Origin of the sequence: Salinactinospora qingdaonensis (assembly GCF_039539445.1) — a bacterium.
Lineage (GTDB): Bacteria > Actinomycetota > Actinomycetes > Streptosporangiales > Streptosporangiaceae > Salinactinospora > Salinactinospora qingdaonensis.
Genome location: NZ_BAABDD010000005.1, coordinates 1 through 57671 on the forward strand (window position 1 = coordinate 1; position 57671 = coordinate 57671).

Genomic DNA, 57671 nt, shown 5'->3' on the forward strand with positions numbered 1-57671 from the left:
AGGACATGGTCGTCCAGATGGACATAGAGTGCGGTCAGAAGGGCGTCCAGGTTTTTGGTCACACATCGATCATGGGCGCCCTTCGCCATGTCCGCGACCGGCCACAAGATTCCCATCAACGATCTAGGTTCTGTTTTCGGGCGACTGGAGTGCGGGGATGTGGGGGTGTTCGTCGTCGGCTCGTGTCTCGATCGCTGCGCGATCTCGCCCGCCTGCGAGGGCGCGTGCCCACCGCCCGCCCGCGCCGTCCTTTTCAAAAAACAGAACCTACACCGGCGGAGAACTCGTTAGCTCCACACCCATGTTTCTCGTGACCGGGCGCTCAAGCGCCGACCAGAAAACATCGTCGGGCTCGACATACCCGGCCGGCGGTAGGAGCTGAACTTCTGGGCGTGTTCTCGCCCGTGACGAACACTCTCCCTCGCAGAGCGTTGAGCCAATAGTCCACTACGGAAAGGAGCAGTCGATCATCCTACCTTTGACTCTTTTGCATCGTTTCAAATTCCATTTTTTTCACGGAGAGCGCGGTGACGTTGCGGGAACATAACGTCGCATTAATCGAGGATTGACGGGGGTGGGCGGTTGTGTTTCGCTACTCACACTTATCCGGTTCAGTTTGGACATGTGCCGGAACAGGGAAGAGCGCCGTAGCAACGCCGGCGAGTCACTGTTCATCTGGGAGCGCTCCCGAGGGCATGGGGGATGCCCTGTTATGGGGCGGGTGCGCCGCCAGCGGACTCGTGCAGGGGGGACGGCTTGGTAACCGTTCTCAGTTAGCCCCTTGGGGGATGAGATCCCCGCTAAGGGAGAAGGGACAAAGAATTGCGAAACCGGCTCAAGTATATCGCCGGTGCCTTGGCGGTGGCGATGACAGCCGCGGCATGCACCGGCGGTGGCGGTGACGAATCTGGCGGCGACAGCGGTGGTGGTGAGGCTTACCCCCGCAACGAGACCCTGTACACCAGTGGTACCCAGTGGGGGCCGCCCTCCACGTGGAATCCCTTCATGCTGGGCCAGTACACCACCGGCACGGTGGGCTTGGCCTACGAGCCGCTGTTCCTCTACGACCCACTGGAGGGCGACTACCGTCCCTGGTTGGCCGAGAGCGGTGAGTGGACCGGTGAGGACGTTTACGAGGTCACGCTGCGCGAGGGCGTCGAGTGGTCCGACGGCGAGGCGTTCACCGCCGAGGATGTCGTGTTCACCATCGAGATGGGCCAGATGGAGACCGTCCACTACCACGACGTGTGGGAGTGGCTGGACAGCGCCGAGGCCGTGGACGAGCGCACGGTGCGCTTCACCTTCTCCGACCCCCGCTACCAGGAGTGGGGCCAGTGGATCTACCGCACTCCCATCGTTCCCCAGCACATCTGGCAGGACCGCTCTGAGGAAGAGGTCACCAGCGGCGCCAACGAGGACCCGGTCGGCACCGGTCCCTATGTCTATGAGGCTCACGACCAGGACCGCATGATCTGGGCCAAGCGCGACGGCTGGTGGGCTGAAGATGCCCTCGATCTGGAGGTGCAGCCCAACTACGTCATCGACCTGGTCAACTCCAGCAACGAGACCGCGCTCAACCAGGTTATGCAGGGTGACCTCGACCTGAGCAACAACTTCCTGCCCGGCATCGCCGAGATGGTGCAGGGCGAGGGTGGGGTGCATACCTACTACTCCGAGCCGCCCTACATGCTCTCGGCTAATACGTCGTGGCTGGTCATGAACACCACGAAGCAGCCGATGGACGATGCGCAGTTCCGCAAGGCCATGGCTCACGCCATCGACGTCGAGCAGATCGTCAACGGCGTTTACAGCCAACTCGTCCAAAAGGCCAGCCCAACCGGTCTGCTGCCCATGTGGGAGCAGTACATCGACCAAGACGTCGTCGACGAACTCGGGTTCAGCCACGACCCCGAGCAAGCCAAGGAGTTGCTGGCCGACGCCGGCTACGAGGACACCAACGACGACGGTTTCGTCGAGAGTCCCGAAGGTGACCCGATCGAGTTGACGCTGATCGTGCCCAGCGGTTGGACCGACTGGATGGAGGCCGCCCGCGTCATCAGCGAGGGCGCCCAAGCCGCAGGCATCAACGTCGTCGCCGAATTCCCCGACCAGAACGCGCTCTTCGACCAGCGCGCCAGCGGCGACTACGACATGCTCATCAACAACGAGCGCCAGATGAGCAGCTCGCCGTGGACCTACTACGAGTACATGTTCCAGATCCCCGTCAAGGAGTCGCAGACCGACGTCAACTTCGGTCGCTACGAGAACGAGGAAGCCTGGGAACTGGTCGAAGAGCTCAACCGGGTTTCCGTCGACGACACCGAGGCCATGAAGGACATCGCCTCGCAGTTGCAGGAGATCCAGCTTGAGGAGATGCCGCTGATCCCGCTGTGGTACAACGGCCTGTGGTCGCAGGCCAACGAGTCCACTTGGACCAACTGGCCCTCAGCCGACGGCGACAACACCCACATCCCGGCCACCTGGCACGGCTACTTCCAGTTGGGAAGCATCCTGATGCTGACCGAGCTCGAACCGGCATCCGAGTAGGACCAGGATCAACCAGGCAGCCGGTAACGGTCCCCGCCCCACTCTCGCCCCTCGCGGGAGAGGGGCGGGGACCCTTCGCCGGACGCCGCCGGCTAGGAGGCCCGGTTGCGACAGTACTTCGGCAGAAAGCTCTTCATCTACACGCTCACGTTCATCGTGGCGGTGACCGTCAACTGGATGATCCCGCGGTTCATGCCCGGCGATCCGATCCAGAGCAGGCTGGCCCGAACCTCGCTGCAAAGCGCCGAGGCGACCGCGGCGATGGAGCAGTACTTCAACGATGTCTTCGGGCTCGACGTGCCCGTCTGGCAGCAGTATCTGAACTTCTGGGTGTCGCTGTTCCAAGGCGACCTGGGCGTCAGCATCTGGCTGTTCCCCCGCGACGTGTCCTCGGTCATCATGGACGCCATCCCCTACAGCATCGCCCTGCTGCTGCCCGCGATCCTGCTGAGCTGGTACGTGGGTAACAAGTTTGGTGCCTTCGCCGCCCGCAGCAAGTGGCTCGACAACACGATGCTGCCGGTGGGCTACATCCTCACGGCGACCCCCTACATGTGGCTGGCCCTGCTGCTGGCCTGGAGCCTGGGCATTGTCGCCGGAATCTTCCCGGTCGCGGGAGCCTACGGCTTCGGCCTACAACCCGACTGGTCGTTGCGGTTCATCAGCAGCCTGCTGATGCACTGGTTCCTCCCGTTCCTCTCGATGTTCCTCGTCGCGCTGGGCGGCTGGGCCATCGGTATGCGCAACATGATCATCTACGAGTTGGAGTCGGACTACTCCAACTACCTGGAGGCCCTGGGGGCGCCCCGCCGGCTGGTGCGTCGCTACGCCTTCCGTAACGCGATGCTGCCCCAGCTCACCGGGTTGGCCGTGCAACTGGGCACCATCGTCGCCGGTTCCCTGCTCACCGAGATCGTCTTCGCCTACCCCGGACTGGGCTACTTGATCCTGCAAGCGATCCAGAACCAGGACTTCTTCCTGCTCCAGGGAGCCTTCCTGTTCATCGTCATCGGTGTACTACTGGCCAACTTCATCGTCGACATCATCTACGTCATGGTCGATCCGCGGGTCCGCACCCAGATGCAAGGAGAGGCCGCATGAGTTCGGAGCAGACAGAGCAGACCCCTCACGGCTTTGCTGCCGACCCCGTGTCCAACGACACCCACGCCGACAGCGCAGCCGAGCCCACCCCGGCTGCTGTCCCCACAGAGGACACTCCCCTGTTCAGCGAGCGCCGCAAGGCTGAAGGTCTCTACTTCGCCCTGCGCAACAAGAAGCTCGTCGGCGGCCTCAGCGTGGTCACACTGTTCCTCGTCATGGGCATCGTCGCCCCGATGTTCATCGATCACCCGCCCAACGAGTACGTCGGCCCTTCCAACGCGCCCCCCTCCGGGGAGTACTGGTTCGGCACCACCAACTTCGGTCAGGACATCTACGCGCAGTTCGTCTACGGCCTGCGCTCCACCTTCCTGGTCGGGATCTTCGGCGGCGGCGTCGCCGCCCTCGTGGGGATGCTGGTCGGCTTCATCGCCGGCTACCGCGGCGGCATCGTCGACGAGATCCTGAACATGATCACCAACGTCGTGCTGGTGCTGCCCGCGCTGGCGGTGCTGCTGGTTGTGGCGGCCTACCTGGAGAACAGGGGGGTGGCCGTGCAGTCCTTCTTCATCGGTCTCACCTCCTGGCCCTGGGCGGCGCGCGCCGTGCGTGCCCAGACGCTCTCCCTCAGCGCCCGCGACTTCGTGGGGCTGGCCAAGCTCAGCGGCGTCAAGACTCGCCACATCATCTTCCGCGAGATCGCGCCGAACATGAGCTCCTACCTGTTCATGATGTTCATCCTGCTCTTCGGCGGCGCCGTGCTCATCGCCGCCGGGCTGGACTTCATCGGGTTCGGCCCCACCAACGGCATCTCGCTGGGGTTGATGATGCACCACGCGGTCAACTGGGGTGCGCTGCAACTGGGGATGTGGTGGTGGTTCGTCCCGCCGGGGCTCGGCATCACGGCCATTGTCGGGGCGATGTACATCATGAACGTCGGCCTGGACGAAGTCTTCAACCCCAAACTGAGGGAGATGTGAGCACCGTGAGCCTACGGGTCGACGACCTCAGGGTCTACTACCGGACGCTGCGCGGGGACGTACAAGCCCTGGACGGGACCACGTTCGCCCTCGACGACGGGGAGATCATGGGACTGGCCGGAGAGTCCGGCAGCGGCAAGTCCACACTGAGCAAGAGCCTGATCCGCCTCGACGGCAGGATGAGATACATCGGGGGAACCGTGGAACTGGACGGCTGCAAGCTGCCCATCCACGACTCCGCCAACATGAACAAGCACCGCTTCCGAGAAGTCTCCATCATCCCGCAGTACGCCATGAGCGCGATGAACCCCACGCGCAAGATCGGCAAGATGACCGCGGAGCTGCTGGAGTCGCGAGGGGTCACCTTCAAGACGGTGCTGCCGGAGCTGCGGCGCCGCATCGAACTGGTGGGCCTCTCGCCCGACGTGCTCAACCGCTACCCGATCGAACTGTCGGGCGGGATGAAGCAGCGCATGGTGATGGTGCTGTCCACCCTGCTCGACCCTTCGCTGCTGATCGCCGACGAGGTGACCTCGGCGCTGGACGTCTCCACGCAGCGGGCCGTGGCCGAGACGCTCGTGGAGTTTCGCGACCGCGAATTCGTCAAGAGCATGATCGTCGTCACGCACGACATTTCACTCGTGGCCCAGATCGCCGACAGCATCATGGTGATGTACGCCGGAAAGCTCGCGGAGAAGGCCCCCACCGAGACCATCGTCAACTCTCCGCGTCACCCCTACACCCAACTGCTGATCTCCTCGCTGCCCGAGGTCGGCGTCAAGTACGAGGACAAGCGCCTCGCCGGCATCCCGGGCAGCCCGCCCCAGTTGCTCAACCCCCCAACAGGCTGCCGGTTCAAGGACCGCTGCCCGATGGCCTTCGACAAGTGTGAGGAGGAGCCTCCCTTCGTCGAGGTCGCGCCCAACCACCAAGTCGCCTGCTGGAAAGCCGCGTGAGGGCATGCTGAAACTCGATTCGATCTCCAAGGTCTACCGGGTGGGCACCTTCGGTGGCCAGACGCTGACCGCCGTCCGCGACGTCAGCTTCGACATCGGCCCCGGCGAGGTGGTCTCCCTCATCGGTGAGAGCGGTAGCGGCAAAAGCACGATCGGCAAGATGATCCTGCGGCTGTCCGGCGTCACCCGCGGCTCGATCAGCTTCGACGGCACCGACATCGCCACCCTGTCCGGACGAAAGAAGCTGAAGGAGTACTACCGGCACGTGCAGGGCGTCTTCCAGGACCCCTTCAGCTCCTACAACCCCGTCTTCAAAGCCGACCGGGTCTTCGAGATGGTCAGAAAGGAGTACTTCCCCCGCCTCAGCACCGGTGAGTGGGAGAAGAAGCTCCGCTCGTCGCTGGAAGTGGTGCGCCTCGACCCCAACCAGGTCCTCAACAAGTACCCGCACCAGCTCAGCGGCGGCCAGTTGCAGCGCCTCCTGATCGCCCGCGCCCTGCTGCTGGACATCAAATTCCTGGTCGCTGACGAGGTGATCAGCATGCTCGACGCCTCCACTCGCATCGACGTGCTCAACCTGCTCGCCGACTTGAAGGCGCGTGGCCTGGGCATCCTCTTCATCACCCACGACCTGGCGCTGGGCAACTACGTCAGTGACCGCACCGTGATCCTGCGCAACGGCCGAATCGTGGAGATGGGCGAGACCGAGGAGGTGTTCGCGAACCCGCTGCACCCCTACACCACCCGGCTGCTGTCCTCGGTCCCCCAGATGCACCGCAAGTGGGCCGAGGTAGAGGCCGAACTCCAGGCTCAGGCCCCCCAGGGGCAGAGCCGCTGTCTCTACCACGACCGGTACCCTTCTGACGGCGCGACCACGGACGCCCCCGATGGGCCGCCGCTGGCAGAAGTGGCGAGCGGTCACTTCGTGGGATGTTTCCGCGTCGACGAAGAAGGAGAGTGCTGACCCTCACCCCTTCCCGGCTACCGGCCGCGATCGTGGCCGGACCGCCCGGGCGCCGCCGACGTGCCGGGGGAGGGGTGTGTCCGGACACCCGTTGAGGCCGCCGGCGCCCCACAAGGACCTGCCCTTCCGGGGCGGCCGAGCAGCCTCACCCGGGTTCACCCATGGCCAGCACACTACGTCACCACATGAACGCTCCACGGAGATCACGGAGATCACATGGCACTGCGCATCGACCTGCGCGACAACTGGACGCTGCGAGCGGTGGGAGGTGAGCGCGTCCCCACGGCAGTGGCGACGGCGGAGATCCCGGCGCGGACACCGGGATGCGTCCACACCGACCTCCTCGCCGCGGATCTGATCCCCGATCCCTACCTCGACGCCAATGAAAACGAGCTGTCCTGGATCGGCCGCACCGACTGGCGTTACAGCACCGCCTTCACCTCGGACACGCTCACCGGCGCCGAACGGGTCGATCTGGTCTGCGAGGGGCTGGACACGGTCGCCGACCTGGTCGTCAACGGCCACCAGGTCGGCAGCACCCGCAACATGCACCGCAGCTACCGTTTCGACATCACCCCAGTGGTGCGCGAGACCAACAACACCCTCGACATCACCTTCGGCTCCGCCTACCGCTACGCCGAGGCCGTGCGCGACGAGCTGGGCGACCGCCCCTGCGCCTACCCCGAGCCCTTCGCGTTCATCCGCAAGATGGCCTGCAACTTCGGGTGGGATTGGGGGCCCACACTGGTCACCGCCGGCATCTGGCGTCCCCTCTGGCTGCACGCGTGGAGCACCGCCCGGCTCGCCCAGGTACGCCCGGAGATCACCGTCACCACCGGTCCCGACGGGCGTGCCCATGGGCAGGTCGTGCTGCATGTCGATGTCGAACGCACTGACAGCGGCACCGCCACCCCCCTCACCCTGGCCGTCGAGGTAGCCGGTGTGCGCCAGGAGGTCACCGTCGCGCCCGGCGAGACCGCCGCGCGCGTGGAACTGACCGTGCCCGATCCTCGCCTGTGGTGGCCCCGCGGCTACGGTGAAGCCGCGCTCTACCCGCTCGCGCTCACCCTCACCGCCGCCGGTGAGGAGCTCGACACCTGGCAGCGCGACATCGGGTTTCGCGCCGTGGAGCTCGACACGCGCCCCGACGGCGACGGCGCCCGCTTCGCCCTCATCGTCAACGGCACCCCCATCTTGGTCAAAGGCGCCAACTGGATTCCCGACGACTGCTTCCCGCACCGGGTGGACCGTGACCGCTATAGCCGTCGCATCGACCAAGCCATTGACGCGGGCATGAACCTGCTGCGGATCTGGGGCGGCGGCCGATACGAGAGTGAGGACTTCTACGAGCTGTGTGACCGGCGGGGGGTGCTGGTGTGGCAGGATTTCCTCTTCGCCTGCGCCGCCTACCCGGAGGAGTCCCCCATCGCCGAAGAGGTGGAGGCCGAGGCCCGCGACAACGTGGTGCGGCTGGCCGCCTACCCCAGCCTCGTGCTGTGGAACGGCAACAACGAGAACATCTGGGGACACGCCGACTGGGGGTGGCGCGAGGAACTGGGCGATCTCAGTTGGGGAGAGGACTACTACCTGCGCATGCTGCCGCGCGTGGTGGCCGAACTCGATCCCACCCGCCCTTACTGGCCCGGCAGCCCCTACTCCGGCCACGGCGAGATCCACCCCAACGACGAGCGCCACGGCCCCATGCACATCTGGGACGTGTGGAACGAGCGCGACTACACCCGTTACCTCGACTACCGGCCCCGGTTCGTCGCCGAGTTCGGCTTCCAGGCTCCGCCCACCTACGCCACCCTGCGCCGCTCGGTCAGCGACACGCCGCTGCGCCCGGACTCGCCGGGCATGCTGCACCACCAGAAGGCCGAAGACGGCAACGGCAAACTCGCTCGCGGGCTGGCCCACCACTTTCCCACCCCCGCCGACTTCGACGACTGGCACTATCTCACCCAGGTCAACCAGGCGCGGGCCATCACGCTGGGTATCGAGCACTTCCGGGCCCAATGGCCTGACTGCACCGGAGCGGTGGTTTGGCAACTCAACGACTGTTGGCCGGTGACCTCGTGGGCGGCTGTCGACGGGGACGCGCGCCGCAAACCGCTGTGGTACGCGCTGCGGCGGGTTTTCCGAGACCGTTGGCTCGGGCTGTGCCGCGACACCGACGGGGTCGTGCTGGTCGTCTCCAACGACACCGACCGGGAGTGGAGCGGAACGGTCACCCTCAGCCGTCGAGGCTTCGACAGCGACAGCGGCGGTCCCGGTACTGAGACCACTCAGGAGTTTCGCGTAGAGCCTCGGGGGATGTGGCGGCTGCCCGTGCCCGCGGCGATCGCCGCGGCCCAGCGCCCCGAGAGCGAACTGATCACGGCCGATACCAACAGCGGGGAGCGTGCTCTCTGGTTCTTCGCCGAGGACATCGAGCTGGCCTACCCTGCGCCGGACTTCGAGGCCAAAGTGGATACCACGGCGTTGGGCGGCAACGATCTCAAGGTCACCGTGACGGCTCGCAGCCTGCTGCGTGACCTCTCCCTGTTCCCCGACCGCCTTGACCCCGCCGTCGAGGCCGACGACATGCTGGTCACACTGCTGCCAGGGGAGTCCCACACCTTTACCGTGCGCGGCGGTGGCGGCCTCGACCCCGAAGCCGTAGTGGCGCCACCGGTGCTGCGCTGCGTCAACGAGGCAGTCCGCACCGCCAGGCAGGCCCCACACCCGGCTTCCTGACCGACCCGGGAGGCCACACGCGGGCAACACGGCCACGGCTCCCACCCCCGGTCAGTCGTCGCCCCGAGCCCCACTCCCGCCACTCAACCGGTTGAGTGGCGGGATGCTCCACCTGCCGATGGAGAGGCGACCTCCTGCCGCGCCCCGTGGACGGCCCTACTGTTCACGGGGCGCGCCCAACGCGATCTGCTTTTCCCGGCGAATCCGCGCCAGTTCATCGAGTTCCGTGAAGAGGTCGTCGGGGTGTTCGGCGGTGGCGGCTTGGCGGAGCCAGGTGTCGAGTTGCGCGTGGTTGGTGCAGGTGGTGATGCGCTGGCGGGTGGCTTCGGTGATCTCGAATCCGAGTCCCTCCAGGACGACCAGGATGGCTTCGGCCTTGCCTTCGGCTTTGCCCTCGGCTTTGCCTTGGGCGGCGTAGGTGCGGGCGAGGTCGCTCTTCCACTCGTAGGTGCTGGCGCTCACGGGCGACTCAAATCTGCTGTTCTGGTTAGTCGTGCTCGGTGAAGAGGTCGTCGGGGTGTTCGGCGGTGGCGGCTTGGCGGAGCCAGGTGTCGAGTTGCGCGTGGTTGGTGCAGGTGGTGATGCGCTGGCGGGTGGCTTCGGTGATCTCGAATCCGAGTCCCTCCAGGACGACCAGGATGGCTTCGGCCTTGCCCTCGGCCTTGCCTTCGGCTTTGCCTTCGGCTTTGCCTTGGGCGGCGTAGGTGCGGGCGAGGTCGCTCTTCCACTCATAGGTGCTGGCGGCCAAGATCTCCTCCAAGTGGGCGCGGGCCTTAGGCGACAGGACAGCGAATATGTAGTCAGCATACAAAGGGCGGTCATCGGCCTCGAAGGCATCGAGTGCCGGGAGTAGCGCGTGTAGGGCCGTGGTCGATTCGGTCTGGATGCCCGCGGCTGAGAGCACGGCCAGTTCGGGGTTGGCACGGGCCTGCTCGGGTGTGGTGACGGGGGGTAGCTCGTCCAGCGTCAGCGCCAGGGGGCGCACGAAGCCAGAGCCCAGGTCGATGGGTTCGCGGCACCAGTGGGCCACTTTGTCATGGGGGGTCAGCACCAGCAGGATGACGGGGCACTGTAGGCGGTGGCGCAGGTTGGCGACGTAGGCCGGCCAGGAGTAGTGCTTGCGCAGGTCGCGTTTGTGCTGGACCTCGGTGATGATGCCCGCTAGCGGGGTGGGGGTGCCTTCGGCGGGGTCGTCTTCGAGAACCACGACGGAGTCGGCCAGCAGTTCGGCGGGGGCGGTGGTCGTGGCCTCGCCCGCCTCGCAGCGGGCGCGGGCATAGGGCGGTAGAGGTTTGCCCGAAGCCTGGGTCAGCAGAGTGGCGGCCAGGTCGGGACAGTTGCGGATGAGGTCAAGGGGGATTTCGTGTTCCCGGGAAGGCATGACACGAATCGTAGCTTATAAATGACTATACGCAATCAAGGGATGGTGGTTAGCTGCCTCCAGGGGCGAGGGGTTTGGTTGGCGATGTAGGTGATTCCACAAAGAATCTACGGTGTAAAGCTGGTGCTTCTTTCTCGGAAGTACTCTGCAAGAGTTCAAACGAGCAGGTGAGGACGCTGCCCCTCAGGCGTGGGGAGGCTCGCCGGTGACGACGTGGTCGGCGTGGTTGAGTGCTTCCACGACCAGGCGCCGCAGGTGGCCGTCGGTGAGCCGGTAGATCACGTGCCGGGCCTGCTTGCGCGATTCCACCAGCCCGGCCAGTCGTAGTTTCGCCAGATGCTGCGAGACCGCCGTCCGTGAAGCGCCGCACGCTTCGGTTAGCGCTGTCACGTCGGCCTCGCGGTGGGCTAGGGTCCACAGGATGTGCAGCCGGGTGGTGTCGGAGAGCAGTTGGAAGACGTTGCTGGCCGCCGCGAGTTGGTCAGCACCAGGCGGATTCTCGTGGACGAGGCTGAGTTCGTCCGTGGTTCCGCTCGTGCCCATAGCCGCAGTCTAGGCTATGGCGCCCTCTCGGACGTGGGGTGCGGTGGCAGCGGTGCTCTTGCGCCCGGCGTGCCATAGCAGCGGCGCGCCCACCGCACACAGCCCCGTCAGCACGGCGGCGCCGGCGAAGGCGACCACGGGGCTGGCCTGTGTGCCCGCCCATCCGCTCAGCGGGTAGGTCACCAGGAAGCAGGCGTGGGAAATGGCGAACTGCGCGGCGAACAGCGCGGGACGTGTCGTTGGGCCGGCGGCGTCTTTGATGAGCCGGCCGGTGGGCACGGCGATCAGCGAGCCGCCCGCCCCCAGCACGAGCCAGCCCAGCCCTAACACCACCCCCGAGGCCGGCCACAGTGCCCACCCCAGCGTCAGGGCGGCCGACCCGCCGCACAGCACCACCGGCCCGGCCAGCAGCACGGTGCGTACCCGCAGTCGGGTGAACAGTCGCGGGAGGGCGAAGGCCACCGCCATCGAGCCGGCGCCGAAACACGCCAGAGCCAAGGCGACATCGCTGGAGCTGCCGCCGATGGGGCCGCGCACGTAGACCACCGTGTTGACCAGGACCAGGGCAGTCGTCACGGCCGCGGCGAAGTTGAGCAGCACCAGCGCGCGCAGCCGCCGATCGCGTGCGAACGTCGCCGTGCCGGCGGTGATGGCCGACCAGCGGGACGGCCCGGAAGGGGCGACCGCTGGCAGTCGGGTCCGTAGCACCAGCAGCGCTGAAACGGCGAACCCCGCCACCGTCAGGGCGAACAGGCCACTGAAGGGCAACACGGCCAACAGCGCCGCGGCCAGCAGCGGGCTGGCCATGGCTTCGAGGTCATAGGCCATACGTGACAGCGCCAGCGCAGCGGTGTAGTCGTTGTCGTCGTCCATCACTTCGGGGATCACGGCTTGGAAGGTCGGCGTAAAGGTGGCCGAGGCCGTTTGCACGATCGCCACCAGCGCGTAGATCTGCCAGACCTCGCTGACCCATGGCAGCAGCCCCACTGCGAGTCCACGCACCGCGTCGGCGCTGACGAGTACCAGCCGGCGCGGCAGCCGGATCGTGAGCGCGATCATCACCGGGCCGGCGGTTACGTAGGCGATCATTTTGATCGTCAGCGCGGTGGCCACCACTCGCGCGGCGTGCCCGCCGGCGATATCGAAGGCCAGCAGCCCTAGCGCCACGGTGGCCAAGCCGGTTCCCACTAGGGCACATACCTGGGCGGTGAACAGTTGCCGATAGGTCCGGTTCCTCGTCAGCACTGCGAACATCGACTCGCGGCCCTTCCGATCCGTCGAGCTGGTCATCGCCAACGTAACAAACAAGTGCTTACATGCGCACATATGTTGCATGTTGCGACGGTGTTCCCGGTGTTCGATGGGGCGGGCGGGGGTGCACCCGTCGCGGGTGGCTGGCCCTCTCCCTGAGGGGTCACCGACCTACGGCAAGGGGTGCGTCCTGATGAGGTGGCCGGAGGGCGTATTTACTTACCCGCTTCACTGCCTTGACGGACTCGATGATCGTGGCGTGGCCGTCGTACATTCACCTTTCTCTCGCATCACCCTGTCTGCCTACGGTGATATCCGTGACACGAGATCTCAGGAGAGGAGGGAGAGAATGATTGGGTGCTTACGCAGGGGATTCATCCGTCGCTGTCAGGAATGGGAACGCTCCCACTATGCCCTCTGGTTCCATTGCTGGTCAGAGGTTGATAGTCTCATTTTATAAACCGGTTTATCGCTACACTCGCTGCTTATTTGGCGGTACATTTGAAGACGCGGAGAGTGGGAAAATGAGGCGCCCGACCATTGTCGACATAGCCAAGGCAGCGGGAGTTTCCAAAGGTGCGGTGTCGTATGCGCTCAACGGCCGCCCAGGCGTCTCTGAGGCCACCCGCCAACGTATCCTCGACATCGCCGGTCAACTCGGGTGGGCACCCAGCAGCGCCGCGCGCGCCCTCTCCGACGGGCGCGCTGACGCGATGGGGCTCGTCGTTGACCGTCCGGCGGCAGTGCTGGGCAACGAGCCTTTCTTCATGCAGTTGATCTCCGGCATCCAAAGCGTGCTCTCCGGCGAGGCCATACCGCTACTGCTGCAATCCTCCACCGACCGCGAGCTGGAGATGGACATCTACCGGCGGTGGTACGCCGAACGCCGCGTCGACGGCGTCATCATGGTCGACCTGCGCCATGACGATCCCCGGCTAGCGGCGATCAACGCCATGCGCATGCCTGCCGTGATCATCGGTGGCCCCTACGAGACCGGGGGCATCCCCTGCGTATGGTCCAATGACGCCAAAGCGATGCACGACGTCGTGCGTCACCTGGCCGGGCTGGGACATGAATACATCGCACGCGTGGCCGGTCCCGAGAACCTGGTCCACACCACCACCCGTTCAGAGGCGTTCGCCGAGACCGTCTCCGAGTTGGGCCTGCCCGACCCCGAGATCGTCTACACCGACTACTCCGGGGAGCAGGGGGCCACGGTCACTCGGAGCCTGCTGAGCCGGGAGAAGCCACCCACCGCGATCATCTTCGACAACGACCTCATGGCCGTGGCTGCGCTCGGGGTAGCCCAGGAATTCGGCATCTCGGTGCCTGAGCGGCTCTCGGTGGTGGCCTGGGACGACTCGCCGCTATGCCGGCTGGTCCACCCCGCCTTGACCACGATCACCCGCGACATCGTCGAGCACGGCTCAACCGCGGCGACGATGCTGATGGACCTCGCCGAAGGGGAGGAAGCGCACAGCCGCGGCACCTCGCCCGCCCAACTGGTGACACGGGCCAGCACCGGGCCGGCGCCCCGATAGACCCGTAACGCTGCGGAACGGCTGTCTTGCATTTTGACTTTGGCTCCGACACAACAGAGGCTCGTGACCCTAGTTTGCCGAGCGCCCCTGGTCGGGCGGTCGGCGCCGGTACCCCCGCGTCTTGTGCCGGGTGGCGAAGACGTGCGGCTGAGAGGAGAAGGTGTGAGCGACCTCAACGAAGAATTTGTGTCAGAGCTGTACCACCGCTACGCCGACGACCTGCGCGCGGTGCGCGAGGAGCAGCGCGCGCTGCGCGCGGGCCGGGCGGCGATGCGCACCCAGCTCGACGATATCGAGGCCGAGATCACCTACCTGCTGCTGCGATGGTTCCAGCCTGGGCACGTCACCGAGATCGGCTGCCTGCACGGCTGGTCCACCACGTGGATTCTGCGCGCGCTGCGCGACAACGATCACGGCAGGCTCACCAGCGTTGACCTGATCGACAACGCACGGGGCAACGTTCCGGCCGAGCTGGCCAAGGTGGGGTGGCAGTTCCAGCGCGGCGACGCCCGCGAGATCTTCTCGACCTGGTCGCAGGAGATCGATTACCTCTTCATCGACGCCGCTCACACAGCTTCCTTCGCCCGCTGGTACCTGGACCGCATCTTTCCCGCCCTGTCGGAGGCCGTGCCGGTGAGTGTCCACGACGTGTTCCACCGGCGCCGTCCGCTGCCTTTCAGCGAGGCCAGTGAGGTGCTCAAGTGGCTGCGTGGCCAGGAGATCACCTACTTCACGGCATCGCGGGCCAAGGCTCCCCAGACCTACACCAGGTTGGAGCGGTTGCGTCGCGAGCTGGGGTTGACCCACGACATCAGCGATTCCCAGCGCAACCCGATGATCTACTTCCACATGGCCGGCCGTACCGCCCCTACCGGTTGAGCCGTCGCCGGCCGTGCGCTCGGTGCGGGACCGGGGCGGGTTTCTCCGGTTGCTCACACCGTCGCCAGCCTCCGCCGTCCTCGCCCCCACAAGCCCCATGATCGCCTCACCGCGGCTTCGGCGGGCGTGGCGGCCCGTCCAGTCCATAGGGACGCGGCTCCTCCCCCCTGTCGCCGAGGGCCGTTCGCGCCCGGCCGTTAGGTGCTGTTGTTCGGACGGCTGGAGTGTGGGGGTGGGGGTGTTCTTCGTTGGCTCGTGCCTCGGTCGCTTCGCGATCTCGCCGGCCAGCGGGGTGCTCACCCGTTTGCGCCCACCGCCGGCCCTCGCCGCCTTTTCCAAAAGACAGCATTTAGGCCCGCGCCCCTTCGGTAGCGGCGGCCACAGCCGCCTGGCCGAAGCTGATGCCGCCGTCGTTGGTGGGAACGCGCTCGTGGACGAGGACCCGCAGCCCGCGGCGTTCGAGGCGGGCGCGCAGCGCCCCCAGTAGCAGGGTGTTTTGGAACACGCCCCCCGACAGCGCCACCTGGCCCAGGCCGGTCTCCTCGGCCAGGTGGAGGCAGACACGCGCGGCGGCGTCGGTGAGTCCGTTGTGGAAGCGCGCCGCGATGGTCGCGGGATCGGCGCCGGCGCACAGGTCGTCGACGGCACCGCGCACGAGGTCGGTACCGTGTACACGCAGCGGGGCGGCGCCGGTGATCCGGACCGGATAGTGCCCGCGCTCGTGCGGATCGGCGCGCTGTTGCAGTTCCAGCGCGGCGTGGCCCTCGTAGCCGACCCGGTCGCGTACCCCCACCACAGCGGCCACGGCGTCGAACAGCCGCCCGGCGCTGGAGGTGAGCGGGGCGTTGACCCCCGCGCGAGCCACGGCGCGCACGTGCTCCCAATGGTGGGCGTTACGCTCGGCCACGGCCAGGCCCGGCGGCGGGGCCGCCTCGAAGGCGGCGTCGAGGTAGGCGGCGGCCATCCGCCATGGCTCTTTGACGGCCGCGGCCCCGCCCGGCATCGCCACGGGAACCAGGTGAGCGCGCCGCTCGAAGCTGGTCAGGTCGGCCACGAGGAATTCACCGCCCCACATTGTGGCGTCGGTGCCATAGCCCAGCCCGTCGAAGGCGACCCCGATGACCGGGCCGCTGTGGCCGTTGTCGGCCAGGCACGAGGCGATATGGGCGTGGTGGTGCTGCACGCCCAGCGGCTCGGGGCCGTCGGGGGTAGCGAGGTCGGTGGCGTACTTCGTGGACAGGTACTCCGGGTGCAGATCGTGGGCCACGACCTGCGGCTTGATACCGAACAGGCGGCTCAGGCGCGCGATCTCCTCGGTGAAGCAGCGCAGCGTTTCATAGTTCTCCAGGTCGCCGATGTGGGAGGACACGATCGCCCGTCGCGCCGTGGCGAGGCAGAAGGTGCTTTTGAGTTCCGCGCCGCAGGCCAGCAGCGGGCGTGGGGCGGGGTGGGGCAGCGGCAACGGGGCCGGCGCGTAGCCGCGCGCCCGCCGGATGGGGTACTCGCGGTCCGCCACCACCCGCACGACGGAGTCGTCGGCGCGCGCGTGGATCGGTCGGTCGTGCACGAGGAAGTAGTCGGCGACCCCGCCGAGGCGTTCCAGCGCGGCGTCCTCGGTGCAGACGATGGGCTCCTCGGCGAGGTTGCCGCTGGTCATGGTGAGGGGAGCGGGGTGTTCGCGGGCCAGCAGGTGGTGCAGGGGCGTGTAGGGCAGCATCACTCCGAGGTTGCGCTCGCCGGGGGCGAGCGCTTCGGCCAGGACAGCCTGCGTGCGGCGGCGCAGGAGCACGATCGGATGGCGCGGGCAGGCCAGCGTCCGGGCCTCGGCCGGGTCGACATGGCACAGGTGGCGCGCCTGGTCCAGGTGGGCCGCCATCACGGCGAACGGTTTCTCGCCGCGGCGCTTGCGGCGACGCAGGGTCGCGACCGCCTCCTGGTTGGTGGCGTCGGTGGCCAGGTGGTAGCCGCCCAGCCCTTTGACAGCGACCACGTGTCCCTCGCTCAGCAGGGCTGCGGCGGTGGCGATGGGGTCGGCGGGGGAGGCCGCGATCGCGCGGCCGTCAGCGTCGACCAGCCTAAGCGTGGGTCCGCAGGCGGGGCAGCACACGGGCTGGGCGTGGAAACGGCGGTCGGTGGGGGTGTGGTATTCGCGGGCGCAGTCGCCGCACATGGCGAAGTCGGCCATGGTGGTGGCGGCGCGGTCGTAGGGGACGTCGGTGACGATCGTGAACCGGGGGCCGCAGTTAGTGCAGTTGGTGAAGGGGTAGCGGTAGCGCCGGTCGTTGGGGTCGAACAGTTCGCTCAGGCACGGCGCGCAGGTGCCTACGTCGGGGGAGACCAGGACCGCGCGCTGTCCCTCGCTGTCGCTGCCGTCGATGTGGAAGCCGCTGTCGTCGCGGCAGGTGATGGTCTCGTTGCTGACCCGTTCGATCGCGGCCAGGGGCGGGGCGTGGCTCAGGAGGTCGTCGCCGAAACTCGCGACCCGCTCGGGGCTGCCCTGGATCTCGATGTAGACCCCGGTGGTGTCGTTGCCCACGTGCCCGGTGAGTCCGTGCCGGGTCGCCAGCGTGTAGACGAAGGGCCGGAACCCCACCCCCTGGACGATTCCCTCGACGCGGATTCTGCGGCGCGTTTGCGTGTCACCGTCGGTCATGTCATCCACCTTCGCAGAACGCGTGCCTGAGTGGTGGGAACAATGCCGGGGGCCTCGGGGGAAGTAGGCCAATCGTGGCCATGTGTGGAGAGGCCGGTGTCCTCGTCAAGAATCCGGAAATAAATGATGCGACGAGGGATGTGCGCCGCGCCGGAGCCGTGAAGTTTTCTTTTCGATGCTGCTGTGATAGAAGGCGTTCGTCGCTACCGAGTGGAAGGGCGTTCGGGAAAGGATGGGGGCACTATTACTTCTCGTTGACTCATATTTTTGGCGTGTCGGGTTGAGCTGTTGGAGACTGCTCGGATTAGTGTCGTGGACATTACGGACAATGGCCCTGATGAGCTGCACAGACGTTCGTTCCAGAGTCTCGGATCGGTTTTCTTGACGGAGGCGGGGAGTTTCCGTGCGCGCTGAAATTTTGTCCGGATGTAGGGGTGGCGGGACACCGCTGTTTTCCAGTCGGTGAGTAGTGTGGCGACTTACGTGGGGGGATTTTTGTTGTGACTGTTTTTCCGGAGGTACGTGCGAGCGTCGACGCCGCTTTGGTGGGGCGCGAGGCAGCGTCGACTCGGCTCGCCGATGAGGCCGATACGGTGGCGCGGTGCTGCCGGGATATGGCGGTGCGTTTTCACCGCGGTGGGAAACTCATCGTCTTCGGAAATGGGGGAGCCAGCGCCGACGCCAACCATGTCGCCGTGGAATTCGTGCATCCGGTGATCGTGGGGAAACCGGCGCTGCCGGCGCTGTCGCTCAACAACGACGTCGCCACCATCACCGACGTCGCCAACGGCGTTGGTTTCTCCCACGTCTTCGCCCACCAACTGCGCTGCCTCGCCGAACCCGCCGACATCGCACTGGGGGTGTCGCCGGACGGCCGCTGCGCCAACGTCGTCGAGGGGTTGGCGGCCGCGGCTGAGATGGGGCTGCTCACGGTCGCGTTGGCCGGCGGCGACGGCGGGGAGATGGCGGCCGGCGCCGACGTGGACCACGCGCTCGTCGTCGACGCCACCGATCCGATCGTCTGCAAGGAGGTGCACGTGACCACGTACCACATCCTGTGGGAGCTGGTGCACGTCTTCCTCGAACAGCCGGGAGTGCTTGCGAGGGAGGCACGGGCGTGAACACCGATTCCCTTGGGCCGCCCTGGGCGTCTTCGGCTGCGGCCCACTGCGACGGCGAAGTGTGCATCACCTGCTCGGACCAGGCGGTCGCGGTGCGCGTCGTACGGCTGCTGGCCGACCGCATGGCCCTGGTCGACACCGGCACCTCGCTGGAGCAGATCAGCGTGGCCCTTGTCGAAGCTGCCCCGGGCGATCAGGTCCTCGTCCACGCCAAGGAAGCCATCTCCCGTGTCGAGGAGAGCCACGACTATGACATCTGACAGCCTCCCGGGTCATGCCGAGGACGGCCACGGACTCTACCCCTTTCTCAACGGTGGCACTGGCCGTGACCTCGACTCGGTCATGGCTGAGGTGCGCCGCTCCACAGTCGACAAGGCGATGGAGATTGTGGCGCTGCGCCGCGACATCGGTGCCGAGTGCGGCGACGAGGTGGCCCGCTGCGCCATAGCTATGGCCGGTCGTTTCGCCGCCGGGGCTCGGCTCTATGTGTTCGGCAACGGGGGCAGCAGCACCGACGCCGTTGACGTGGCCACCACATTCCTGCACCCGCCGCGGGGCCCGGCGCTGCCGGCGCTGTCGCTGACCGGCGATGTCGCCCTCGTCACGGCGCTGTCCAACGACGTTGGTTTCGAGGCGGTGTTCTCCCGCCAGATCGCGGCGTTGGCCCGGCCGGGCGACATCGCCATGGGGCTATCCACCAGCGGCGGTTCGGCCAATGTCGTCGCTGCGCTGGCCGAGGCCGGCCATCGGGGCCTGCTCACGGTCGGGTTGGCCGGCTACAAGGGTGGGCGGTTCGCCGAACTGGACAGTATCGATCACCTGTTCGTCGTTCCGTCGTCGTCGGTGCACCGCATCCAGGAGGCGCAGACGACGATCTACCACCTGTTGTGGGAGATGACGGCGCGGGCCTTGGAGGCGACGCCGCGCCGGGAGGACGTCGCCGGCGGTGGCGGCGTGTCGATCGGAGAGGTATCCGCATGAGTACCACCGAGACGCAGGTCAGCAGACCTACCGAGACCGAAGAACCCGTTGTGCACATTCTCTGGATCAACGCCGGACTCAGTTGCGACGGCGATTCCGTGGCGTTGACCTCGGCCACCCAGCCCACGATCGAAGAGATTCTCCTTGGCGCGATCCCAGGACTGCCCAAGGTCGACGTGCACTGGCCGCTCATCGACTTCGACAGCGGCCCTGAGCAGGGCGCCGACACCTTCATCGAGTGGTTCTTCAAGGCCGAACGCGGCGAGATGGACCCGTTCGTGCTCGTCGTCGAGGGCTCGGTGCCCAACGAGAAGATCAAGTCCGAGGGGTACTGGTGCGGGTTCGGCAACGACCCGCAGACCGGTCAACCCATCACCACCAGCGAATGGCTCGACCGGCTCGCGCCCAAGGCCACGGCCATCATGGCCGCCGGTACGTGCGCGACCTATGGCGGTATCCACGCCATGGAGGGCAACCCCACCGGCGCGATGGGGGTGGCCGACTACCTCGGCTGGGAGTGGCGCTCCAAGGCGGGCTTGCCCATCGTCAACGTGCCCGGTTGCCCGGTCCACCCCGACAACATGGCCGAGACGCTGCTGTATGTGCTCCAGCAGCTCGCCGGCAACGCGCCGATGATCCCGCTCGATGACGCACTGCGCCCCACCTGGCTGTTCGGTGCCACCGTCCACGAGGGCTGCGACCGGGGCGGCTACTACGAGCAGGGACAGTTCGCCACCGAGTACGGCTCACCGCTGTGCCTGGTCAAGATCGGCTGCTGGGGGCCGGTGGTGCACTGCAACGTGCCTAAGCGCGGCTGGATCAACGGCCTGGGCGGTTGCCCCAACGTCGGCGGTATCTGCATCGCCTGCACCATGCCCGGATTCCCCGACAAGTTCATGCCGTTCATGGACGAGCCTCCCGGCGGCAAGGTCTCGACCGCCTTCAGCAGCTCTTACGGCGGGCTGATCCGCAAGCTGCGCTCGATCACCATGCAAACGGTCGACAAGGAACCCAAGTGGCACCACCCCGAGCCGAAGCTGACCACCGGCTACCAGCCGCACTGGTGAGGCGCTTCGGCACCGACTCATCACCCGCACCAACCGTCAGAAAGGCCCAGACGCGATGACCGAGACCGCCAAGAGACCAGCTAAGGAAGAGACCACCCAACAGTTGGTCGACATGTCCTGGGACCCCATCACCAGAATCGTGGGCAGCCTGGGGGTCTACACCACGATCGACTTCAAGCAGAAGCAGGTCGTGCAGTGCCATAGCACCTCGTCGATCTTCCGTGGCTACAGCATCTTCATGAAGGGCAAGGACCCGCGCGACGCCCACTTCATCACGAGCCGCATCTGCGGTATCTGCGGTGACAACCACGCGGCCTGCTCCGTCTACGCCCAGAACATGGCCTACGGGGTCAAGACCCCGCCGGTTGGCGAGTGGATTCTCAACCTCGGCGAGGCCGCCGAGTACATGTTCGACCACACCATCTACCAGGAAAACCTGGTCGGGGTGGACTACTGCGAGCGCATGGTCCGCGAAACCAACCCCGGCGTGCTGGAGTTGGCCGAGCGCACCGAGGCGCCCAACGCCGGCGCGCACGGCTACCGCACCATCGCCGACATCATGCGCGCGCTCAACCCGCTCGAAGGCGAGTTCTACCGGGAAGCGCTACAGCAAAGCCGCGTGACCCGCGAGATGTTCACCCTCATGGAGGGGCGCCACGTCCATCCCTCCACCCTGTACGGCGGCGGTGTGGGAACCCACGCCACGACGCAGGTCTTCACTGACTACCTGACGCGGCTGATGCGCTACGTGGAGTTCATGAAGCGGGTCGTGCCCATGCACGACGACCTTTTCGACTTCATCTACGAAGCGCTGCCCGGCTACGAGCAGGTCGGCCAGCGCAGAATCCTGCTGGGCTGCTGGGGGGCCCTCAACGACCCCGCTCACTGCGACTACTCCTACGAGAACATGTCGCAGTGGGGCCGCAAGATGTTCGTGACGCCGGGCATCATCGTCGACGGCCAGTTGGTGACCAACGACCTCGTCGACATCAACCTGGGCATGCGCATCCTGCTGGGCAGTTCCTACTACGACGACTGGAACGACCAGGAGATGTTCGTGACCCGCGACCCGCTGGGCAACCCCATCGACCGGCGTCACCCCTGGAACCAGCACACGCTGCCGCGCCCGCAAAAGCGCGACTTCGACAATAACTACAGTTGGGTGATGTCGCCGCGCTGGTTCGACGGCACCAACCACCTGCCGCTGGACACCGGCGGAGGCCCTATCGCCCGGCTGTGGTCGACCGCCCTGTCGGGCCTGGTCGACATCGGCGGCTATGTGCAGGCCACCGGACACAGCGTGCGCATCAACCTGCCGCGCACCGCCACCAAGCCCGAGACCACGTTCGAGTGGCGCATCCCGCAGTGGAGCAACGCCCTGGAACGCAACCGCGCCCGCACCTACTTCCAGGCCTACGCCGCCGCGGCGGCCGTGCACTTCGCCGAGCAGGCCCTGGCCGAGGTGCGCTCGGGCAACACCGACACCTGGGCGCCGTTCGAGGTGCCCGACGAGGCCATTAGCTGCGGCTTCACCGAAGCGGTGCGCGGGGTGCTGTCGCACCACATGGTCATCCGCGACGGCAAGATCGCCAACTACCACCCCTACCCGCCCACACCGTGGAACGCCAGTGTCCGTGACGTCTACGGCACACCCGGGCCCTACGAAGACGCGGTGCAAAACACCCCGATCTTCGAGGAGAACGATCCGGACAACTTCAAGGGCATCGACATCATGCGCACCATCCGCAGCTTCGACCCGTGCCTGCCGTGCGGGGTGCACATGTACACGGGCAACGGCAAGACCCTGCGCAAGCTGCACACGCCCACCGCATTCGGCGACAGCGCCTGACACCGGCGAGGCACCCACACGAGGAGGGGTGAAACGAGATGACGGCTGGAAGCGGGCTGAACGAGACCAGCGAGCGCGTCGAGGCCCTGCTGGCCGAGCTCGCCGGCATCGACCCCACGGCCGGTGAACGCGCCGAGGAGGTCGTGCGGCTGCTCGTCGAGCTCTACGGCACGGGCCTGGAGCACATCATGGCCACCGTCGCCGCCGACGGCCAGCACGGGTCGGCCTTGCAGGAGCGCCTGGTCGAGGACGATCTGGTGGCCGGCCTGCTGATCCTGCACGGCCTGCACCCGGTGGACACCACCACCCGGGTGCAGCGGGCGTTGGACCGGGTGCGGCCCTACCTTGGCTCCCACGCCGGCGGGGTCGAGTTGGTCGCCGTGGACGACGACACGGTGCGGCTGCGGCTACAGGGCAACTGTGACGGCTGTCCGTCCTCGGCAGCCACGGTGAAGCTGTCCATTGAGCGGGCCATCGCCGAGCTGGCCCCCGAGATTTCGGCCGTGGAGGTCGAGGGGCTCACCACGGCCCCCTCCTATGAGGGGTTTGTCCCACTGGAGTCGGTGCGTGCCCACGACAGCGCCTCCGATTCCGCCGCGCCACGCGGAGTGGCCGTATGAGCGGGGCAGACACGCCCGTCTCCGCGCAGCGCAGCCCGGCCGGTGCCACATCGCCGGCCGGCCTGCGCCGCTTCCTTGAACCCAAGGCCGCACCGGTGCCGGGAGAGCGCTGCGAGATGTGCGCCGAGCCGTTGGGGGAGCACCACTCCCACATCGCCGACCTGGATAAGCGCAGCGTCATGTGCGCCTGCCGCGGCTGCTATCTGCTGTTCACCAGCGAGGGCGCGGCCGGGGGCCGCTACCGGGCCGTGCCCGAGCGTTGCCGCTACGACCTGGCGTTTCCCATATCGCAGGCGCAGTGGGAGGAGTTGCAGATCCCGGTGGGGATAGCGTTTTTCTTCCACAACTCCAAGCAGGGGCGCATGGTCACCTGCTATCCGAGCCCCGCCGGGGCCACCGAGTCCCTGCTGCCCTTGGCAGCCGCCGAGGGACTGCGCACGGCCAACCCCGCTTTCGCCGACCTGGCCGCCGATGTCGAGGCGCTGCTGCTGCGCCGCCACGACGACGGCTTTCACTGCTTTCTCGTCCCGATTGACCTCTGTTACGAGCTGGTCGGCCTGATCCGGCTGCACTGGAAGGGATTCGACGGTGGACAAGAGGTATGGAACGCCATCGACGCTTTCTTCGCCCGTCTCCGAGACCGGGGGAGAAACGTCGGAGCCGACCGCCACACAGACTCAGGCTGAGGCCGCCGGCGTCACCTTCGAGTGCCGCGACGGTCGGGCAGAGCCCTACGCGGCCACCCCGACCCTGAGTTTTCGGCTGCGCATCACCGAGGCGCAGCAGCGGCCGGTGCACAACATCGCCCTGCGGTGCGAGATCCAGATCCAGCCCCGCCGGCGCCGTTACGGCCAAGCCGAGACCGAGCGCCTCCACGACCTCTTCGGGGTGGCCGAACGGTGGAGTCAGACCCTGCGTCCGCTGCGGTTCGCCGACCTGTTCGTACTCGTGCCCGGCTTCAACGCCACAACCGAGATCGATCTGCGGGTGCCCTGCACCTACGACTTCGAGGTCTCCTCGGCGAAGTACTTCCACGCCCTCGACGACGGCGAGATCCCGCTGCTGTTCCTGTTCAGCGGCACCGTGTTCCGCCGCACCGCCACTGGCTTCACCATCGACCCCGTGCCCTGGGATCACGAGGCCAGCTACGACCTGCCGGTGCGGGTGTGGCAGGAAATGATGGACCTCTACTTCCCCGATAGCGGGTGGATGCGGGTGCGCCGCGACACGCTCGACGCCGTCCACGCCTTCAAAACGCGCCACACCCTGCCCAACTGGGATGACGCTTTGCTGACACTGCTGGACAAGGCCGGGGAGGTGCAGACGTGAGTTTCGACCTGGCACGCAAGGTCGCCGACACGGTGCTGTTCGAGGGCTACGTTCTCTATCCCTACCGTGCTTCGGCCGTCAAGAACCAGGTGCGCTGGCAGTTCGGGGTATTGGCGCCGCCTGGGGCCACCACGGGCGAGCCCTCGTTCGCCCAGACCGAATGTCTCATCGAGGCTGAGGAGCCCGCCCGCGTCGACGTGCGCGTGCGTTTCATGCAGGTCCACACCCGCTTTCCCGCCGCCGGCGAGGAGGACACCCACGCGCCGGCACAATGGGAGGAGGGCACCCTGCGCGAGATCGACACCGCCGCAACGGTCACCAGCGAGGCCACTGCCACCAGCGTGCCCTTCGAGTTCCCCGGCGGTGAGCACACCAGCGACGGCGCGGTGCTGCGCGGCCACCCGCTGCGCGGCGCTATCGAGCTCACCACCGAGCCGATCCCCGGCCCGCACCACCTGCACAAGCTGCGGGTCCGCGTAACCAACCACACGCCCGAGCGCACGCCCGGGGCGGGGCGCAACGCGATGCTGCTCGACTCGCTGGTCTCAGCCCACACCTTGCTGTCGGTCTCCGGCGCGTCGTTTCTGTCGCTGCTGGAGCCGCCAGAGCGGGCGGCCCAGGCGGCCGGCCACTGCGAGAACCTGCACACGTGGCCGGTGCTGATCGGTGAACCCGGCCGCTGTGACCTGATGCTCTCGGCGCCGATCATCCTCTACGACTATCCCGAGGTCGCTCCGGAGAGCCCGACCGACCTGTGCGACGGCACCGAGATCGACGAGATCCTCACGTTGCGCACCATGACTCTGACCGAGGAGGAGAAGCGCGAGGCCCGCGCCACCGACATGCGGGCCGCGCGCATCATCGACCACGTCGACTCGCTGCCTCCCGAGATGCTTGAACGCTTGCACGGCGCGATGCGCTACCTGCGCGACGTGGCCGGTGTCGAACCCGAGCCGGGGCAGGGCCCTGCCGAATCCGCGGCACCGCCCCCGTCCGGGCCAGCCAGCGTGATCCACCACGAGACGCCCTGGTGGGACCCAGGTCAGGACGCTTCGGTCTCGCCCGAGACCGACAGCGTCCCTATCGCCGGGGGGACCGCCATGAAGGGCAGCACGGTGGTGCTGCGTCCCGGCAACCGCCGCGCCGACGTTCACGACATGTTCCTCGCCGGCCGCCAGGCCATGGTGGAAGGGGTGTTCTTCGACGTCGACGGCGGCACCTACCTGGCGGTGACCCTTGCCGACGACCCCGCCGTCGATCTGCACCAGTCCCACGGCAGGTACCTGTACTTCACCCCTGACGAGGTGGAGCTGTGCGAACAGGCCACAGAAGGGGGACAGCGGTGAGTGCGCGCCCGCTCGTCGCCGGTATCGGCAACATTTTCCTCGGCGACGACGGTTTCGGCGTCGAGGTCGCGCGGCGCCTGGCCGGCCAAGAGCAACTCGCCGGGGTCCATGTCGAGGACTTCGGTATCCGCGGCGTTCACCTGGCCTACGAGCTCCTCAACGGCTACGACCCGGTGATCATGGTCGACGCGGCCCCGCGCGGCGGCGACCCCGGAACCGTCTACGTCATCGAAGCCGCGCCCGAGAGCGAGGACGGCGAGGAGCATCAGGGCCACGACGCACTCCTCGATGCCCATGACCTGCGCCCGGAGGGTGTGCTCAGCCTCGTCCGGGCCATGGGCGGCAGCCTGGGCCGGGTCTACGTCGTGGCCTGTGAACCGTCCTGTGTCGAGGAGCGCATGGGACTGAGTGAAGAGGTCGCCGGCGCGGTGGACGTCGCCGTCCGCACCGTCTGCGACCTGGCGACATCGAAAGGACAGTCATGAAGTGGTGGATGTGGTTTTTGCTCCTACTGCCGCTGAGCCTGGCAGTCGTACTGCTGATTGTGCTGTTTCCCGACATCAAACGGTACATGCGGATTCGGAGGATGTAGCTGATGTGCCTGGGCATCCCCGGTGAGGTCGTCGAGGTCCGTGAGGACCGCTCCGACCTAGCCAAGGTGGACGTCAGCGGCGTCCGCCGGGTCATCAACATCGGCCTGTTGGAGGGCGAGGAGGCGGTGGGGCCCGGCGACTGGATTCTCATCCACGTCGGCTTCGCCCTCTCCAAGATCGACGAGCGCGAGGCGCAGGCGGCCCTGGACTTCCTCAAGGGGATCGGCCAGGACTACGAGGACGAACTCGACGCGCTGCGCCAGTCGCATATCGAATAGCGGCCCCGACGGGGCCGCTGACATACCAGGAGGGGGTGGTTCCGAGGATGCGGTTCGTCGACGAGTACCGCGACGCGGAACAGGCTGAGGCACTGGCGGCCAAGATCGCCGACCTGTGTGAGCCAGGGCGGCACTACAAGTTCATGGAGGTATGCGGCGGGCACACCCACACCATCTACAAGCACGGTCTGGAGGACTACCTTCCCGACAACATCACACTCGTGCACGGCCCCGGCTGCCCGGTGTGCGTCATCCCGATGGGGCGGGTCGACGACGCCATCCACATCGCCCAACAGCCCGACGTCATCATGACCTCGTTCGGCGACATGATGCGCGTTCCCGGCGGCACCAAGTCCTTCATCGACTCCAACGCCGACGGCACCACCATCAAAATGGTCTACTCGCCGCTGGACGCCTTGAAGCTCGCCAAGCAACGACCTGACCAGCAGGTCGTGTTCATGGCCATCGGCTTCGAGACGACGACGCCCTCCACGGCCATGACCGTGCTGCGCGCCGCCGAAGAGGGCGTGGACAACTTCTCGGTCTTTTGTAACCACGTCACGATCATCCCGGCCATCAAGGCGATCCTGGACTCGCCCGACCTGCGCCTGGACGGTTTCCTCGGCCCCGGCCACGTTTCGACCGTCATCGGCTGCCGGCCTTATGAGTTCATCGCCCGCGACTACCACAAGCCGCTCGTGGTGGCCGGATTCGAGCCGCTGGACATCCTACAGTCCATCTACATGCTGCTGCGCCAGCTCAACGAGGGACGCTGCGAAGTCGAGAACCAGTACGGCCGTGTGGTGCCCTGGGAGGGCAACCAGGTGGCGCTGCGCGCCATCAGCGACACCATGGAACTGCGCCCCTATTTCGAATGGCGCGGGTTGGGTTTCATCTCCCACTCAGCGCTGCGCATGCGCGAGGACTACGCCCGCTTCGACGCCGAACGCGCCTTTGACCTGCCCGGTGTGCGGGTGGCCGACCCGAAGGCCTGCCAATGCGGCGAGGTCCTCAAAGGGGTGCTCAAGCCCTGGGAGTGCAAGGTGTTCGGTACCGCCTGCACCCCCGAAACCCCGATCGGCACCTGCATGGTTTCTTCCGAGGGGGCCTGCGCCGCCTACTACAACTACGGCCGGTTCGAGCGCGACCGGGTGAAGGAGGCGACCCGCGCATGAGCACCGGGCATCGTTACGCCGAGTGGGCGCAGCGGGCTGTGGCCGAGCACGCCGACCACATCGACGGCCACCCGCCGGCCACGGGCCGCACCTCCGATCGGGAACAGCAGGTCCTCGACCGGATCGACCGGGCGCGACGGCGCAAACCAAAGGTCAAAGACGAGCGCATCACGCTGGCCCACGGTGCGGGCGGCAAGGCCACGCAGACCCTGGTCGAGGCGATGTTCCTCGACGCTTTCCGCAACCCCGTGCTGGAGCGGCTCGACGACGCCGCCGGTGTTCCCGCCGAGGGCGGGCGACTCGCCTTCACCACCGACTCGTTCGTGGTCTCGCCGCTGTTCTTCCCGGGAGGCGACATCGGTGACCTCGCCGTCAATGGCACCGTCAACGACCTGGCGATGGCCGGCGCCCGCCCGCTGTACCTCTCGGCCGGGTTCATCCTGGAGGAGGGGCTGCCCACCCACGAGTTGCGGCGGGTGATCGACTCCATGGCCCAGGCCGCCGAGCGGGCCGGCGTTCGCGTCGTCACCGGCGACACCAAGGTGGTGGAGCGCGGCAAGGGTGACGGTTGCTACATCAACACCTCCGGGGTCGGCGTTGTCGAGCACGACTTGGCGCTGGGGCCGGGACGCGCCCGGCCCGGTGACGCTGTCATCGTCTCCGGGCCGGTGGGCGACCATGGGGTGACGATCATGCTGGCCCGCGGCGAGTTGGACATCGAGTCCGACATCGAGTCCGACACCGCGCCGATGCACGAGATGGTGCGTGACCTGCTGGCGGCCACCAGCGGGGTGCGGTGTCTGCGCGATGCCACCCGCGGGGGAGTGGCCACGATCCTCAACGAGATCGCCACCGCCTCCGAGACGGCGGTGGTCGTTGACGAGAGCGCCGTGCCCATGCGCCCCGAGGTGCGCGGGGCCAGCGAAATCCTGGGGATCGACCCGCTGTATGTGGCCTGTGAGGGGCGCATGGTGGCCGTGGTGGACGGCGCTGAGGCCGACACCGCGGTAGCGGCGCTGCGTCGCCACCCCCTGGGCCAAGACGCCGCCGTCATCGGCACTATCAAGGACGACCCGCCCACTCTGGTGCTGCTCAAAACCGAGTTCGGCGGTACCCGTATCGTCGACGTCCTCATCGGTGACCCGCTGCCCCGGATCTGCTGACCCGGCTCGGCAGCGGTCGTGTGGGCCGGCGCAGGGAACCGAGTCACGGCTGGGTTGGGGCCGCCTCGCCCCAGCCGCCGGCCCCACCACCCCGAGATCAGTAAACGCCGCAAAATGTCCACAATAGGAAACTAATCCTTATTTACGAAGGTAATGTCTTCACCTATCGTGGTCGCTGCTCACTGTGCGGTGTCCCGGTCGTTGGGCATCCCCCACGCGCAGTGGCGCGCATCCCCCGCGCCTCCAGCGCGGCACCGGCCGGAACCGCCGCGGAGCAGTTTCCTTCATCCCCCGACCACGAAAGGAAACCCGATGCGAACAGCGAAGCTCTTCGGCACGCTGGCGGCCCTAGTCATGGGTGCCGTGGCGGTGGCCGCCACGCCCGCGGCGGCCGAGTCGCCCTTCGAGCCCCTGCCCGCCCCCAACGCGAGCTACACCATGGTTATGTACGAGGCGGGCATCACCCTCGACGACCCAACCGCAGCGGTGCCCCCCACGGCGATCGCCCGGGCCACGCTGGAGTGCTACCCCCACGGCGGCACCCACCCCACGCCCGAGGCCGCCTGCGAGTCGCTGTGGCAGGTCGGCGGTGAATTCGACCAGCTTCCGACCGACCCGGCGGCCGTCTGCCCGGCCGTTGTCCGGCCGGTGACGGTCGAGGTGAAGGGTCACTGGTTCAACGAGCCCGCCCATTTCAAGCACACCTACAACAACCGCTGCCTGGCCGCCGTCGAATCCGATAACGTCTTCCGGTTCTAGCCCCACGCCCCTACTCGTCCGGACCGCGAACCGGCGGTAGCCGCGCCGGGGGACGGCGTCCTCGCCGCCGTCGGTGGGGGCGCCTCCCCCGTTTTCGGCCGCCGGAGCTGTCAAGGAAGCGGCGGCTCGTGCACGTGGCGAGGTGCGCCCACGGAGGAGCCCCAGCAAGCGAGGGTGCCGGGGGGACCGTCGCACGGCCAGAACAAATAGCGCACCGTAGTGGTTTTGACACCCGGTGTCTTGGGATAGTTTCCCTCCCACAGAGCCGATGGATCAGGAGGGGCCGCGATGCGCCAAGGGGTCGGCGGGATCTCGGTGGGGCTCGCCCTCGCCGCCCTGAGCGCGGTACTGGCCCCGGCCGCGCCGGCCGCGGCCGGGCTGCGGCAGTGCCCCCACAACAAGCTGTGTATCTGGGACGACCCCTTCTTTGAAGGGCGCTTCTACGCCTTCGACGTCGCCGAGCCCGACCTGGGCGAAGGTGGGCTCAGCGGGACGGTCTCCGTCGTCAACACCACGTGGAGCCCTTGGTGTCTCTACGCCGGGCCGATCTTCACCGGCCGGCGCTACGAGGTCTCGGGGTTCGCCGTCGAACCACAGCTTCCCCCGTTTCGCTCCTTCCGGGTCGGCGCCTGCCGAAGGTGACCTCTGGCCACCGTGGCCTGTGGGTCCCGTTGTCCGGTGGCCGCAGCCACGCCTGAGCGGTGCTGCGCCCACCGGCCCCCGGTCGACGGCGCGCTGCGGTCGACGTCCCTCACCGGTTGACCGGCTGTCTCACCCCACGTGCCGTTTTTTGGTCACAGCGGCGGCGATCAGTCCCGCCAATAGACCCGCGCTCACCGCGGCCACGGTGAGCTGCCGCCGCGTCAACGGCCGGCTGACGCGGGAACGGGCCACGCCCACCGCGCGCTTGGCCTCCTCACGAGCCCGCGTCCTCACGTCCGCCTTGGCGGCCAACGCCTCGACCGTGTCGCCGAGTTCGGCGCGGGTATGCGAGATCTCGGCGCGCAGCAGCTCGGCCTCATTCAACGGCCGGCCCGGACGGTACTCGACATCGGGGCTGTACTCAGTCATGCTCCTGGTCATCAGCGTGCCCTTTCCCTGATCGCCGTCATGTCGGCCTGCACGCTGTTCAGCGTCTCTTCCGGCTTCAACGGCGTGGCCCGTTTGAGCTGCTGTCCGCCGATACTGGCGAGCACGCCAGCGATCACCAGTAGCGCCCCCGCCACGATGAGTGCCGCTCCCCAGGCGGGCAGCACCAACGCCAACAGGAGGACCAGCCCGGCGACCAGCGCCCCGACTCCACTCAGTGCGACCACGGCGGCCACGCCGAACATGCCGATTCCGCTACCGGCGCGCTTGCCTTTCTGACGCATCTCCAGTTGCGCCAGTCGAAGCTCCTCGCGGACCAGGTGGGAGATCTGCTCCGACGCCTGTTTAACCAGGTCGGCGGTTGACGCTTCCGCGGTGGATGTTTCGGCCGCTTCCGCCCGTTGCTGCTCAGGGATTCCCAACATGGTCAGCTCCCTTTCGTAAGGCTTCCGCTGTTCGCCGTCTGCCCAGAAACGGGCTTTCCATTCTTGAGCTGGGGTAATAACGCCGAACACGGTGCCCTTCACCGAACAGGACCGTCGACACCCGCCACGTGCGCGTTGCGGGGTGGCTGTGTGTTGTGTTTCGCCGGTCGACGGGTAGTCGGCCCTGCTGAAGCGGCGCGGCCCCATCGTGCCGGCAGCCGCACCACAGGCGACACAGAGTCAAGAGGAGAACCCTATGCTCAAAAAGCTCCGGGAAGCCGGTATCACGTCGGATATGGCCTACGCGGCCGGCTTCTGCTCCATCGGGCTGACCATCCTGGCCTGGTTCGCCTCCAGAAGTGGGGGCGATAGAGCCAACACCGCGCGCGCCGAGCGGTGGGGACTGTTCATCGGCGAGTGGGCGCCGACGTTCATGGCCCTCGGTGTCGGCCTCAAGCTGGAGGAACAGTCCACCGAGGAGTGAGGAGACGCCGGCCGTTCACGCGCTCACTCGAGCACCCAGCCAAGCGTAGAATTCGGGCATCCCGTCGCCCCGCGTGGCGCTGACCTGCTGGATGGTCACCTCGGGGTTAAGGCGTCGAGTGAGCGCGGTGAAGTGGTCAACGTCGAAGTCCAGGTAGGGCAGCAGATCCATCTTGTTGAGCAGCACCAGGTCGGCTGCTCGGAACATGTGCGGGTATTTCGTGGGTTTGTCGGCGCCTTCGGTGACCGACATGACCACCACGCGAGCGCCCTCACCGAGGTCGAACAGTGCTGGGCAGACGAGATTGCCGACGTTTTCGACGACGACCACAGACTGCTGCCGTGGGCCCAGCGCCGCCAGACCGTCGCGCAGCATCTCCGCGTCGAGGTGGCAGCCGGAGCCGGTGTTGATCTGCACCACCTCGCATCCCATGCGGCGGATGCGCCGCGCGTCGAGATGGCCCTCCTGATCGCCCTCGATTACCGCTACGGGGGGTTCGCCGTTCAGGTCTGTCACCGTGCGCTCCAGCAAGGTGGTCTTGCCTGAGCCGGGGGAACTCATGAGGTTTACCGCCAGGATGGCGCGCTCGCCCAGCCATGCCCGGTTCTCCTCGGCCAGTTTGTCGTTCTTGGCCAGGATGCGCTGCTCTAGCAGCACCGTGTGCGCATGCTCATCGCCGCCCACCTCATGGGCATGGTCATGCTCATGGCTGTGCCCATGGTCGTGTTCGTGCCCATGACCGTGGCCGTGCCCATGACCGTGGTCTTCGGGGGACGCACTGCCCTCGTCGGCGGGGCCACCCACCGGCAAAGCCGTAATCCGTGTTCCGGTGTCGTCGGAACAGCCACAAGTGGCGCACATGTCGCTACCGCACCTCCACTGATGTCACGCGCAGCTCCTTACCGCGGGCAACGGTGATGTCGGCGCTCCCGCAGGCGCACAGCGCGATCAGATCGTCGACGTCGAATTCGTCGCCGCAGGTGCGGCAACGGGCCTGACCAGCGGGCTCCGTGATCGTCAGGGTCGCCCGCTCCAGCGGGGTTCCCTCGGCTACCAACTCAAAGCAGAAACGCACCGAGTCGGCGACCACCCCGGAGAGCTTCCCGATCTCCAAGGCGACGGCGCGTACGTCGGCGTCGCCGGTGCGCTCGCGCACAGCGTCGACGACGTTTTGGGTTATCGCCAGCTCATGCACCTTGTGCTTCGCCCTCGCCCCACAACGACGGAAAGTACCACTGCATGTGCTAATCGTAGTTAAAACAGGAGGGAGTGAGCGGTCGCCACGCCCGGCGCGCGCTTTGCGCCTGAAGCCTTCCCACGTTCACGGTGTTCCGGCGCGGCAGAGCGAGGGCATCAGGCCCGTGCTTGCGCGAAGCGAGGGAGAGGCACTTATGGCTTGTAGCCGACGCCGGCGTGCTCCCACAGCCGGTGGGTGGGGTCGTGAGGGGTGCGGGAAGGCATCCGGTGGGGGTGGCGCCACGTCGAGCACTCGACTTGTCCGGGCTCGACCACCTTCAACCGGTCGAACACCCTCGCCGCTTCCTCCGGCGAACGAACCCGCCCCCATTCGGTCCCCTCGGCGTGTACTCGCTCGGTGAGGTCGCGCGCCACCTCCTCATCATCGCTGACGATATGGGAATACACCAGGTAGGAGCCGGGGACGAGCCGCTCGAAGAGGCGTTCCACGATGCCAAAGGGGTCGTCGGCGTCGGGGATGCAGTGCAACAGGGACACCAACATGACACACACGGGCCGGTCGAAGTCGATCAGCTCCGTGGTTTTGGAGGAGGTCAGGATCGTCTCGGGGTCACGGATGTCGGCGGTGATGACCGTGGTTGCGGGGTTGTCGGCCAGAATGGCCCGCCCGTGCGCCAAGACGATGGGATCGTTGTCGACGTAGACCACCCGTGCGCCGGGAACGGCCCGTTGCACGATCTGGTGGGTGTTTTCAGCGGTAGGCAGACCGGCGCCAAGGTCGAGGAACTGGCTCACCCCCGTCTCACGCGCAACGTAGTTCACCGCTCTTCCCAAGTAGGCGCGGTTATCTAACGCCAGTGCCACGACTTCGGGAAGATCTTCGGTCATGGCATCGATCGCGGTGCGGTCACAGGCAAAGTTGTCCTTGCCTTTGAGAAGGTAGTCGTACATCCGCGCGATGCTGGGGGTGGTCATATCGATTTCCGGCGGGAATTGTCCCTTCATAGCACTCAACTCCGAATCGTGGATACCGCCCTGACGCTCATCGTAGAACGAGGAGCCTCCGTTTTAGCAGCGTTTTTTTGGTAACCACCGGGAAATCCGCTGTCGGAGTGCGTAAGAAACGTGCTGGTCAGGTGGCAACATCCGGATTTTGATGTTGCCTGGTGAAATCTCCGCCTTCGCGGGCGATGCGTCGCGCGGGTGGTTCCTTCCGGCACTCGGGATCAGGAGTGGGGCACAAGTACGCACCACCAGTAGCCGTATCACCTGGGTGGATATGGCTGGAGCTCCATTAGCGTGTGACCGGAAGCCGTCGCCCGGGGGATCTTCGAGTCGATCGAAGTAGTTCACAACCTCCCTGGGGCGCCGTCTTGCAGCCCGCTATCCGGGGAACATGCCACGCGATGGCCGCCGAATTTTAAAGCAATGAGTCAAATGCGGAACAAGGTATTCTCGCTGAGGCTTTAAGTGGTAATTCGGTAAGAATGCTGCACAGCAGGGAATGTGGTCGCACAGGAGCGCGGGGGAGGCCCGAAAGGGACTGCGGCCAGATGTGGCCGCGAATTTACGCCGATTGGCCCGGTGGGTGCTCCTGGAGTGTGGTTTTTCCGGCGGCTGCGCAGCGGTGGGGAGTGCGGGGCGGGGCTCCCGAAGCTGTCGCGGCTCCGGTCGACGGCGGGGCTGCGAAGGCTGGGGGGCGTCGCGGTGCGACGCCCCCCAGTTCGTTTGTCGCTGGTGTGGCCTGACCGGGGGCCGGTTCAGGTCACGGTTGGTGTTAGTCGCAGGTGGTGCCGTTGACGGTGAACTCGTCGGGCACTGGGTTGTCGCCGCTGTGGGAGGCGTTGAACCCGGCGGTGACCGAGGCGCCCGGGGCCAGGTCGCCACTGGCCCAGGAGGACGCGGTGGCGGTCACGGTGGTGCCGCTTTGGCTCCACTGGGCGCTCCAGCCGTTGGTGAGCTGCTGGCCGGCGGTGAAGTCGAAGGCCAACTCCCAGTCCTGGATCGCGGTGTCGCCGGTGTTGGTCACCGTCACCGAGCCGGTGAAGCCGCTGTTCCACTCGTTGGCCACCGAGTAGTCCACCGCGCACACGGCGCCCTCGCCGCTTTGCGCCTCGGTGGTGAAGCTCACCGTGGCACTGGCCTCGGAGGTGTTGCCGGCCAGGTCGCGGGCGACCACGTAGTAGGTGTACTCGGTGGCCGGCTCCAGCCCGCTCAGCGTGGTGGAGGTCCCGCTGGGCGAAGCCACCAACTCATCACCGCTGCTGGTTTCGCGGTAGACCTCGTAGCCGGCCAGGCCGCTGCCGCCGGAATCGGTGGAGGCCCCCCACGACAGGGTCACTGCCGTGGCGGTCACGTTCGAGGCGCTGGGCTCCCCCGGCACCGTCGGCGGCGTGGTGTCTTCCTGCCCGATCTGGTCGGTGGTGAAGGTGACCGTGGCGCTGGCCTCGGAGGTGTTGCCGGCGCCGTCCACGGCGACCACGTGGTGCACGTAGGTGGTGTTGGGGTCCAGGTCACTCAACGTGGTGGAGGTCCCGTTGGGCGAGGCCACCAGCTCATCACCGCTGCTGGTTTCGCGGTAGACCTCGTAGCCGGCCAGGCCGCTGCCGCCGGAATCGGTGGAGGCCCCCCACGACAGGGTCACTGCCGTGGCGGTCACGTTCGAGGCGCTGGGCTCCCCCGGCACCGTCGGCGCGGTGGTGTCATCACCGCCGGTGTCACCTTCGGGAGCGGTGCCCCACACCGGCTCGCCGGCGTCGTAGAGCACCATGTTCTCGGCCAGCGCCAGCTCCTCGCCGATGCCTTGGTAGGACCAGTCGTTGGAGGGGTCCCAATTCTCGTTGCCGGCGATGCGGAACTGTACCTCGCGGCGCCACTCGGACTGGCCCCCGGGGTAGATCTCCTGGCCGGTGCAGTCGACCTCCACGTAGTAGAGGTCGCCCTCGACCTGCTGGGCGCCGCTGGGCGAGCTGCACTGGTTGTAGGCCGAGCTCACCTCGATATCGCTGGGGGAGACCCCTTCATCGAGAGTGAACCAGTAACGGAACGAGCCCTCGTCCAGCATCGTGGCCGGGAAACTCGACTTGTTACGGATCATGGCCTTGATCTCGGTGAAGGTGGAGCTGCTCTGGTTGAGCGCGGCCTCGATGTACATCTGTGGGCCTTCGGGCTCCTGGAAGACCGGGAAGTTTGCCGCCGGGGTGCCGCCGTAGTCGGCGACCAGCTTGGCCAGCGCACTGGAGAACCCGGCGTTGTAGTCGGTGGCGACCTCGTTGGAGACGTAGTCCTGTCGATCGTCGGTGTAGGCGTCATCAGCCGAGGAGGGGCCGCCCACCAAAGCGCCGTAGAGCACGTGGCGGTTGTCCTCGGGGCTGGTGATGTTGTCCAGCCATGAGCCGTGAGCCGTGCGGTGGTGGGGGTTGATCGGCGGGTTCTCGCCGAAGCCGACCACGTAGCTGGAGTTGCGGGGGTTGTCACCCAGGGCGTAGTTGATCTGGTCGACCCCGAAATCCTGATAGCGCTGCGCGCGCTCGGCGTCGTCGGTCCAGTCGGCGTAGGTCAGCGCCACGAATGCGGTGTTGGCCGCATAGCGCAGCGAGCCCCACGTGTCGAGGAAGGCTTGGCCGCCCGGCGAGTAGGAGATCTGCTCACCGTTGACACCGACGGTCCAGTAGTCCAGCCACCGGTTGGTGTCGTCGATGTACTCTTGCTTGCCGGTCTCCATGGCCAGCAGCGCGTAGGCGCCGTAGGACTTGTCGTCCCAGGCGATCGTCCACTTGTAGCTGCGGGTGTCGGTCTGCGGCTCGGTGGAGAGGTTCTGGTACTCCGTCTCGGCCTTGTCTAGGTAGGACTGGTCACCGGTGGCCTTGTACAGCCAGTAGGCGCCCCAGACCAACTCGTCCTGGTAGCCCGAGTAGGAGTCGTAGAAGCTGCCCGCGGGCACACAGTCGGAGTAGACGCCGCGGTAGGTGTCGGCGAAGTTGTACAGCTCTTCGGCGTGCTGGACGAGCGTATCGGCGTAGGCCGGGTCGTCCTCGGCGAAGACCAGCGAGGAGGCAGCCATCGCCGCCGCGGTTTCCCCCGCGACGTCGCTGCCGGGGCACGAGGCGTCGACCTTGTAGCTGGGCCGCTCCATCGGCAGCACCTCGGCCGGCCCCCACCACTTGTGGTCGGCGTCGCCGTCGCCGACTTGGGCGTAGAGCACGTTGGGCTCGGGGTGGGCCTTGATGAAGTAGTCGTTGACCCAGCGCAGGTTGCCCTTGAGGTAAGGCATTTGGCCGGAGTCGGTGTAGCCCTCGGGGCTCTCCAGCGCCCCCCAGGCCAGCATGGTCGTGGTGAACGCCATGGGCAGCCCGAACTTCACGTGGTCGCCGGCGTCGTACCAGCCGCCGGTGAGGTCGAGGCCGACGTCGGAGCCGTCGTCGAGGGCGGAGTCGCCGCGCCAGTTCACGCGGTTGTCCTCAGGGAGGTCACCCGAACGCTGGGCTTCGTAGAAGAACATCGACTTCTGGAGCGCTTCGGCGTAGTTGAACTCCGGTGCGGCGTGCGCGGTACCGGTCGCCATAGGCGCAACTAGGCAGCCCAGCAACAGCGAGGTACTCGCCGCGATCGCGGTCAGTGGTCGGCGTCGGCCGGATCGCCGACGACCGCGGTCACGGTATGGGGGATTTTGTGGGGGATGTGACATGTGCGGCCTTTCTCCCGCTATGGAGTAAAACCTGCGGATGTCCCGCCGGTCTCACGTGTGCCGCGAGGGGACGTAGGGGCAGCGCCATCGGCCCATGCCGGTGGGGAAGGGCCGCCATCTGCATATGGGAGCGCTCCCATATGCAGGTGATTGTGTCCCCCAGTGGCAACATCCTAAGTATGTTGCGTTGACGTTACCGAGCGCGTCAATGGGGCAGGGAGCAACAAATCCGGCACAACGGTGGAAACGGAGTGCCCCTTCGTCGTCCCGGGGCCCTTCCGCCGCGTTCTCGCCACATCAGGAGCAGGGATCAACCAGCGCCGCCCCTCGGCGACTTTGACTCCTGTGCGGTGTGATCGTGTGGCCTCGGCGTGGTCCGCCGCAGACGTGGTGCGCGCCAATCCGGTGACGCCACCTTGCTGCCTCGGAGGAGGTGTCGGAGCAGGCTATGGAGTCCTCGGAAGGCGGGAAAAGCGATGATGGGGCGAAAGTCCGGGGGCAACAGTCGCGGAGTGCTAGTTCCTGTGGTTGTTGGTGTCACTGGAGAAAATGGTTTTCCTATTGTTTTGAGGAGGTGAATCTTGGTGTTGATCGACTGTTGAGGTTGGTTGATGATCGATTTTCTCGTGCAGTTTCCCGAGTGATTTGCATGTGCATCGGCATGCGTAATTCGATCTTGTTTTGCTGTTGCGGATTTTGGGTCTGCTGGCCGGATTCGGCCATTCTCCTGTTGTTCGTATGCTGTGTGCTTCTGTGTGGTGATCTTTTTTAGTCGCAGGTGAGAGGTGGTGATGTTGCTCGTTCTTTGATTTTTGATCTTCGCCACTCCGTGTTCCGGTGGCTGTTTACTTCCAGAAGTGGACGGAAGAATTCTGATGGTGCCGCGCGGAGGAGGCGTAGGTGGAGATCAACGTCCTTGGCGCTGTGGAGTTGCGTGTCGGCCATCGCGCCGCGGATATCGGAAAAGGTAAGGAACTGGCACTGCTGGCGGTTTTGGCGCTGTCGGCGGGCCGGCCGGTGTCCATGGACGTTCTCGCCGAGCGGTTGTGGGACGGCGCGCCTTCCGAGAAAAGCCGCGCGACGCTGTACTCCTACGCCAACCGGCTACGCCGCAGTCTGGAACGAGCCGGTCTCAGCCGTGATCTGATCGTCCAACGCTCCGGTGCCTACGTGCTCCATGTTGAGGAGGACACCGTCGACTGGCATCGGTTCCGGCGGTTGTGCGACGAGGCCGCTACGGTCGCCAGGGACGACGATCCCGAGAGAGCGATGGCGTTGCTCGACGGCGCGTTGAAGCTGTGGCGTGGCGAGCCACTGGCCGACGTGGCGGGCCGGTGGGCTCGCGACATGCGCCCCACCATGGAACAGGCCTACCAGTCGGCTATAGGCCAGTGGGCCGAAACCGCGCTACGGGCCGGTCGGGCCGACGAGATCGTCGCCAGGCTCACCGAGTTCGTCTCGCACTATCCCTTCAATGAGCGGCTGACCCTGGCACTGATGCTGGCACTGCGCCAAGCGGGGCGCCCGACCGAAGCTGTTACCACCTACCTGGAGCTGCAACGCCTGCTCGCTGAGGAGGCCGGAATCGACCCCGGCCCAGAGACCCAGCGGATCTACCAGGAACTTCTGGGCGGTCCCAGCGCGCTGACCACCCCCGCACCGTCGCCCGACGAGCAGCGTGTCTTACGGCGCCGCCATGACAATCTCGGCCGTGACATCGCCGACTTCACTGACCGCCAGCAGGAGCTGGCCGATGTACTCACCGCAATCCACCCCACCCAAGGCGTGGCGTCCCAGGCCACCGGAGTGTGCGTCATCAGCGGTATGGCCGGGGTGGGAAAGACCAGTCTGGCGCTGCACGCCGCCCATTTGATCAAAAGCGAGTTCCCCGATGTCCGTCTCTCTCTTGACCTGCGCAGCCACAACGAACGGCTGGAACCGCTGGGGGAGATGGAAGCTCTCTACGAGCTACTACGCATGCTTGACCTGCCCCCCAGACAGATCCCGTCGTCGGTGGAGCAGCGCGCTGCACTGTGGCGTGACCAGACCGCCGAGCTGCGCGCCCTGATCGTGCTGGATGACGCCGTCGATCATCGGCAGGTGCATTCGCTCATCCCTGGCGGCTCCGAGTGCGCCGTGCTTATCACCAGCCGCCGCCGGCTTCCCGAGATTGACGGCGCGCACCACGTCGAACTGACCGTGCCCTCCTCTCAGCACGCGATGGAGTTGTTCGCCACCATCTCCGGCGCCAGTGTTGACGACCCGGACGGCGAGCTGGAGGCGATCGTGCGCATGTGCGAATATCTGCCCTTGGCCATGCGCATCGGTGCCCTACAACTGCGTCACCATCCCACCTGGACCGCCACAGAGCTGTTGGGGTGGCTGGAATCGGTCCTGCAACGGGTGAGCGAGTTCCGTGCCGGAGACCGCAGCCTGGAGGCGGTGCTGCGACTGTCGGTGCGCGGCGTCAGCTCGTCGGCCAGCGCCGCATTCGCCCGGCTGGGGCTGCATCCGGCAGCGGCGTTCGACCGCTATGCCGCGGCAGCGCTGATGGGCCGCGCCACGGGAGAGGCCCAGCCAATCCTGGAGGAACTCCTCGACTATCACCTCATCGAGGAGTACGCGCCGCACCGCTACCGGATGCACGCCCTCGTCGCGGCGTTCGCCCAGCGTCACGCCGAGCACGAGTTGGCCGAGCCCCAACGTCGCAGCGTCCTGCACCGCCTGTTGAACTTCTATCTCGCGGCCTGTGACGCCGCTGATCGTACGCTTTCTCCCCACCGCCTGCGCTCCACCCCGGAAACGAGCCCAGGAATAGAGCTCCCGGTGTTTCCGGGGCGCAAGGAGGCCGTCGAATGGCTTCGCACCGAAGAGACGAGCCTGCTAGCGATCTTCCACTACGCCGACCGGTACGGGTTTACGCGCCAGGCGGCGAGTTTCAGTCATGTCATCGCTGACTACGCCGAGGAGCACGGTCCCTGGGAAGCGGCGGCCGGCATGCACCGCCGCGCCCTGCGTATCTGGCGTGATTTGGGCGAGGAAACCCACGTGACCCACTCGATGTATGAGCTCAGCCGCGTCGAGCTGCGCATGGGGGAGGTCAACGCCGCACTGGAGACCGCCCGAGCCGCCGTCCAACGCTGCCGCGAGCGGGGCGACCAGTTGCGCGAGGCGCAAGTGGTCGACCATCTCGGACTCATCCACTACGTGGTGGGCCGGTATGAGGCGGCACAGCGCTGCCACAACGACGCTCTGGCCGTTTACCGGCGTTTCGCTCACCAAGCCGGAGTCGCCGAGTCTCTAGGACGTCTGGCCAACTGTCACCAGGCACAGTGCCACTATCACGCCGCCGTGGAGCATTTCACCGAGTCTGCCCGGATCTACGGCTCGCTGGGTGAGACCTACCGCCAAGCCAAGATCAACACCAACCTGGCGGGCGCTCACAAGACCTTTGGCTACCACCGGGAGGCCCAGGCGCTGTGCGAGGAAGCTCTTCCCCTGTTTCGCGCCTTGGGCGATCTCGGCCAGCAAGGGCTGATCCTGAACAACATCGGTGAGATCGCCGCCTATAAGGGCGACCCCGAGCGGGCCCTGCGCCACTACCAAGAAGCCCTGGCCTTGCAGCAGCAGACCCACGACCGATGGTCGGAAGTGGTCACCCGCTGCAATGTCGGTCGGGCTTACCTGATGTTGGGCGAGCCCGAGCAGGCCCTGCCCTACCTAGAGGAGAGCCGACGACTGTCGGCCACGTTCGGCAGCCCGAGTACGCGGGTCGAACTTTTCCTCGCCTTCGGCGACCTACAGTTGGCGCTGCGACGGTCCGAGGATGCCGTGGCCTACTACCACGAGGCCCACCGCATCGCCCACGACGCCGGGATCGACTACGAAGAGGCACTGGCGTTGGAGAGGCTGGGGCGCGTCGCGCTAAGTCGTGACCAGGCCACGATAGCTCGTGACTGCTTCGAGCGGGCGCACCAGATATTCGCCCGGCTGGGGGTGCCCGAAGCGGCCTCGGTTGGCTTCCTCATGGAGAGTTTCGCCGAAACGGACTTTTAGGACTCATCCTCCACTATGCGTATATGCAGATCCAGTAGTGCCTTTGTGCTATAAACGATCTTGGAGATGAGTTGATCTCATCGGCGCGAGGGCGTGGTCCCTTCCTCGGCAGTCGGCAGCCACGCCCTCGCTGAACGTATCCAGGACGCGCGGCAGCGCGTTTGGACACGAAAGTTCATTCTACTTTATGTTAATTCCTTTTGTCATTTTCGGGTGGCTAGTGAATTGGTCTACGGCCCGGTTACTGGGGAGCTGAGTGGCTAGCTCCCGATCTACGCTGCCGCGCCCCTCCGCTCCGGCGTAAGGGCGCGGCTCGTTTTGTCGGCCCTGAATGTGCTGCTCACCGGATTGCTCGCTGCCGCGGGGAACAGCAAAACGAACCGGTGTCACTCGGCGTGAAAAAGGGAAAGTTCGACATCGAGCTAGCTGTTCAGAAGTCTTCGAGGGCTCGTGCAAAAGACATGTAGGTAACGGCCCAACTATCGGGTATGACCGTAATGCACTGATTGTGGATCTTAGGGTGAGGGCATTACGTATGGGCCGTTGTGGCCGTAACGAGGTCAAAGCAAGCCACGCACCGACACCGGGTGAGCGGCCAGAACAGTCGTTCCACAACACGATCGACGGCGACAACCAGGGCACCGCGGTCCAGGCGGGCACGGTGCATGGTGGGGTGCACATCCACCCGCCCGCGGCGTCCCAGCCCTCCCTCGCCGTGGTACCGCTGCGCCAGCTCCCGCCGGCGCCGCCGCACTTCGTCGATCGGCATCGCGAACTTGCCCATATGGCCGAGATCGTCACCGCCGCCCACCAACAGCAGCGCAGTGCCCTACTCGTACTCACCGGTCTGGGAGGCGTCGGCAAGTCGGCTTTGGCCACGCGCTTCCTCCACGAGCACCTCGACCGCTTCCCCGACGGTCAGCTCTACTGCGATCTACGCGGCTTCTCTCGACTCGACCCGGCCGACCCGGCCGACATCGTGCAGTCCTTCCTTCACGCATTGGGGGTCCCGCCCCCCTCGATCCCGCCCGACCTGGCCGGCCGGGCAGCGTGGTTTCGCTCCCTCACCAACGAGCGTCGGCTGGCGATCCTGGTTGACAACGCCAACACCGCTGCCCAGGTCCGTTCCCTGCTGCCGGGGCAGGGCGCTCACACCGTCGTGGTCACCACCCGGGTCCACATCGGCGGGCTGGCCCTGGACGGCGCCCACTTCATCAACGTCCCACCACTGGACGAGTCCACGGCTGTGACCCTGCTGTCGCGCATCGTCGGCGAGCAGCGCGTCGCCGACGACCGGCGCTCCGCGTGGAGCCTGGCACGACTGTGCGGCGGTTTGCCTATCGCCGTGGGAGCCGTGGCCGTCCAGCTCGCCACCCACGTCTCGGTCCACCTGGCCCACACCGTCGAAGAGCTCTCCCAACGCCAGCGCCTCCTGGGCGCCTCCAGTGAGCAGGAGGAAAACGAGGAAAGCTCCGTGCGTGCGGTCTTCGACCTCTCCTACGACGCTCTCGCCGAGGTTCCGGCCCAGCTTTACCGCCGCCTCGGTTGGTACCCGGCCGCCGATATCACCACCGACGTCGCGTGTGCCCTGCTCGACCGCGCCCCCCACGAGTGCGAGCAGGCCCTGCGCGCGCTCGTCGTCGCCAGCCTCCTGCATGAGGGGCAACCGGGACGCTACGAACTCCACGACCTGCTGCGGCTGCACGCCGGAGAGAAGGCCACCGACGCCGAAACCCCCGAAGCCCGCCACGACGCGCTGGGCCGGCTGCTGGACCTGTACCGAGACAGTGCTCTGGCCGCCGACCGCCGCCTCCGCTCCTACGCCACAAGCGGCCCCCCGTCACGCTCCGAGGCCGCCACCCCCGACTTCCCCGGACCGGATGAGGCCCTCACCTGGCTCACCGTCGAACACACCAACCTACGGCTCCTGGCGAGCTACGCCGCTGAGAACGGCTGGCCCGAGCACGCCATGGGCATCGCCGACGGACTGTGGTCGCTCTACCTGCATCGTCGCGACGCCACCTCCTGGCTCGACATCACCCGCACCGCTCTTGAGCTCGCCCGCCGCCGGGGCGAACGCCGCTTCGAAGGGCGGATGCTCAACCGCATGGCGCTGGTGCTGGGCCACATCGGTCAGTACCAGCAGGCCGAGGACGTGCTGCGCCAGGCGCAGCAGATCTGGGAGGAGAGCGGCGCGCCCGAGCGTCTCGCCCAAACCCTGCAACGCCGTGGCCTCCTCGCGCTGGCCGGCGGCCACCCCGAGGAGGCGATCGACCACCTCGACGAGGCTCTGCGGCTGGACGAGACGCTGGACCAGCCCCACAACACCGCCATCACCCTGCTGGGGCTGGGCCGCGCCCACGAGCGCGCCGGCCGCCCCACCAGCGCGCTCCCGCCTCTGGAGCGGGCACTGGATCTGCTGCAACAACGAGATGACCCCTACAACGAGGCACGGGTGCGCATCGCCTACGGCCGCGCCCTCGCCCACAGCACCCCCCACGAAGCGGATCGACTGCTGGAGGCCGCGTTGGCGACGATGCGGCGGCTGGGCTCGCCGGCCGGTCAGGCCGAAGCTCACGAGGCCCGTGGCGACCTCGCTCGCGCCGGCGGGGCACCCCGCCAGGCCCGCCAGGAGTACGCGGCTGCGCTGAAACTACTGGCTGAAACCGGCGAGCGGGCAGCCATCCGACGAGTCGAACACTCTCTGGCCCAACTCGAACGCACCCCCCATGAAGCGGGATAACGGCGGGTGGGGGAGTGACTCTCCCCCACCCGCCGGCTTCTGGGCTCACCGCCAGCGCCCCAACCACACCTCCACCGGGTGACGGCTCGCCAACTCCCGCAGTTCGCGGTCACTGAGATGGCCCTCCGCGGGAAAACAGTCCCCAATGGTGTAGCCGGCGTGGACGACCGCCTGCCGCAGCGCCTCCACCGGCCGCCCCGAACCCAACCAACTGTGCACGAACGAGGCGAACAGCGTGTCGCCCGCCCCCACCGGGTTGCGTACGCCCCGCGGCGGCGCCGCGCGCGCCCGCACCAGCGTCCCGTCACGAAGCCCCAGGACACACCCCTCGGGGCCGCACCCCACCGCCGCGATCCCGCAGCCGGGGTAGGTGGCGAACACCTGAGTGATCCACTCCCGCGGTGCGCACGGTAGCCGCTCGTGCGAGCAGAACAGGATATCGGCGGCGTTCAGCCAGGGGCGGCGTCGCTCCTCGTACACGTCAGCGATGAGATGCACATCAACAGCGACCCGCACGCCCAACCGCCGTGCCTGTGCCAGTAGCGGCTCGGTGAACCCGGCGGTGGTCATCACCGCCAGATCCGCGCCGTCCGCCAACTTGGCGAACACCTCAGCCGGGTAGTCCACCTCGTTGACCGGGGTCAACAGTGAGTGTCCCGCCCGGCTACCGTCAGGAGCCGCAAACGACACCGCCAGCGACGACGCCGGCCCCACGATCGCGCCCGCTCCCAGCAGGCCCCGCGTGCGCAGTTCGGCGCGGATGAAGTCTCCGGGGGGATCGGCGCCGATGACGGTGCAAAACTCGACCTCGTCGCCCAACCGGCGCAGCGCTCCCGCTACGTTGGCCCCCACACCGGTCACCCCGGTGCGCATCCATTCCGGAAACCGGGTCGGGCCGTCGGTGAGCGGGAAACCGTCCACGCCCACCGCAATCCCTAGGCTGGCCACGCCCGCGACCACGATCCGGCTGGCGCGGCCATGCTCCTCAGCGGCGGCGGCCATGGCGCTCACGCTTCCGTCCGTGTCGGTCGCGGCACCGCCACGCGTGGCGGCTCCACTCGGTCGGTGCGCGCCGGCGTGGCAGGTTCGGGCATCTCCAGCACCCGGTACAGTGCGGCGCGCATGCGTGTGGCGAATTCGCCCGGCGCTGAGGTGATCCGGCTGGCCACGCCGGCCAGCCGTTGCGCGTTCCACCCGGCGCTCACCCGTTCGACGAGACTCAACACCTGGCCCGAGTCGGGGAGCTGCGGACTCGAACGCAGGAGCTCCCCCATGGGAGAGTGCGGGTCCACGTCTGCCCCGCCGCCGGAGGCGAGCATCACCGGCTGTCCCGTCAGCGCCGCGTACAGCGTTGCTGAGCCGTGGTCACCGACCACTGCGTCAGCGGCGGCCAGCACCGCCCGCCACTCCTCCTCCACCGGCACCACCAGCAGGCCGGCCGCGGCCCAGTCGGCCAGCCACGCTTTGACCTGCCAGGTGCCGTGGCCCATCCACACGTTGGGGTGGACCAGCAGCGCCGCCCGTGTCGTTGTCGTGGCCGCTTCCCGCACCAGTCGTGCCATCACGTCGGCGCGTGCGCCCAGCAGCGAGGACGCTCCCCAGGTTGAGGCAGCGACGACCAGCCGCTCGTCACGTCCCACCCCTAGGGCGTGCCGGTACTCCTCCCGCGAATCCAAGCTCAGTCGCAGCCGGTCGAAGCAGGGGTCCCCGGCCACCACCGCCGCCGGCACGGCTTCCGGACACGCTTGGGCCAACCGGCGGCGTTCGTTTTCGTGCGCCAAGACCAGGACCGAGGGCAGCACGCGCCCGTCGCGCACGAGCCACTGGCGACCCAGCCCGAATGTCTCGCGCGGGGCCGCAGCGCTGCCGGTGGCCGCCGTCGCGATGAACTTGTTGAAGCCCGCCCCGTGCGGCAACAACACCACCGGCGCGTGTACGTTTTCGATGCCGCCGGTGTTGGCTGCCAGCGCCAGGTCGAACCGCATGCGCACCGCCTGCTCCCACGGCAGCACCACGCCTCCCAACTGCGCCAAAAACTCCTCGACTCCAGCGCTGAACGCCGAAGGAGCCGGCGTGAACACCACCTGGACGCGCATGTCCGACCGCAGGAGGGCCACGACATCGAGCAGGCGCTGCCCGCAGGCCAGCGTGTGCACCATCACCAACACCACGCGGCATCCGCGCCGCGTCACCCAGCGCTCGGCGTCCAATCCGATCGGAACATCAACCCACGTTTCCACTTGTGCCACCTTTTCCGTTCGTCGCCAAGGCCGCATGTGTGCGGCCACCTGGTGCGAAGGTGCGGCCACCGGTTGGACGGGAAGCTGGACACCGCCTATAAGCGGGCTGGCGCGTTTTTGGACACCGATCTGAAACGGCCATGTCTTCGCAGCGTGTGCCGCCCCGGGCAGCACGCTGCCGTTCAAGGGGAGGCATCTCCCGCACGGTGGGATGGAGGGACGTAACCGGGGGTGACAGTGGTGGGCTGCGGGAATGGAACCGTGTGGGCGGGGTAGCCCGGCGGGTGACTCCCATGTGAGGTGGCCTGGGCCGCAGCCGTGCCAGCCCCTTCCGCTTCCCGGGCCGGTGGCTGCGGCCCACAGTCGCTGGGAGCCCGGCGCCGGCGAGGGAGAAAACCATGCGTGACCCAACGACAACCCGTATCCGTGAGGACGCGGTGCCGCTACGGACGACATCGAACCTTGACCAACTGGTGGAGCGGGTCGGTGCGGCTCGCGTGGTTCTGCTGGGGGAGTCCTCCCACGGCACCTCGGAGTACTACCGCCAGCGCACGGAGATCACCCGCCGGCTAGTCGAGGAGAAGGGGTTTTCCCTCGTCGCAGTCGTGGGCGACTGGCCCGACGCGCTCGCCATGCACCGCTGTGCGCTCCACGGCCCCGGTGCCTCCCCCGACCCCCGGGAGGCCCTGGCCGAATTCAGCCGGTGGCCGGAGTGGATATGGGCCAATGAGGAGATGGCGGGGTTCCTGCGCTGGCTACGCCTGTACAACGCCGAGCTCGCCCCCAGCGCGCGGGCCGGCCTGTTCGGGCTGGACGGCTACAATTTGTGGCGCTCCTTGCACGCGGTGCTGGAATATCTCCACCTGTACCAGCCCGATCATGTGAACGCGGCCCTGGCCGCCTACCGCTGTTTCGTGTCCTACGCCGAAGATCCACAGGACTATGCCTGGCCGAGCGGGCTCGTGCCCGCCTCTCAAGAGCTCACGGTCGTGCGCTTACTCGCCGAACTGCGGCGGCACGCCGCTGATACCGAAGCCGGCACCAGCGCGTTCGACCGCGGTTTCGCGCGGTTCGCCGCAGACTACAACGTCGAACTCGCGGCCAACGCCGAACGCTACTACCGCACCCTCCTCAAGGGTGGCGCCGACGCCTGGAACGCGCGAGAGCACCACATGCTCACCACCCTCGACCGGCTGCTGCGCCACCATGGACCGCTGGCCAAGGCCGTGGTGTGGGCGCACAACACCCATGTCGGCGACGCTAGGGCCACCGCCATGGGACGGGCGGGCATGGTCACCCTCAGCCAACTCATCCGCGCCCGTTACGGAGCTGACGAGGTCGTGGCCGTAGGGTTTGGCTCCTACGCCGGTAGTGTGCTCGCCGCCGACGCATGGGGCGCGCCGGCACGACAGGTGCCGGTTCCGCCGCCCCTCACCGAGAGTGTGGAAAGCCGACTACACGAGGCGCTCTCCGGAGGAGGATCGCTGTTCGTGTTCCCGCGGGCGCCCGAGCACCGTTCCGAGTGGCTACGCGCCGAGTTCGGCCACCGCGCCATCGGGCTCGTGTACCGCCCGGAGTTGGAGCACTGGGGCAACTACGTGCCGACTGTGCTCGGCGACTGTTACGACGCCTTCATCTACTCCGGTCGCACGCACGCGCTGACCCCCGTGGCGCCGGGAGCGGCGACCCCCGGCGAACACCACCCTCACCCCAGCGGCGTGTGACCGGGGAAGGAGCAGGGGGAGCCCCGAGTGACCGTTTCATGGGGCGCGTGGTGCCAGGGGTGGGTTTTTGGAGCCTAGCTCCCCTTGAGCGAAGAGCTGAGAGCTCGCCGCGCCCCGCCACCGCACCCCCGACTGTCGCACCCCCAGCAGGGGGTCGAGAGGGAGAGCCGGCCGCGGGTCGGGGAGCGGGAAACACCGTCTCTGCGTGCGAGGAGCCGTCTTTTGCCCGTACCGTCGGCGCACCACGTGTCTGTGCTTGTGGTCGGTGGTAGGCGGGCCGGGTACAGGCCAGCCGAGATATGCGAGGTCACCATGTCCATCCCCGACTCCGCCCCCCACGAGCCGCCGGGCGCCGGTTCGCGGCCCAGCCGTTCGACGCAGGTTGCCGCGGGCGTTGCGATGGTGCTGGCGCTCGCCTATGCCCTGCTGAAAGGGTATTGGGCGCTGGGCGGCATGGCCTTGCGCAACACGGTCAGCGTCGCGGCCACGTCCGCAATCATGGAAAACCCGTGGTTCCTGATACTGAGCCTGTGGGGCACGGTCGTGCTCGCCCTGATCGCCATCGCCATCCCCGCGTTGCTGCTGCGACGCGGCGGCACCGTCGTGCCGCGGCGGATGGTGCTGGTCCCCGCCTGGATCGGCGTCGCCTTCCTCCTCGCCCGCGGCGTGGTCGGAGTGATCGACAGCGCGAGCCTGCTGTGGGGGGAGGTTACCGCCATGGCTGGCTTCAGCGCCGCCGAGGTCGCCCGATTCGCGTGGTGGGACTTGCTGCTGTACTCGCCCGGGTTCGCGCTGTGGGGGCTGGCCTTGGGCGTGGTGGCGTGGCGGACGCGGGCGGCCCCGGCCCCCCGGTCGTTCACATAGCGGCAAGGGGATCGCTGAGCAGGGCGCGCACCCCCGCTGAGGCGGCGCCGTGCACGGCCGCTCCCGCGCCTAGTTCGCTGGTCCGCAGCGCTTCGGGGCGCCAGCGTCCCGCGGTCACCCGGCCGGCCAGTTCCTCTTGGGCGGGCGGGGCGATCCATGGCGCCAGGTCGGCGTAGCTACCGCCGAGGACGATCGCGCCGGGATCGAGCAGGTTCACCGCTGAGGCCAGTACCGTCCCCAGCGCCCGACCGGCGCGTTCCAGCGCCGCGAGCGCGGCACGGTCGGCGGCCTCGGCGCGGCGGGCCAGCTCAGTGATGGGGGACTCTTCGGCTCCCAACCGGGTGCCGCGGGCCGTGTCGAGGCCGGCCGCCGCCAGTAGCGCTTCCTGGCCCGCCCAACACTCCAGGCAGCCGCGCGCCCCGCAGGCGCACCGCGGGCCCGCGGCGTCGGCGCACATGTGGCCCAGTTCCCCGGCGAACCCCGTGGCGCCGCGGAACAGTTCACCGTCGACGATCAGCCCGGCGCCGATCCCGATCTCTCCCGACACGTAGAGGAACCCCGACAGCTCCCGGCCATGGCCGTGCCACAGTTCGGCCAGCGCCGCCAGGTTGGCCTCGTTGTCGACCGAAATCGGCAGCGGGCGGCGCCCGAGGCCCGCGCTTAGGGCCTCGGCCACGGGCTGGTCGGACCATCGCAGGTTCGGAGCGTTGACGACCCGCCCCTCGGCCACGATTCCGGGAACGGCCAACGTGAGCGCCGCCGGGCGCAGTCCGCGTCGCCGGGCGGCGGTGGCGCACGCGCCGGCGAGGCGTCCGGCGCGCAGCAAGGTCTCCTCGGCGGAGATGGCGCGCCCGTCGGCACGCTCAAGCCGGTTGACCCGGACCGTGCCGGCGAGGTCGACGACGCAGGCCGCCATGTAGTCGACGTTGACCTCTACCCCCACAGCGGCGGGGCCGCGGCTGTTGAGCACGAGATCGGTGCCCGGGCGGCCGGCCCGCTGCTGGGCGCGGGGGGCCTGTTCGGCGAGGAGGCCGGCTTCGAGGAGATCCTCGACCAGACTGGAAACGGTGGCTTTGGTCAAGCCGACCTGGGAGGCAACGCCCGCCCGGGAGATCGGCCCTGCCTCGGCGATGCGGCGTAGCACCAACGCCATATTGTGCCGGCGCAGGGACGCCTGCCCTGCGGGCGTGCCGGCGGCGACGGTCATCTGTTGTGTTGGCGCGGGCTCCCCGCCGGCATGGCGGGGGAGGACAACGCCAGCCTCCCAACTGTGCTCGGTGACGTGGCGACGGACACGACGTGCCGGTGGGGGATGCGGCCGGCCGGGCGGTGCCCCACCCTAATTTTCCGGGTGGGGCACCGCCCATCATGGCGGAGGTGACGTCCGGGTGGGCACGTGAGGGGGAGGTGCCCACCCGGAGCCCGATGTTTACGAGCGCGGTGCCAGCATCGGGTTGGCGCGTTCCAGGGCGAGGTCGAGGCGTCGCAGTGTCGCCTCGTCGCGCGTCACCGGGTCCAGGGTCGGGCCGTCGGCCGCCCCCCAGCGGCGCGCCACCGCCGGCGCGGACTCCTTCGACAGTAGTGAGGCCGCCTGCGCGGCGGCGCCCACGGCCACCAGTTCGCCGGCCCTGGGCAGCACGACCGGTCGGCCCGACAGCCGCCGGATCGTCTCCACCCACGCCCGTCCTTGCGCGCCGCCTCCGGTGACCAGCAGGGGCAGGTCAGCAGCGATTTCGGTTCCAGTGACAGGGCCGATACGTTCCAGGGCGGCCAGCAGGGAGTGGACTGCTCCCTCGTAGGCGGCGCGCAGGATCTGGCCAGGTGTGGTTGCGTGGCGCAACCCGCTGACCAGCCCCGAGGCAAGGGGCAGGTTGGGCGTGCGCTCCCCGTCGAAGAAGGGCAGCATGACGACCTCGCCGCCTTCTTCGACGGCTTCCCGGTCCCGGCCCAACCAGGAGGCGACGGTGTCGACGGCCTGGGTGCAGTTGAGCGTGCACCCTAGCGGGAGCCAGCCCCCGGAGGCATCGGCGAACCCGGCGACCATACCCGTGGGGTCCTGGGCCCGCTGCGCGGTGGAGGTGAACACGGTGCCGGAGGTGCCCAGGCTGAACACAGCGGCGTGGGCGGAGCCGCCGCCTGTGGCCGCTGTCTCGTGTGCCGGGGGCACGCTCTCCAGCCCCAGTCCTAGCGCTGCCGCCATGTTGTCGCCGGTACCGGCGCCCACGAGCGCACCGTGGGCGATCCCCAGATGCTGGGCGGCCTCTCGTGTGATTTCGCCGGCCGCGACGTCGTGAGGGGCCACGCGGGGCAGCAGCGCCGGGTCGAGTTGCAGCCGAGGCAGTTCGAGAATGGTCGGGTCGTAGCTCTCCTGGGCGGTGGAGTACCACCCCGAGCCGGAGGCGTCTCCCCGGTCGGTGACCCCGTTGCCGCACAGCCGTTCGGTCAGGAAGTCGTGGGGCAACCGCACGGCCGCGGTGGCGCTGGCCGAGGCGGGTTCGTTGCGGCGCAGCCAGGCCCATTTGGTGGCGGTGATGCTGGCGACCGGGACGGTGCCGGTGCGTTCCGTCCATGCCTGCGCGCCGCCGAGGTCGTCGGTCAGCTTTTCGGCGTCTTCGGCTGAGCGCACGTCGTTCCACAGGATCGCCGGCCGTACCGGCCGGCCGTCGGCGTCGAGGGTGACGAGGCCGTGCTGCTGGCCGGCCACCGATACCGCCGAGACCGCGCACTCGGCCCCGGTGCGCTCGCGTGCCTGGTCTAGTGCTTGGTGGAACGCGGTACTCAAGGCGCTCCACCACTGTTCCGGGTCGCTTTCGCGGGCACCGTCGTGACCGCTGACGGTGTGGGAGGCACGGCCCAGCGCTACGAGTTCACCCGACTCCGGGTCGACGAGGACCACCTTCGTCGACTGGGTCGAACTGTCGACCCCCGCTACGAGGACACGTGCCATCTCGCCTCCGCTCGCGTTGCCTGCTGCGGTCGCTACCCCGATAGTTCAGCGGAAAAACAAATTAACAAGTGGCTCGCCGCCGGTCAATGCTGCGGCTGCCCAGGGGGTCCCGCAGGCTCGGATGCGCTTTGGTTCGTTCAATGAACATACGAATACGCTTGACAGCCATCCCCCGGTCAGCAGTTAAATGGGACGGGGCCGGTGGGGCGGCGCCGGTTGGGGGATCTCCGGCGCCGTTCACCGCTCCGCCGCCACGACCAAGAATCCGCGAGGAGGCGACTCACCGTGCCAGACTTCACTCCCACCCCGGCGGACCGTTTCACCTTCGGGCTGTGGACGGTCGGCTGGCTCGGCCGCGACCCCTTCGGCGACGCGGTGCGCGCCCCGCTGGACCCGGTCGAGGCAGTGGAACGCCTCGCCGAACTGGGGGCCTACGGCGTCACGTTCCACGATGACGACCTCGTCCCCTTCGGCTCCGACCGCACCACCCGCGAAGGCATCGTCAAGCGCTTCCGGGCGGCGCTCGAGGCCACCGGCCTGGCCGTCCCGATGGCCACCACCAACCTGTTCGGTCACCCCGTGTTCAAAGACGGCGCGCTGACCGCCAACGACCGCGACATCCGCCGCTACGCGCTGCGCAAGGTCATCCGCAACATCGATCTGGCCGTCGAGTTGGGAGCCACCACCTACGTCTGCTGGGGCGGGCGTGAGGGCGCCGAGTCGGGCGCCAGCAAGGACGTGCGGGCCGCACTGGACCGTTACAAGGAAAGCTTCGACATCCTGTGCGACTACGTACGCCAGCAAGGCTACGACCTGCGTTTCGCGATCGAGCCCAAGCCCAACGAGCCGCGCGGTGACATCCTGCTGCCCACCATCGGTCACGTCCTGGCCTTCATCGACCGGCTTGAGCACCCGGAGATGGTCGGGCTCAACCCCGAGGTCGGCCACGAGCAGATGGCCGGGCTCAACTTCCCGCACGGCATCGCCCAGGCGCTGTGGTCGAACAAGCTGTTCCACATCGACCTCAACGGTCAGAACGGCCCCCGCTACGACCAGGACTTCCGTTTTGGCGCCGGCGACGTCAAGAGCGCGTTCTTCCTCGTCGACCTGTTGGAGAACGGCGGCTACACCGGTCCGCGCCACTTCGACTTCAAGCCCCCGCGCACCGAGGACTACACCGGCGTGTGGGAGTCGGCGGCCGGCTGCATGCGCAACTACCTCATCCTGCGGGAGAAGTCCGCCGCCTTCCGCGCCGATCCCCGCGTCGTTGAGGCGCTGGAAGCCTCCCGCGTCAACGAGTTGCACACCCCCACCCTGGGGGAGGGCGAGAGCCTGGAGCAGCTCCTGGCCGAAGACCTCGACGTCGCAACTGCGGCCCAGCGCGGTATGGCCTTCGAGCGGCTCGACCAGCTCGCCACTGAGCACCTGTTCGGGGTGGCCTAGGTTCTGTGGTTCGGACGGCTGGGGTGCGGGATCGCTGCGCGATCTCGCCGACCTGCGAAGGCGCCGGCGGACGCTCGCCCGTTTGCGTCCGCCGTCCGCTCTCGCCGCCCTTGTCAAAAAACCGGCCCTAACGTCTGGGGCCGCGCTCCGTGGTGCGAAGCGCGGCACCCCGTTCCCGGCGGCCCTCCGTGCCGCCGGGAACCGCAATACGTTGCGAGGGCAAGGCCCTGGTGCTCAGCCGCTCACCTGTCGCTGTCGCGCCTCACGCAGCAGCTCGACGACATCCTGGTCGGTGTACTGCGGGAAGTGCGCGTACCACAGGCTCACCGCTCCGAAGTCGTAGGGCGCGTGCAGGCAGATCACTTCATCGCACGCCTCGTCTAGGCGCCGGCACGCCTCGGCCGACCCCACCGGCACGGCCAGCCGTAGCGACGCCGGCTCCAGGCCACGCAGGTAGGACAGGGCCGCCGCCGCGGTCGCCCCGGTGGCCAACCCGTCGTCGATGACAAGGACATCGCGGCCGGCCACCGTGGGCTCTGCGGACTCGCTCTGGTAAGCGCGCACGCGCCGTTCTGCCTCCCGCCGCTGTTCCTCGATTTCCTTAGCCATGTCCTCGTGCGACAGCCCCAGGCGTTTCAGCGCGCTGGAGTGCAACAGGACCGGTCCCGTAGCGGTGACGGCTCCCACCGCGAACTCCGGGTTGTTCGGTGCGCGCACCTTGCGGGCCACCACCACGTGCAACGGAGCCGCCAGCGCTTCGGCCACGGGAGCGGCCACTCCCACGCCTCCGCGCGGCAGGGCCAGCACCACCGGGGCGGCGAGATCGAGCTGTCGCAGGCGTTCAGCTAGCCGCGCCCCCGCCTGCGCACGGTCACGGAAGCGGATCATACGAAACCACTACCCTGAGTTTTGGGGCTGAACGCGGCCCGCAGGGGTTTCACGCCGCCGGCGCCCCTCCCGCGATCAACCTTCCCAAACAGCACATTCTTCGTGGTCAGAACGGGTAGCACCGCTCACAAGACCTATAGCGCCGGGTGCCGCGCTCCGAATCCCCCGAGGGTGGTACATCGGCGAACCGGCACGATATCCAGGGGGAGCCCATGACGCGCCCGGTGTGGACGGGATCGCTGTCGTTCGGTCGAGTCAACGTCTCGATCGGTCTCGTTCCGGCCACTGTCAACACCATCCCGACCTTCCACCAGTTTCAGCGGGGAACCACCGACCGAATCCGTTACCGGCGGATCAACGAGCGCACCGGCGAGGAAGTGGCCTATGACGACATCGTCAAAGGGGTGGAGGCCCCTGACGGCGAGGTCGTCACGTTCGACGATGAGGAACTTGAGGCCGTAGCGCCCGGGCGTTCCCACACGCTGGAACTGTCGGGCTTCGTTGCCGAGAGCGAGCTGCCGGTCGTGTTCCACCAGAAAACCTATTACCTGGTCCCGGGGGTGCACACGACAAAGCCCTACGCGCTGCTGTGCACCGCGCTGAGCCGCTCGGGCAAAATCGGCCTCGGCTCGTTCGTGCTCTACGGTAAACAGCAGTTCGCGGCGGTGCGTCCCATGCGCGACGTCTTGACACTGGACACCCTGTTCTTCGCCGACGAGGTCCGAGAGCCCGAGACGGTTCTCGACACGATTCCCGACGCCGGTGACTTCAGCAAGCGCGACATCGACACGGCGGTGCGCCTTATCGAGACGATGACCACCTCATGGCGGCCCGAAGACTTTCCCGACCGCTACCGCGAAGCGGTGCAACGGCTGGTACGCAGCAAGCTCGCCGGCACCGAGGTGGGCGCGGCTCCCCGCCCTCCGGAGGAGACCAATGTCGTCGACCTCATGGACGCCCTGCAATCGAGCCTGCGCGAGCACACCCCCCAGGAGGGCCAGCAGCCCACCGGTGAGCGCAGCGGCCAAGGCCAGCAGCAGCGCCGCGGAGTCGAGTCGGCCCGTCCGGACTCCAGCATGACCAAGCGCGAACTGCTACGACTAGCAGCCGACCTCGACGTGCCGGGGCGCTCGCGCATGTCCCGCGACGACCTCGCCACAGCCGTCAGTGAAGCGCGCCGGCGCATGAGCAAACCGAACCGGGCCTCCTAAGTCGCCCCTGGTACAGCGCCTGCACCGTGGCTGGCGAGAGGCCACGTCCCGGTGGGCGAACGGGGACAGTTGGGAGAAAGGGACAGATGGCCACACAGCAAATGACCTACGAGCGCATCGCCCAGGTGGTGTTGGCCGAGACGGGCACCACGTTGGCCAAGCGGGCAGGGCTGCGCCTGACCGACGAGCCGGCGCCGCTGTGGCAACTGCTGGTGCTCACCAATCTGGTCAGCGCGCGCATCAGCACCGACATCGCTATCGATGCCGCGCGTGAGCTGAACGAGGCCGGCGGTGACACTCCGGAAGGCATGGCCCAGCTCACGTGGCAACAGCGTGTCGACGCCCTGGGGCGCGGCCACTACGTACGCTACGACGAGAGCACCGCCTCTCGGCTGGGTGGGTGCGCGCGGATCGCCCTCGACGACTACGGAGGCGACCTGCGCAACCTTGCCGAAGAAAGCGGGCGCCACTACCGCAAGCTGGAGCACCGGCTCCAGCGCTTCCCCGGTATCGGCCCCACGGGCGCGGCGATCTTCTGCCGGGAGGCCCAAGCGGTCTGGCCGTGGCTGCGGCCCTTCAGTGACAAGCTGGTGAGCCAGGGCGCGGAGCGGCTGGGACTGCCGACCCAAACCGAACAGCTCGCTCACCTGGTCGCCCCCGAAGATTTTGCCGCGCTCGCCGCTGGCCTGGTGGGAGTGGCGCGCGACAACGCGGCACTCCAACAGGTGAGGCAGGCGGCCGGCGGCCGTTGAGCCGCCCTGCCCCGCCCGGAACCTCACTCCGCCGAGTGGGGGCTCCTATCGGGGCACTCTCAGCAGGTGATGCAGGACCATGTCGACATAGACGTCGCTGAGCTGGCTCAGCGAGAGATCGGCCGAGGGGTCGTACCAGTTGTGGATACCGTCGAGGGCGTCGATGATGCTCGACGCCGAGATCTCGGGGTGGGGGCAGCAGAACTCACCGAGGGCGCGACCTCGCGACAGGATTGTGCGCAGGTGTTCACGGTAGTCGCGCAGTTGCTCGGTGAGTTCCCGGTGGCGTCCGGGGCTGATCGAGCGCAGCACGGGCAGCAGTTCGCGGCGCAGCCGTCCGGCGGTCCTGTGGTGCCAGGTGAACTCGATATGGGTGCGCACGAGTTGGGCGAGCTGGCTCGTGGGCGACTGCTCTGGATCGCACACCTGCCGCTGCTGGGCCACGAGCTCGCGCGTGACGCGCAGCGCCAAGGCGTAGATCAGATCGAGTTTCGTGGGAAAGAGGCGGCGAAACATGACTGGGTCGAGGTCGGCTTGGTTCGCGATCGCGGTCATCTGAACATCGCGCACATCCTGGCCGGTGAACAATTCCGTGGCTGTGTCGAGCGCACGTTCGATTAGGCGTGAGTCGGTTGGGGAGAGGTCGGCCGTCATAGTCATCTCTAGCCTGCACGTGAAGGAGGGGTGTGCAGTGCGATGGACGTCACTCGTTCGGAAAAGGGGCCCCGTTGTACCCGGGGTTTGACGGGATTGGTCACGAATCGGTTTCGAGGATAGCGCTACCGGTCAGACGATTCGTGGGAATCGCGGAGCTGGGCCAAGAAATTTGAGAAATCCATACTCCATGGGGTGACTCCCCTTTCCTCTTCGTCCTGTGGAGTGGATGGAATTCCCAGAAAAGGATAAAAAGGGATGGGGTGTATTTATTTCTCTTGAGTGATTTTATGACACAAAAAGTATTAATCGGACAATATTGGTGGCCGTGTGCCGGCGTGCCGCTATCGGCGCTGACCGTGAGCGCGCAACACCTTGATCAGGTCGCTGGGGTAGTCGGTGATGAGGGCGTCGATCCCCATGCCGACGAGCCGGGCCATCGCCGAGGTGTCGTTAC

General features: G+C 67.4%; 50 protein-coding genes (1 of these 50 running past the window's edge). 32 read left to right on the plus strand and 18 right to left on the minus strand.

The genetic code is table 11. From position 1 onward, the window contains the following. The first annotated feature begins 867 nt into the window (after positions 1-867). From ABD848_RS06745 to ABD848_RS06770, 6 genes are all read left to right on the plus strand, one after another. Positions 868-2547 carry an ABC transporter substrate-binding protein gene (locus ABD848_RS06745; protein WP_344968530.1) on the plus strand — a complete coding sequence of 560 codons (1680 nt, stop codon included), beginning with the start codon at positions 868-870 and terminating at the stop codon, positions 2545-2547. A gap of 105 nt (positions 2548-2652) precedes the next feature. After that, entirely contained in the window at positions 2653-3648 is a 996-nt protein-coding gene (locus ABD848_RS06750; RefSeq protein ID WP_344968533.1) for an ABC transporter permease, read from the plus strand. Next, positions 3645-4625 (plus strand): ABC transporter permease, encoded by a 981-nt coding sequence (locus ABD848_RS06755; protein WP_344968535.1) that lies wholly within the window; start codon positions 3645-3647, stop codon positions 4623-4625. Before ABD848_RS06750 ends, ABD848_RS06755 begins: the two co-directional genes overlap by 4 nt. A 5-nt stretch (positions 4626-4630) precedes the next feature. Next, positions 4631-5581: an ABC transporter ATP-binding protein gene (locus tag ABD848_RS06760; RefSeq protein WP_344969055.1), complete on the plus strand. Its 951-nt coding sequence runs from the start codon at positions 4631-4633 to the stop codon at positions 5579-5581. A 4-nt stretch (positions 5582-5585) separates the two neighbouring features. Next, positions 5586-6545, plus strand: a complete 960-nt coding sequence (locus ABD848_RS06765) for an ABC transporter ATP-binding protein (protein WP_344968537.1) — start codon at positions 5586-5588, stop codon at positions 6543-6545. Positions 6546-6761: 216 nt separating this feature from the next. Then, positions 6762-9281 carry a glycoside hydrolase family 2 protein gene (locus tag ABD848_RS06770; RefSeq protein WP_344968539.1) on the plus strand — a complete coding sequence of 840 codons (2520 nt, stop codon included), beginning with the start codon at positions 6762-6764 and terminating at the stop codon, positions 9279-9281. Between the two features lie 156 nt (positions 9282-9437). Here the strand turns inward: ABD848_RS06770 and ABD848_RS06775 are convergent, their stop codons facing one another. From ABD848_RS06775 to ABD848_RS06790, 4 genes are all read right to left on the minus strand, one after another. Then, on the minus strand, positions 9438-9743 hold the full coding sequence (locus ABD848_RS06775; protein ID WP_344968541.1) for a hypothetical protein: 306 nt from the start codon (positions 9741-9743) through the stop codon (positions 9438-9440). Positions 9744-9768: 25 nt separating this feature from the next. Beyond that, a complete protein-coding gene (locus ABD848_RS06780; protein ID WP_344968542.1) occupies positions 9769-10662 on the minus strand; it encodes an RpnC/YadD family protein in 894 nt (297 codons plus the stop codon). A gap of 183 nt (positions 10663-10845) precedes the next feature. Beyond that, entirely contained in the window at positions 10846-11205 is a 360-nt protein-coding gene (locus ABD848_RS06785; RefSeq protein ID WP_344968543.1) for an ArsR/SmtB family transcription factor, read from the minus strand. A gap of 9 nt (positions 11206-11214) precedes the next feature. Continuing rightward, positions 11215-12495: an MFS transporter gene (locus ABD848_RS06790; RefSeq protein ID WP_344968545.1), complete on the minus strand. Its 1281-nt coding sequence runs from the start codon at positions 12493-12495 to the stop codon at positions 11215-11217. A gap of 485 nt (positions 12496-12980) precedes the next feature. On the opposite strand from ABD848_RS06790, the gene ABD848_RS06795 reads away from it, so the two are divergent. Both ABD848_RS06795 and ABD848_RS06800 read left to right on the plus strand, forming a co-directional pair. Next, positions 12981-13997, plus strand: coding sequence for a LacI family DNA-binding transcriptional regulator (locus tag ABD848_RS06795; protein WP_344968547.1), 1017 nt, complete (start codon positions 12981-12983; stop codon positions 13995-13997). Positions 13998-14159: 162 nt separating this feature from the next. Further along, on the plus strand, positions 14160-14876 hold the full coding sequence (locus ABD848_RS06800; RefSeq protein WP_344968550.1) for a class I SAM-dependent methyltransferase: 717 nt from the start codon (positions 14160-14162) through the stop codon (positions 14874-14876). A 349-nt stretch (positions 14877-15225) separates the two neighbouring features. Here ABD848_RS06800 and hypF read toward each other — a convergent pair whose 3' ends face one another. Continuing rightward, positions 15226-17529, minus strand: coding sequence for a carbamoyltransferase HypF (gene hypF / locus ABD848_RS06805; protein WP_344968552.1), 2304 nt, complete (start codon positions 17527-17529; stop codon positions 15226-15228). Between the two features lie 500 nt (positions 17530-18029). On the opposite strand from hypF, the gene ABD848_RS06810 reads away from it, so the two are divergent. From ABD848_RS06810 to ABD848_RS06880, 16 genes are all read left to right on the plus strand, one after another. After that, positions 18030-18650, plus strand: coding sequence for a D-sedoheptulose-7-phosphate isomerase (locus ABD848_RS06810; protein ID WP_344968555.1), 621 nt, complete (start codon positions 18030-18032; stop codon positions 18648-18650). Further along, on the plus strand, positions 18647-18910 hold the full coding sequence (locus ABD848_RS06815) for a HypC/HybG/HupF family hydrogenase formation chaperone (RefSeq protein ID WP_344968557.1): 264 nt from the start codon (positions 18647-18649) through the stop codon (positions 18908-18910). The genes ABD848_RS06810 and ABD848_RS06815 overlap by 4 nt, the downstream gene beginning before the upstream one ends. Further along, positions 18900-19631 carry a D-sedoheptulose-7-phosphate isomerase gene (locus tag ABD848_RS06820; protein WP_344968559.1) on the plus strand — a complete coding sequence of 244 codons (732 nt, stop codon included), beginning with the start codon at positions 18900-18902 and terminating at the stop codon, positions 19629-19631. Before ABD848_RS06815 ends, ABD848_RS06820 begins: the two co-directional genes overlap by 11 nt. Continuing rightward, positions 19628-20698 carry an NADH-quinone oxidoreductase subunit B family protein gene (locus ABD848_RS06825; RefSeq protein ID WP_344968561.1) on the plus strand — a complete coding sequence of 357 codons (1071 nt, stop codon included), beginning with the start codon at positions 19628-19630 and terminating at the stop codon, positions 20696-20698. Before ABD848_RS06820 ends, ABD848_RS06825 begins: the two co-directional genes overlap by 4 nt. Positions 20699-20753: 55 nt before the next feature. Continuing rightward, a complete protein-coding gene (locus ABD848_RS06830) occupies positions 20754-22547 on the plus strand; it encodes a nickel-dependent hydrogenase large subunit (protein ID WP_344968564.1) in 1794 nt (597 codons plus the stop codon). 38 nt (positions 22548-22585) lie between these two features. Beyond that, the gene (locus ABD848_RS06835; protein WP_344968567.1) at positions 22586-23167 is read left to right on the plus strand and encodes a NifU family protein; all 582 of its coding nucleotides are present in this window, start codon (positions 22586-22588) and stop codon (positions 23165-23167) included. Then, positions 23164-23853 carry a DUF5947 family protein gene (locus ABD848_RS06840; RefSeq protein ID WP_344968570.1) on the plus strand — a complete coding sequence of 230 codons (690 nt, stop codon included), beginning with the start codon at positions 23164-23166 and terminating at the stop codon, positions 23851-23853. Before ABD848_RS06835 ends, ABD848_RS06840 begins: the two co-directional genes overlap by 4 nt. Next, positions 23756-24496 (plus strand): DUF6084 family protein, encoded by a 741-nt coding sequence (locus ABD848_RS06845; RefSeq protein ID WP_344968572.1) that lies wholly within the window; start codon positions 23756-23758, stop codon positions 24494-24496. Before ABD848_RS06840 ends, ABD848_RS06845 begins: the two co-directional genes overlap by 98 nt. After that, the gene (locus ABD848_RS06850) at positions 24493-25842 is read left to right on the plus strand and encodes a hypothetical protein (protein ID WP_344968575.1); all 1350 of its coding nucleotides are present in this window, start codon (positions 24493-24495) and stop codon (positions 25840-25842) included. The genes ABD848_RS06845 and ABD848_RS06850 overlap by 4 nt, the downstream gene beginning before the upstream one ends. Next, positions 25839-26327 carry a hydrogenase maturation protease gene (locus ABD848_RS06855; protein ID WP_344968577.1) on the plus strand — a complete coding sequence of 163 codons (489 nt, stop codon included), beginning with the start codon at positions 25839-25841 and terminating at the stop codon, positions 26325-26327. The genes ABD848_RS06850 and ABD848_RS06855 overlap by 4 nt, the downstream gene beginning before the upstream one ends. Next, positions 26324-26434 carry a DUF6893 family small protein gene (locus tag ABD848_RS24990; RefSeq protein ID WP_425567458.1) on the plus strand — a complete coding sequence of 37 codons (111 nt, stop codon included), beginning with the start codon at positions 26324-26326 and terminating at the stop codon, positions 26432-26434. The genes ABD848_RS06855 and ABD848_RS24990 overlap by 4 nt, the downstream gene beginning before the upstream one ends. 3 nt (positions 26435-26437) lie before the next feature. Next, the gene (locus tag ABD848_RS06860) at positions 26438-26713 is read left to right on the plus strand and encodes a HypC/HybG/HupF family hydrogenase formation chaperone (protein ID WP_344968581.1); all 276 of its coding nucleotides are present in this window, start codon (positions 26438-26440) and stop codon (positions 26711-26713) included. 35 nt (positions 26714-26748) lie between these two features. Further along, a complete protein-coding gene (hypD, locus tag ABD848_RS06865; RefSeq protein WP_344968583.1) occupies positions 26749-27888 on the plus strand; it encodes a hydrogenase formation protein HypD in 1140 nt (379 codons plus the stop codon). Beyond that, positions 27885-29051, plus strand: coding sequence for a hydrogenase expression/formation protein HypE (gene hypE / locus ABD848_RS06870; protein WP_344968586.1), 1167 nt, complete (start codon positions 27885-27887; stop codon positions 29049-29051). Before hypD ends, hypE begins: the two co-directional genes overlap by 4 nt. A 312-nt stretch (positions 29052-29363) precedes the next feature. Continuing rightward, positions 29364-29810 carry an SSI family serine proteinase inhibitor gene (locus ABD848_RS06875; RefSeq protein WP_344968589.1) on the plus strand — a complete coding sequence of 149 codons (447 nt, stop codon included), beginning with the start codon at positions 29364-29366 and terminating at the stop codon, positions 29808-29810. A 288-nt stretch (positions 29811-30098) separates the two neighbouring features. Next, positions 30099-30452, plus strand: a complete 354-nt coding sequence (locus ABD848_RS06880; protein ID WP_344968593.1) for a peptidase inhibitor family I36 protein — start codon at positions 30099-30101, stop codon at positions 30450-30452. Between the two features lie 129 nt (positions 30453-30581). On the opposite strand, the gene ABD848_RS06885 is transcribed toward ABD848_RS06880, so the two are convergent. Together ABD848_RS06885 and ABD848_RS06890 are read right to left on the minus strand one after the other, a co-directional pair. After that, the gene (locus tag ABD848_RS06885) at positions 30582-30881 is read right to left on the minus strand and encodes a DUF3618 domain-containing protein (RefSeq protein ID WP_344968595.1); all 300 of its coding nucleotides are present in this window, start codon (positions 30879-30881) and stop codon (positions 30582-30584) included. A gap of 11 nt (positions 30882-30892) precedes the next feature. Continuing rightward, a complete protein-coding gene (locus tag ABD848_RS06890; protein WP_344968597.1) occupies positions 30893-31324 on the minus strand; it encodes a phage holin family protein in 432 nt (143 codons plus the stop codon). A gap of 256 nt (positions 31325-31580) precedes the next feature. On the opposite strand from ABD848_RS06890, the gene ABD848_RS06895 reads away from it, so the two are divergent. Next, positions 31581-31808 carry a hypothetical protein gene (locus ABD848_RS06895; RefSeq protein ID WP_344968599.1) on the plus strand — a complete coding sequence of 76 codons (228 nt, stop codon included), beginning with the start codon at positions 31581-31583 and terminating at the stop codon, positions 31806-31808. A 15-nt stretch (positions 31809-31823) separates the two neighbouring features. Here ABD848_RS06895 and hypB read toward each other — a convergent pair whose 3' ends face one another. The 4 genes from hypB to ABD848_RS06915 all read right to left on the minus strand — a co-directional run bounded on the left by hypB (position 31824) and on the right by ABD848_RS06915 (position 37692). Beyond that, entirely contained in the window at positions 31824-32669 is an 846-nt protein-coding gene (gene hypB, locus ABD848_RS06900) for a hydrogenase nickel incorporation protein HypB (protein WP_344968601.1), read from the minus strand. Between the two features lie 4 nt (positions 32670-32673). Continuing rightward, on the minus strand, positions 32674-33003 hold the full coding sequence (locus ABD848_RS06905; protein WP_344968603.1) for a hydrogenase maturation nickel metallochaperone HypA/HybF: 330 nt from the start codon (positions 33001-33003) through the stop codon (positions 32674-32676). Between the two features lie 194 nt (positions 33004-33197). Next, positions 33198-34010, minus strand: coding sequence for an SAM-dependent methyltransferase (locus ABD848_RS06910; protein WP_344968605.1), 813 nt, complete (start codon positions 34008-34010; stop codon positions 33198-33200). A gap of 772 nt (positions 34011-34782) precedes the next feature. Beyond that, positions 34783-37692, minus strand: a complete 2910-nt coding sequence (locus tag ABD848_RS06915; protein ID WP_344968607.1) for a glycoside hydrolase family 9 protein — start codon at positions 37690-37692, stop codon at positions 34783-34785. Between the two features lie 900 nt (positions 37693-38592). Between ABD848_RS06915 and ABD848_RS06920 the strand changes: the two genes are divergently transcribed. Both ABD848_RS06920 and ABD848_RS06925 read left to right on the plus strand, forming a co-directional pair. Continuing rightward, positions 38593-41748: an AfsR/SARP family transcriptional regulator gene (locus ABD848_RS06920; protein ID WP_344968609.1), complete on the plus strand. Its 3156-nt coding sequence runs from the start codon at positions 38593-38595 to the stop codon at positions 41746-41748. A gap of 520 nt (positions 41749-42268) precedes the next feature. Then, positions 42269-44491: an ATP-binding protein gene (locus tag ABD848_RS06925; RefSeq protein WP_344968612.1), complete on the plus strand. Its 2223-nt coding sequence runs from the start codon at positions 42269-42271 to the stop codon at positions 44489-44491. Positions 44492-44536: 45 nt separating this feature from the next. Here ABD848_RS06925 and ABD848_RS06930 read toward each other — a convergent pair whose 3' ends face one another. Both ABD848_RS06930 and ABD848_RS06935 read right to left on the minus strand, forming a co-directional pair. Further along, the gene (locus ABD848_RS06930) at positions 44537-45493 is read right to left on the minus strand and encodes a carbohydrate kinase family protein (protein WP_344969058.1); all 957 of its coding nucleotides are present in this window, start codon (positions 45491-45493) and stop codon (positions 44537-44539) included. A gap of 5 nt (positions 45494-45498) precedes the next feature. Further along, a complete protein-coding gene (locus tag ABD848_RS06935) occupies positions 45499-46731 on the minus strand; it encodes a hypothetical protein (protein WP_344968614.1) in 1233 nt (410 codons plus the stop codon). Between the two features lie 398 nt (positions 46732-47129). On the opposite strand from ABD848_RS06935, the gene ABD848_RS06940 reads away from it, so the two are divergent. Together ABD848_RS06940 and ABD848_RS06945 are read left to right on the plus strand one after the other, a co-directional pair. Next, positions 47130-48455 carry an erythromycin esterase family protein gene (locus ABD848_RS06940; RefSeq protein WP_344968616.1) on the plus strand — a complete coding sequence of 442 codons (1326 nt, stop codon included), beginning with the start codon at positions 47130-47132 and terminating at the stop codon, positions 48453-48455. 312 nt (positions 48456-48767) lie between these two features. Then, positions 48768-49319, plus strand: a complete 552-nt coding sequence (locus ABD848_RS06945; protein WP_344968618.1) for a DUF3995 domain-containing protein — start codon at positions 48768-48770, stop codon at positions 49317-49319. Here the strand turns inward: ABD848_RS06945 and ABD848_RS06950 are convergent. Both ABD848_RS06950 and xylB read right to left on the minus strand, forming a co-directional pair. Then, the gene (locus tag ABD848_RS06950) at positions 49312-50526 is read right to left on the minus strand and encodes an ROK family transcriptional regulator (RefSeq protein ID WP_344968620.1); all 1215 of its coding nucleotides are present in this window, start codon (positions 50524-50526) and stop codon (positions 49312-49314) included. The genes ABD848_RS06945 and ABD848_RS06950 overlap by 8 nt on opposite strands. A 222-nt stretch (positions 50527-50748) precedes the next feature. Beyond that, the gene (xylB, locus tag ABD848_RS06955) at positions 50749-52266 is read right to left on the minus strand and encodes a xylulokinase (RefSeq protein ID WP_344968622.1); all 1518 of its coding nucleotides are present in this window, start codon (positions 52264-52266) and stop codon (positions 50749-50751) included. A 285-nt stretch (positions 52267-52551) separates the two neighbouring features. Between xylB and xylA the strand changes: the two genes are divergently transcribed. After that, complete coding sequence (xylA, locus tag ABD848_RS06960) at positions 52552-53709, plus strand: xylose isomerase (RefSeq protein ID WP_344968625.1); 1158 nt, start codon at positions 52552-52554, stop codon at positions 53707-53709. 234 nt (positions 53710-53943) lie between these two features. Here the strand turns inward: xylA and ABD848_RS06965 are convergent, their stop codons facing one another. After that, the gene (locus tag ABD848_RS06965) at positions 53944-54597 is read right to left on the minus strand and encodes a phosphoribosyltransferase (protein ID WP_344968627.1); all 654 of its coding nucleotides are present in this window, start codon (positions 54595-54597) and stop codon (positions 53944-53946) included. Positions 54598-54809: 212 nt separating this feature from the next. Here ABD848_RS06965 and ku point away from each other — a divergent pair, with 212 nt between their 5' ends. Then, a complete protein-coding gene (gene ku, locus ABD848_RS06970; RefSeq protein WP_344968629.1) occupies positions 54810-55808 on the plus strand; it encodes a non-homologous end joining protein Ku in 999 nt (332 codons plus the stop codon). An 86-nt stretch (positions 55809-55894) separates the two neighbouring features. Then, positions 55895-56560, plus strand: coding sequence for an HhH-GDP family DNA glycosylase (locus ABD848_RS06975; protein ID WP_344968632.1), 666 nt, complete (start codon positions 55895-55897; stop codon positions 56558-56560). Between the two features lie 45 nt (positions 56561-56605). Here ABD848_RS06975 and ABD848_RS06980 read toward each other — a convergent pair whose 3' ends face one another. Both ABD848_RS06980 and ABD848_RS06985 read right to left on the minus strand, forming a co-directional pair. After that, the gene (locus tag ABD848_RS06980; protein ID WP_344968634.1) at positions 56606-57220 is read right to left on the minus strand and encodes a TetR/AcrR family transcriptional regulator; all 615 of its coding nucleotides are present in this window, start codon (positions 57218-57220) and stop codon (positions 56606-56608) included. A gap of 338 nt (positions 57221-57558) precedes the next feature. After that, on the minus strand, positions 57559-57671 hold the 3' portion of the coding sequence (locus ABD848_RS06985) for a glycerophosphodiester phosphodiesterase (protein WP_344968636.1). 589 nt of this gene lie beyond the right edge of the window; only the last 113 of its 702 coding nucleotides appear in the window; its start codon lies beyond the right edge, outside the window — the gene reads right to left on this strand; the stop codon is at positions 57559-57561.

Coding starts and splice junctions, on each gene's coding strand:
- ABD848_RS06765 (WP_344968537.1), top strand. CDS start 5,586: ATGCTGAAACTCGATTCGATCTCCAAGGTCTACCGGGTGGGCACCTTC.
- ABD848_RS06825 (WP_344968561.1), top strand. CDS start 19,628: ATGAGTACCACCGAGACGCAGGTCAGCAGACCTACCGAGACCGAAGAA.
- ABD848_RS06745 (WP_344968530.1), top strand. CDS start 868: ATGACAGCCGCGGCATGCACCGGCGGTGGCGGTGACGAATCTGGCGGC.
- ABD848_RS06875 (WP_344968589.1), top strand. CDS start 29,364: ATGCGAACAGCGAAGCTCTTCGGCACGCTGGCGGCCCTAGTCATGGGT.
- ABD848_RS06895 (WP_344968599.1), top strand. CDS start 31,581: ATGCTCAAAAAGCTCCGGGAAGCCGGTATCACGTCGGATATGGCCTAC.
- ABD848_RS06820 (WP_344968559.1), top strand. CDS start 18,900: ATGACATCTGACAGCCTCCCGGGTCATGCCGAGGACGGCCACGGACTC.
- ABD848_RS06950 (WP_344968620.1), bottom strand. CDS start 50,526: ATGACCGTCGCCGCCGGCACGCCCGCAGGGCAGGCGTCCCTGCGCCGG.
- ABD848_RS06860 (WP_344968581.1), top strand. CDS start 26,438: ATGTGCCTGGGCATCCCCGGTGAGGTCGTCGAGGTCCGTGAGGACCGC.
- ku (WP_344968629.1), top strand. CDS start 54,810: ATGACGCGCCCGGTGTGGACGGGATCGCTGTCGTTCGGTCGAGTCAAC.
- ABD848_RS06885 (WP_344968595.1), bottom strand. CDS start 30,881: ATGACTGAGTACAGCCCCGATGTCGAGTACCGTCCGGGCCGGCCGTTG.
- ABD848_RS06840 (WP_344968570.1), top strand. CDS start 23,164: ATGAGCGGGGCAGACACGCCCGTCTCCGCGCAGCGCAGCCCGGCCGGT.
- ABD848_RS06965 (WP_344968627.1), bottom strand. CDS start 54,597: ATGATCCGCTTCCGTGACCGTGCGCAGGCGGGGGCGCGGCTAGCTGAA.
- ABD848_RS06940 (WP_344968616.1), top strand. CDS start 47,130: ATGCGTGACCCAACGACAACCCGTATCCGTGAGGACGCGGTGCCGCTA.
- ABD848_RS06780 (WP_344968542.1), bottom strand. CDS start 10,662: ATGCCTTCCCGGGAACACGAAATCCCCCTTGACCTCATCCGCAACTGT.
- ABD848_RS06880 (WP_344968593.1), top strand. CDS start 30,099: ATGCGCCAAGGGGTCGGCGGGATCTCGGTGGGGCTCGCCCTCGCCGCC.
- ABD848_RS06835 (WP_344968567.1), top strand. CDS start 22,586: ATGACGGCTGGAAGCGGGCTGAACGAGACCAGCGAGCGCGTCGAGGCC.
- ABD848_RS06795 (WP_344968547.1), top strand. CDS start 12,981: ATGAGGCGCCCGACCATTGTCGACATAGCCAAGGCAGCGGGAGTTTCC.
- hypF (WP_344968552.1), bottom strand. CDS start 17,529: ATGACCGACGGTGACACGCAAACGCGCCGCAGAATCCGCGTCGAGGGA.
- hypB (WP_344968601.1), bottom strand. CDS start 32,669: ATGTGCGCCACTTGTGGCTGTTCCGACGACACCGGAACACGGATTACG.
- ABD848_RS24990 (WP_425567458.1), top strand. CDS start 26,324: ATGAAGTGGTGGATGTGGTTTTTGCTCCTACTGCCGCTGAGCCTGGCA.
- ABD848_RS06790 (WP_344968545.1), bottom strand. CDS start 12,495: ATGACCAGCTCGACGGATCGGAAGGGCCGCGAGTCGATGTTCGCAGTG.
- ABD848_RS06890 (WP_344968597.1), bottom strand. CDS start 31,324: ATGTTGGGAATCCCTGAGCAGCAACGGGCGGAAGCGGCCGAAACATCC.
- hypE (WP_344968586.1), top strand. CDS start 27,885: ATGAGCACCGGGCATCGTTACGCCGAGTGGGCGCAGCGGGCTGTGGCC.
- ABD848_RS06980 (WP_344968634.1), bottom strand. CDS start 57,220: ATGACTATGACGGCCGACCTCTCCCCAACCGACTCACGCCTAATCGAA.
- ABD848_RS06930 (WP_344969058.1), bottom strand. CDS start 45,493: ATGGCCGCCGCCGCTGAGGAGCATGGCCGCGCCAGCCGGATCGTGGTC.
- xylB (WP_344968622.1), bottom strand. CDS start 52,266: ATGGCACGTGTCCTCGTAGCGGGGGTCGACAGTTCGACCCAGTCGACG.
- ABD848_RS06770 (WP_344968539.1), top strand. CDS start 6,762: ATGGCACTGCGCATCGACCTGCGCGACAACTGGACGCTGCGAGCGGTG.
- ABD848_RS06830 (WP_344968564.1), top strand. CDS start 20,754: ATGACCGAGACCGCCAAGAGACCAGCTAAGGAAGAGACCACCCAACAG.
- ABD848_RS06910 (WP_344968605.1), bottom strand. CDS start 34,010: ATGAAGGGACAATTCCCGCCGGAAATCGATATGACCACCCCCAGCATC.
- ABD848_RS06755 (WP_344968535.1), top strand. CDS start 3,645: ATGAGTTCGGAGCAGACAGAGCAGACCCCTCACGGCTTTGCTGCCGAC.
- ABD848_RS06945 (WP_344968618.1), top strand. CDS start 48,768: ATGTCCATCCCCGACTCCGCCCCCCACGAGCCGCCGGGCGCCGGTTCG.
- ABD848_RS06915 (WP_344968607.1), bottom strand. CDS start 37,692: ATGTCACATCCCCCACAAAATCCCCCATACCGTGACCGCGGTCGTCGG.
- ABD848_RS06785 (WP_344968543.1), bottom strand. CDS start 11,205: ATGGGCACGAGCGGAACCACGGACGAACTCAGCCTCGTCCACGAGAAT.
- ABD848_RS06975 (WP_344968632.1), top strand. CDS start 55,895: ATGGCCACACAGCAAATGACCTACGAGCGCATCGCCCAGGTGGTGTTG.